The sequence below is a fragment of the Streptomyces sp. NPDC033174 genome, assembly GCF_055577795.1.
Genome location: NZ_JBVIPQ010000001.1, coordinates 343,033 through 397,741, shown reverse-complemented (window position 1 = coordinate 397,741; position 54,709 = coordinate 343,033). Strand labels below are relative to the sequence as shown.

Below are 54,709 nucleotides of genomic sequence, written 5' to 3'. Positions count from 1 at the left end.
CGGCGTACCGATCGCCCGGCTGTACGCGATGGCCGTGTCCGCGGCCTTGTCGAAGATCTTGCCCTTGCCGTCGGCCTGCGCCTTGGCGCGCGCCGAGTTGTAGACCTTCTCGAAGACGCGCGGCACACCGAGGATCAGCGTCGGCCGGAAGGAGGCCAGCTCATCGGTGAGGTTCTTGATGTCCGGGACGCAGCCGAGCTTGATCGGCGCCATCACGGACGCGATCTCGACCAGCCGGCCGAAGACGTGCGCGGCGGGCAGGAAGAGCAGGACCGAACACTCGCCGGTACGGAAAAGAGGCTTGAGGCGCTCGACGACATTGCCGCACTCGGCGAAGAACGCCCGGTGCGTCAGCACGCAGCCCTTCGGTCGGCCGGTGGTGCCCGAGGTGTAGACGATGGTCGCGATGTCGTCCGCGTGTGCCGCCGACATCCGCTCGTCGAGCAGCTCGTCGGAGATGTCGGCGCCGGTCGCGGTGAGCTGGGCCACCGCGTCGTCCTCGATCTGCCAGACGCCCTTCAGCTCCGGCAGGTTCGCCTGCACCGAGGCCACGGCCTCCTGGTGCGCGGAGGACTCCACGAGGGCGACCGAGGCGCCAGAGTCCCCGAGGATCCACTGGATCTGCTCGGCCGAGCTGGTCTCGTACACCGGCACGGTCACCGCGCCGGCGCTCCAGATCGCGAAGTCCAGCAGCACCCACTCGTAACGGGTGCGGGACAGCAGGGCGACCCGGTCACCGGGCTCGATGCCGGCGGCGATCAGCCCCTTGGCAGCGCCGCGGACCTCGGCGAGGAACTGCTTGGCGGTGACGTCCGTCCAGACGCCGGCCACCTTGCGTCCCATCACGGCGACATCTGGGTGCTGAGTGGCATTGCGGCGGATCAGATCCGTCAGGTTGCCGTCCGTGGGGACCTCGTACAGGGCCGGAAGGCTGAACTCGCGCAAGACTGCTGCTCCTCATCGGGCTCCGGCGCCACGGCTCTGTGTGATGCACCGGCTGCGGTCCAAGATCGGGCAGGTGCTCGGTGGGGGTGAGCACGACTGGACTGCCCGGACGTTACCCACCAGTACTCGGTTCCCGATAGGGGGTCCTGGCCAGATGTTCTGTGCGTCACACGTCCGTCACAGCGGTGTGGCGGTACTTCGCGCACAGTAGTCCACACATGTGACCACTCGAAAGTAACCGCAGGTCCGGCCCCCTGGGGACGTTCTAAGGTGAACCCCATGCCAGGCATGAGGGTCAATGTGATCAGTGATGTGCACGGGAACACCAAGGATCTCGCGCGCGCCGGAGACGGCGCCGACGCCCTGATCTGCCTCGGTGACCTGGTGCTCTTTCTCGACTACGCCGACCACTCGCGCGGCATCTTCCCCGATCTCTTCGGGGTCGAGAACGCCCACCTGATCGTCGAACTGCGCACCGCCCGGCGCTTCGACGAGGCCCGTGAGCTGGGGAGAAGGCTCTGGTCCGAGCTGGAGGTCGACCGCGAGACCGCGATCGAGTCGGCGGTGCGCGCGCAGTACGCGGAGATGTTCGCCGCCTTTCCCACGCCGACGTACGCCACCTACGGCAACGTCGACATCCCGGGCCTCTGGCCGCAGTACGCGGCCCCCGGCACCACCGTCCTCGACGGGGAGCGGATCGAGCTGGGCGGCCGGGTCTTCGGCTTCGTCGGCGGCGGCCTGCGCACGCCGATGCGCACGCCGTACGAGATCTCCGACGAGGAGTACGCGGCGAAGGTGGAGGCGCTCGGCGAGGTCGACGTGCTCTGCTCCCACATCCCCCCCGACGTGCCCGAACTGACCTACGACACGGTGCCGCGGCGCTTCGAACGCGGCAGCCGGGCCCTGCTGGACGCGATCCGCAGGACCCGGCCGCGGTACGCCCTGTTCGGCCATGTCCACCAGCCGCTGGCGCGCCGGATGCGGATAGGGGCGACGGAGTGCGTGAACGTCGGGCACTTCGCCGCGACGGGCAGGCCGTGGACCCTGGAGTGGTGACCCCGGAGTGATGACCCGGAGTGAGAACCCGGGAGTTGTGACCTCCAAGTGATGGCCCCGGAGTGGTGGCCCGGAGTGGTGAGGGGTGCGCGACAGCCACGCGATAGCCTTCACGCGGCACACAGGTGCCCCGCAGACCCCCGCCTGACCGCACAGTGGAGGAGCCACAGCGATGGCCGAACACACCAGCTCGAGCATCACCATCGAGGCGGCGCCGGCCGACGTCATGGGGGTGATCGCCGACTTCGCCCGCTACCCGGAGTGGACCGGCGAGGTGAAGGAGGCGGAGGTGCTCGCGACCGACGAGGCGGGCCGCGCGGAGAAGGTCCGACTGCTGCTCGACGCGGGCGCGATCAAGGACGACCACACCCTGGCGTACACCTGGTCCGGCGAGAACGAGGTCAGCTGGACGCTGGTGAAGTCCCAGATGCTGCGCGCCCTGGACGGCTCGTACCGCCTGGCGCCGGCGGGCGGCGGCGACCGCACCGAGGTGACCTACCAGCTCACGGTCGACGTCAAGATCCCGATGCTGGGCATGATCAAGCGCAAGGCGGAGAAGGTCATCATCGACCGGGCGCTGGCGGGCCTGAAGAAGCGCGTGGAGTCGCACCCCGGGGTGTAGGCGACCGAGGGCCTCGGCCGTCGAGGGGCGTCCGGACCGGGCGGCCGGGACGTCGCCGACGGCCGGTACCGTGACCGTCATGCGGATCATCCTTGTCACCGGAGCCGGCGGCGCCGGGCGGACCACCATCGCCGCGGCCACCGCGCTCGCCGGGGCCGGCCCGGGCGAGCGCGTCCTGCTGGTCTCGGGTGAGGCCGACGGGGTGCTCGGCGCGTCCGTCGGGACCCGGCCCGAGCCGGTGGTCGACGGGCTCTGGGCCGTCCGCGTCGACTCCGGCGCCGACTTCCGCCGCGAGCTGCTCAGCCTGCAGGAACGCGCCGGCGCCGCCCTCGACCTGCTCGGGGCGGCCCCACTGGAGTCCGCCGAGCTGACCGAACTCCCCGGCAGCGAACCCTTCGCCCTGCTGCGTGCCCTGCGCGACGCGGCACACGGCGACTGGGACACCGTCGTCGTCGACATGCCCCCCGTGAGCCAGGCCCTCGCCGTACTCGCCCTGCCCGAGCAGCTCCGCCGCTACCTGCGCCGCCTCCTGCCGCCCGAGCGCCAGGCCGCCCGCGCCCTGCGCCCGATGCTCGCCCAGCTCGCCGGCGTCCCCATGCCCGCCCAGTGGCTCTACGCGACCGCGGCCCGCCTGGAGGACGAGCTGGCCGAGGTGCAGACGGTCGTGGACGCGCCGACCACCTCCGTGCGGATGGTCCTGGAACCGGGGCCCGCCGCCGACGAAGCCCTGCGCGCCGCCCGCCTCGGCTGCGCCCTGCACGGCCTCGCCCTCGACCTGGTCGTCGCCAACCGGCTGCTGCCCGCCGAGACCCCCGACCCCTGGCTCGCCGGACTCGTCGCCCAGCAGCGCAAGCACCTCGCGGAGCTGCGCGGGGAGCCGGTCGCGGTACGGGACGTACCGCACCTCGGGTGCGATCCGCGCGGCCTCGACGACCTGACCAGGCTGGACGCCGCCCCGGAAGCGTCGCCCCTCGCCCCGCCCGTCGCCCCGCCCCGGTGGACGGTCGAGGACCGCCGCGCCGAGGACGGCGTCCTCGTCTGGTGCCTTCCGCTGCCCGGAGCCGTCAAGAGCGAGCTCGGCCTTGTCCGCCGGGGGGATGAACTCCTGCTGCGCGCCGGACCGTTCCGGCGGAACGTCTCGCTGCCGTCCGCCCTGCGCCGCTGCACCGTGTCCGGCGCGGGGCTCGCCGACGGCGCCCTGCGCATCCGTTTCACGCCGGACCCCGGACTGTGGCCCCGGACGGACTGAGCGCCGTACCACCGTTCGGGTAACGTCGAAGGTAGTCGAAGGAAATAAGAGACCTCCGTCCCGCCGCAGGAGAACCCCATGAGCGATGCCACCGAGCGTCCCGCCGCCGACTCGGACGCCTGGGCGAAGGCCTGCGCCGAGGACTTGGAGGCGGAGAAGGCGCGCCGCCGCACGGAGCACGGGCAGCAGCCCGGCTCACCGGCCGAGGAGTTCCGCAAGCTGTTCGACGCCGTCGCCGACAAGGTCTCGTCGATGAAGTCGCCGCTGCTCGGGATGGCCGCGCAGGGAACCGTGCAGCAGCTCGTGAACCAGGCGAAGGCCGCCGTCGAGCCGGTCATCGAGCGCAACCCGGAGGTCTTCGACCACCTCGCCGCCGCGGGCGGCGAACTGCTCGCCGCGTACCGCTCCGCCGTCGAGGGGCACGAGCGCCGCTGGACGCGGAACGAGACCTGGGGAGGTGGGGCGAAGAGGGACGAACCCACGACCAAGGACGACGAAGGCCCCGGTCCGGGCGAGCACATCGACCTGGACTGACAGGAGCCACCGCACCCCTCGGGTACGGTTGGCCTCAGCGGGGCTCGACCGAAAACTGAGGGACACATGGGACTCACCATCGGCGTCGACATCGGCGGCACGAAGATCGCGGCCGGCGTGGTCGACGAAGAGGGCAAGATCCTCGACACCCACACGGTGCCCACCCCGTCGACCGCCGAAGGCATCGTCGACGCGATCTGCGCGGCCGTCTCCGAGGCCGGCAAGGGCTACCAGATCGAGGCCGTCGGCATCGGCGCGGCGGGCTATGTCGACGACAAGCGCGCCACCGTACTCTTCGCGCCGAACATCCACTGGCGGCACGAGCCGCTGAAGGACAAGGTCGAGCAGCGGGTCGGCCTGCCGGTCGTCGTGGAGAACGACGCCAACGCGGCGGCCTGGGGCGAATACCGGTTCGGCGCGGGCCAGGGCCACGACGACGTCATCTGCATCACGCTCGGCACGGGCCTCGGCGGCGGCATCATCATCGGCAACAAGCTGCGCCGCGGACGCTTCGGCGTCGCCGCCGAGTTCGGACACATCCGGGTCGTCCCGGACGGTCTGCTGTGCGGCTGCGGCAGCCAGGGCTGCTGGGAGCAGTACGCCTCAGGGCGCGCGCTCGTCCGGTACGCGAAGCAGCGCGCCAACGCGACGCCGGAGAACGCGCGGATCCTGCTGGCTCTGGGCGACGGCACCCCCGAGGGCATCGAGGGCAAGCACGTCTCCGCGGCCGCCCGGCAGGGCTGCCCGGTCGCCGTGGACTCCTTCCGGGAGCTGGCCCGCTGGGCCGGCGCGGGCCTGGCCGACCTGGCCTCGCTCTTCGACCCGTCGGCGTTCATCGTGGGCGGCGGTGTGTCGGACGAGGGTGAGCTGGTGCTCGAACCGATCCGGAAGTCGTTCCGCCGCTGGCTGATCGGCGGCCAGTGGCGCCCCCACGCGCAGGTCCTCGCGGCCCAACTGGGCAACAAGGCGGGCCTGGTGGGCGCGGCGGACCTGGCCCGACAGGGCTGACCTTCGGGCGCCTGCCGCGCCCCGGGGGGCGGCAGGCGCGCGGCGACGGTCTGGTGGCCGGGGGTCGTCTGCGCCGCACCCAGCGCCCCCGGGCGCTTCGGCCCGCTCGGCCGTCCAGGCCGGGTGTCCGCCGAGCCCCGGGCGCTTCGGACGCCCCCAGGCTCCCCGCATCGCCGGGCACGTCGCGCTTTCCAGCTGCCCGCGTCGCGCACCGACCCGCCCGGACGTTCCGGCCGGGTGTCCGCCCGGCCCGGGTGTGCCCGCGTTCCGTGGGGATGGGTTGGTGTCGGCCCTTGTCTCCCGCGCGTCCGCCCGCGTCGCGCACCGACCCGCCCGGACGTTCCGGCCGGGTGTCCACCTGGCCCGGGTGTGCCCGCGTTCCGTGGGGATGGGTTGGTGTCGGCCCTTGTCTCCCGCGCGTCCGCCCGCTCGGATCCGCCCCAGCCCGGTCCAGGCCCCAAGCGTTGCCGCGCCTCCCGGGTGGGCGGTTCCCGGCCGCCGGTCCCGCCCCCTCCGAGCCAGGGCGTGGGCCGTCCCCAGTACCCGCCCGGCGCTTCCTCGACCAGGGCGAGGGTCTGTCCGGTCCCGCGACCGTTCGGGCGCCGTGGCGGGCGTGGGCCGTCCCGGTATCCGCCCCTGCCCCGCCCGCGCGCCCCCGCCGCGCCCCCGTGTCGCCCCCTCCCCGTCCCCCCGCTCCCGTATCTTGCTGCGCATGGCGATCACCGCGTTGCCCAACTCCCGCACCGAACCGGACGGTTCGGTCGTGGTCCGGGTGCTCAGCTACAACGTCCGGTCGATGCGGGACGACGAGGACGCGCTGGCCAGGGTCATTCGCGCCTGCGCGCCGGATCTCGTGTTCATCCAGGAAGCGCCCCGCTTCTTCCGCTGGCGCAAGCACATCGCCCGGCTCGCCGCCAAGAGCGAGCTCGTCCTGCTGAGCGGGGGCGCCACCGCCGCCGGGCCGTTGTTGCTCTGTTCACTGCGGGCGACCGTGGAGCGGACCGAGGACGTACTGCTGCCGATCACCCCGGGTCTGCACCGGCGCGGCTTCGCCACCGCCGTCGTACGGATCGCCGGCGCTCGGATCGGACTGCTCAGCTGCCATCTGAGCCTTCAGGCCGAAGAGCGCCACGCCCAGGCCGACATGCTCCTCGACCGGCTCGCCGCCATGGACGTCCCGCACGCCATCGTCGCCGGCGACATCAACGAGCGCCCCGACGGGCGCGGCTTCAAGCGGCTGGCCTCCGAGCTGCAGGACTGCTGGGCCGTACGCCCCTGGGGCGCGGAGTACACCTCCACCCCCGCCGACCCGCACCAGCGCATCGACGCGATCTTCGCCACGCCGGGCGTCGAGGTCCTCGGCTGCGGAGTGCCGCTCGGGCTGCCGGGCGTCTCCGACGACGACCTCAGAGCGGCCACGGACCATCTTCCGGTCCTGGCCGCCCTGCGCGTGCCCGCCGTCTGACCGGCGCCCGGCGACCGGCCCGGTGGCGGCACCTCGGTAGGCACGCCACCGGGTCTGCACCACCGCCCGGCCACATGGCCACCGCGCGGCTGCACCACCGCGCCGCGCCCTGCCCACGGCCCGTCCGGCACGGCACCCACGCGGGCTGCGCCCACCGCGCCCTGCCTCCGCCCACCGCCCGGTCGGCACGGCACGGCACCACGCGGGCTACACCACCGCGCCGCGCCCCGGGTCGTCGTTCTCGTCGTCCTCGTCGTGCTTCATCCGGGCCACCAGCGTCGCGAAGCCGCCCAGGAAGCCGCCCACGCAGAGCGTCGCCAGCCACCAGGTCATGTCCCACTGGAGCAGCACCGCGACCAGCATCAGCACCGGCCCGCCCACCACACCCAGCCAGGCGAACTTGGCCGTCGCGTCGGCCTCCGGCAGCGGCGGCGGCTCCGGCGGGACGAAGTGGCCCTCGTCGCTGTCGTCCCCGCCGCTCAGGTCACCCTCGGCGGGCTCCGCAACGCCGTAGTCGCGCGGGCCGGCCGTGCCGACCCCGGGAGCAAAGGTCACCGAGCTCCCGAGCGGCTTGTCGGTCTCCGGCTCCGCCGGCCCCGTTCCCGGCTGCCCCTTCGGCGTCTCGTTGACGTCGTCCTCCAGCAGGCTCAGGTCCTCGATCGACTTGAACGGCTTGGCGCCCGGGGGATCGGCGGGCTCGTCGCCGTACCCGGCGACGATCGCCGCCCAGGCCGCCTCCTCGTCGATCGGCCGCGGCTCGCGGTCGCCCTCGTGGTCGGGTCCCTGAGGGTCCTGCGAGTCCTGCGAGTCCTGCTGCTCAGCCACCGGTTGGGCTCCCCTTCTTCGCGATGCCAGGAGCGAGTCGGCCGATGAACGCGTAACTCTCCTCGAAGATCCGCCCCGCATCGTGGTCCAACGTCGCCACGTGGTAGCTCTGTTCCAGCAGGATCTCCTGGACGTCCGTCGAGGAGATCCGGCTCAGGATGCGGGCCGTGTCCGCCGGCGGTACGACATGGTCCTGCGGGCTGTGCAGCAGCACCACCGGCTGGGTGACCTGTGGCAGCTCCGCGTCGACCAGCCGGAAGAACTGCCGCACCGAGTGCGCCGCGTGCAGCGGCACCCGGTCGTAGCCGACCTCCGTCGCGCCCTCCAGGGCGATGTCGCTCGTCAGCCCCTTCGTCGTGCGCACGAGGTGCCGGGCGACCGGCAGCGCGTAGGCCGACAGCCCGTGGACCTTGTTCGCCGGGTTGACGAGCACGATGCCCGCCACCGCGTCCCCGTGCTTCGCGGCCAGCCGCAGGGTCAGCGCCCCGCCCATCGAGAGGCCGAAGACGAAGACCTGGGAGCAGCGGTCGACCAGGGAGCGCAGCTCACGGTCCACCTCGGCGTACCAGTCCTGCCAGGTGGTGGCCTGCATGTCCTCCCAGCGGGTGCCGTGCCCGGGCAGCAGCGGCAGCGATACGGTGAGCCCGCGCTCCGCCAGATACTCGGCCCAGGGGCGCAGCGACTGCGGGGATCCGGTGAATCCGTGACAGAGAAGAACGCCGACCTCTCCGCCCTCATGGCGGTACGGCTCGGCTCCGGGGAGGACCGGCACCGGGGTCTCCTGTTCGGGGGGTTCGATGTGGCTCGGAAGGTGTACTTCACCGTACGCGACCGGACCGACACCCGACCAGGGCCGTCACGGACCCCTGTCGACCCCTGTCGACCCCGGTCGATCCGTGTCGACCCCGGTCGAGACGGATCGGCGCCGTCGCAGCCCCGCGAGCGGGGGCCCGGGCCCCGTACGGGATAAGGTCTGTTCCATGGAACACGGGAGGCACTCGCTTTGATCTACGGCGCTATGAAGTTCTCCATCGGAGGGTCGCTGAAGCTCGCCTTCAGGCCCTGGGTGGAGGGCCTCGAGAACATTCCCGCCGAGGGACCGGCGATCCTCGCGAGCAATCACCTCTCCTTCTCCGACTCCTTCTTCCTTCCGGCCGTCCTGGACCGCAAGGTCACCTTCATCGCCAAGGCCGAGTACTTCACCTCGCCGGGCGTGAAGGGCAAGCTCACCGCCGCCTTCTTCAAAGGCGTCGGCCAGCTCCCCGTGGACCGCTCCGGCGCCCGCGGCGCCGGTGAGGCGGCGATCAAGGCCGGTATCGACGTCATCGAGGGCGGCGGTCTCTTCGGGATCTACCCCGAGGGCACCCGTTCGCCCGACGGGCGCCTCTACCGCGGCAAGCCCGGCGGCCTCGCCCGCGTGGCGCTCGCCACCGGCGCGCCTGTGATCCCCGTCGCCATGATCGACACCGAGAAGATCCAGCCGCCCGGCAAGGTCGTCCCGAAGTTGATGCGCCCGGGTATCCGGATCGGCAAGCCGCTGGACTTCAGCCGCTACCACGGCATGGACGGCGACCGGTTCATCCTGCGCTCGGTGACCGACGAGGTCATGTACGAGATCATGAAGCTCTCCGGCCAGGAGTACGTCGACATCTACGCGACGGCCGCGAAGCGCCAGATCGCCGAGGCCGAGAAGGCCGCCAAGGAAGCGGTCAAGGCGGAGATCGCCGCACGCGAGGAGTCCGGCGCCTGACCGCGCCGTTCGCAGAGCACCCAGGGGTGGGGGATATGGCCAAGCGCGAGCGTGTCGTGCGGATGTCGGTCGAGCAGCCGCTGTGGCGCGCGCTGACCGGCTACCGCGTGCTGACCATGCTGTACGCCGTCTTCCTCTTCGTCTTCTCGCGCGAGCGGTACGAACGCCCCTGGGTGGCCGTCGTCTTCCTGGCCGTCCTCGCGGTGTGGACCCTCGCCACGCTGCCCAAGGTGGCGAGCGCCGCTCGCTGCACCAGGCGCTTCCTGGTCGCCGACCTGACCGTCGCCCTCACCGGCATCCTGCTCACCCCCCTCGCCGACGCCCAGGCCCAGCAGATCGACGGCCCCACCCTGCCGTCGATATGGACCGCCGGCGCCGTCCTCGCGTACGCCATCAAGGGCGGCTGGCGGTGGGCCGGCTTCGCCTCCTCGCTGGTCGCGGTGGCCAATATCGTCGAGCGCGGAAGCCCCAGCCGGGACACCCTCCACAACGTCCTGCTGGTCTGGATCGCCTCGGTCGCCATCGGGTACGTCGTCGAGGTCGCCCGGGCCTCCGAACGCACCCTCGCCCGGGCCCTGGAGATCGAGGCGGCCACGCGTGAGCGCGAGCGGCTCGCCCGGGACATCCACGACAGCGTCCTGCAGGTGCTCGCGATGGTGCAGCGCCGGGGGACCGCCATCGGCGGCGAGGCGGCCGAGCTGGGACGGATGGCCGGCGAGCAGGAGGTCGCGCTGCGCACCCTCGTCGCAGGGGGCATGACCCGGCCCTCCCTGGTCTCCGAGGACGAGTCCGAGGGGGCCGTCGTACGGATCGTGGAGGAGCCCGACGAGGACGGCCCGGTCGACCTGAGGACCCTGCTGGCGCCGCGCGCCGGGGCCCGGGTCACCCTCGCGGACCCGGGCGCACCGGTGCTGCTGCCGCCGTCCGCGGCCAGGGAGCTGGCCGCCGCCGTCGGTGCCGCGCTGGACAACGTCCGCGTCCACGCCGGTGACGAGGCCCGCGCCTGGATCCTGGTCGAGGACTGGCCGGACGAAGTGATCGTGACGGTCCGGGACGACGGTCCCGGCATCCCCGAGGGCCGGCTCGCGCAGGCGGAGGGCGAGGGGCGCATGGGCGTCGCGCTCTCCATCCGCGGCCGGCTCCGGGACCTGGGCGGCGCGGCCGAGCTGGTCTCGGTCCCGGGCCAGGGCACGGAAGTCGAACTGAAGGTCCCACGGGGGAAGGCGAGTACGTGATGAGTGAAGAGCGGCAGCTGATCAAGGTGATGGTGGTCGACGACCACCCGATGTGGCGGGACGCGGTCGCCCGCGATCTCGCCGAGGCCGGTTTCGACGTGGTCGCCACGGCGGGCGACGGCGAACAGGCCGTGCGCCGCGCCCCGGCCGCCGGCCCCGACGTGCTCGTCCTCGACCTCAATCTGCCCGCGAAGCCGGGTGTCCAGGTCTGCAAGGAGCTGGTCGGCGCCGACCCCAAGCTGAGGGTCCTGGTGCTCTCCGCCAGCGGGGAGCACGCCGATGTCCTGGAGGCGGTGAAGTCCGGCGCCACCGGTTATCTGCTGAAGTCGGCCAGTACGGCGGAGCTGATCGACGCGGTGCGCCGCACCGCCGTCGGCGACCCCGTCTTCACCCCGGGCCTCGCGGGCCTGGTCCTCGGCGAGTACCGCCGGCTGGCCTCCGAGCCCGCGCCTGCCGCCGGCCCCGACGAGCCCAGGGCGCCGCAGCTCACCGAGCGCGAGACCGAGGTGCTGCGTCTGGTGGCCAAGGGGCTGAGCTACAAGCAGATCGCCGAGCGCCTGGTCATCTCCCACCGGACCGTGCAGAACCATGTGCAGAACACCCTGGGCAAGCTCCAGCTGCACAACCGGGTGGAGCTCGTGCGGTACGCGATCGAACGCGGCCTCGACGACGCCTGACCCCACACCCCTTTACACGTACGGGTGAACGAGTGGGCGTCAGCTGCCGCCCGGCGTACGGGAATTCACCTTTCGTACCGTGCCGTAGTGACCTGGGTCACTACTAGCGTGACCCGCATACGTCACCAGCACGGCGAAGGGAAGGTTCCATGCGGGTCGGAGTACTGACCGGGGGCGGCGACTGCCCCGGACTCAATGCGGTCATCCGCGGCATCGTCCGCAAGGGTGTCCAGGAGTACGGCTACGACTTCACCGGCTTCCGGGACGGCTGGCGCGGTCCCCTCGACGGCGACACCGTACGGCTCGACATCCCCGCCGTGCGCGGCATCCTGCCCCGCGGCGGCACCATCCTCGGCTCCTCGCGCACCAATCCCCTCAAGGAGGAGAACGGCGTCCGCCGGATCAAGGACAACCTCGCCAAGGAGGAGGTGGGCGCCCTCATCGCGATCGGCGGCGAGGACACCCTCGGTGTCGCCGCGCGGCTCTCGGACGAATACGGCATCCCGTGCGTGGGCGTACCGAAGACCATCGACAACGATCTCTCCGCCACCGACTACACCTTCGGATTCGACACCGCGGTGGGTATCGCCACGGAGGCCATCGACCGCCTCCACACCACGGCCGAGTCGCACATGCGGGTCCTGGTCGTCGAGGTGATGGGTCGTCACGCGGGGTGGATCGCGCTGCACTCCGGGCTCGCCGGGGGCGCCAATGTCATCCTCATCCCCGAGCAGCGCTTCGACCTCGACCAGGTCTGCGCCTGGGTGACCTCGCGTTTCAAGGCCACCTACGCGCCCATCGTCGTCGTCGCCGAGGGCGCCATGCCCAAGGACGGGGAGATGGTCCTCAAGGACGGGACGCTGGACTCCTTCGGGCATGTCCGTCTCTCCGGCGTCGGCGAATGGCTGGCCAAGGAGATCGAGAGGCGCACCGGCAAGGAGGCGCGCACCACCGTCCTCGGGCACGTGCAGCGCGGTGGCACGCCGAGCGCCTTCGACCGCTGGCTCGCGACCAGGTTCGGGCTGCACGCCATCGAAGCGGTGCGGGACGGCGACTTCGGCAAGATGGTGGCGCTGCGCGGCACGGACATCGTGCGGGTCCCGATCGCCGAGGCGACCTCCCGGCTGAAGACCGTCGACCCGGCGCTCTACGCCGAGGTGGGCGTCTTCTTCGGCTGACGCGGCCGCCTCCGCATGACGGCCGCCGGGATGGGCATGACCCTTATAGGCTTTTTGCCCACTTTTTGGAGGTGGCAGGAATGGCTGGCGGGAAGAAGATCAAGAACGCGGCCAAAAGCGCCAAGGGGAAGGCGAAGGAGGACACCGGCAAGGCTCTCGGCAACGAAAGCCTGGAGATGAAGGGCAGGGCGGAGCAGATCGCCGGTGACGCGAAGCAGACCGGTCAGAAGGCCAAGGACACCCTCAAGCACTGAGGCGGCCGGGCCGCACGGGCCGGGGCCGACGGAGAACCGTCGGCCCCGGCCTCGTCGGGCACGGTGGTCTCGTGCGTTGCGGGATTCTGCGCGGACGGGACGAAGAGACGCCGGGCGCCGGCCTCAGCGCCGTCGCCGGCGGGGCGGCTCTTCCTCTTCCTCCTCCTCGTCCGCGCCTTCCTGGTCCTGGTCCGCGTCTTCGTCCTCGTACTCGCCTTCGTATTCGCCTTCGGCCTCTTCGTCGGCCTCCTCGTCCGCGCCCTCCTCGGGATACTCCTCTTCCTCCTCCTCGTCCTCGCGCTCCTCGTCCTCCACGCCTTCGTTCTCTTCGTTCTCCTCCTCCTCAAGGGCCTCCTCGTGCGTCCGGACGACCTCGCCGTCGCGGATCTCGCCGCGCCAGCCCTCGGGCTCTTCCGTGGAGAGAATGACGTGGCGGTTGAAGTTCTTGAGGTCCAGGCGCAGGCGCCGGCCCTGCGCCCGCCAGAGGTTTCCCGTCTTCTCGAAAAGCCCGCTCGGGTAGTACTCGACGACCACGATGACGCGGGTCAGGGACGGCGCGAGCTCGTGGAAGGTGACGCAGCCGCGCGTGGTTCCCTTGGCGCCCTCCGAGCTCCACACGATGCGTTCGTCGGGTATCTGCTCCTCGACGGTGGCCTTCCAGCTGCGGGTGGACGGACCCACTTTGACCTTCCAGTCCGAGCTGGTGTCGTCCTCCTGGGAGACGCTGCGGACTCCCTTGGCGAACTGGCCGAAGTCCTCGTACTGCGTCCAGTGGTCATAGGCGGTGCGCAGGGGCACGCCGACATCCGTCACCTCGATGATGTTGGTGACCTTGGGACTGCTCTTGCGGCCCTTGCCCTTCCCGCCCCCGAGCAGGTTGGACGCCGTGCCGGTGATCTTGTCCTTGAGGCCGCCGAACTGCTCGCCCACCACTGCCTTCAGCGGCGAGTCTCCCTGGAGCAACCGGCCGCCGATGCCGGCGAGGGAACCCCCGCCCTCCGCGACGTCGCTGAGCTGGTCGGTGACGTCGCCGAGTTTGCCCGCGGCCTTGTCGGCCAGTTGCTCGGCCTGGGCGGCCAGGTACCCGGCCGCCTCGTCCAGTAGCTGGTCGAGGATGGTCTGCGTGCCGCCCCCGCTGTCGCGCTCCTTGGTGGCCATGGTGCTACCTCCGGCTCGACGGCTTGCGAGCGGTCGTCTTCTTCGCCGCTGTCTTCTTCGCGGAGCCCGTCCGCGAGGGCCGGCCCGGACCGCTGGACTTCGCCGCCGGCTTCTTGGCCGGCGCCTTCTTGGCTGGCTTGGCCGGTGCCTTCTTGGCGGGCGCCTTCTTGGCGGGCGCCTTCTTGGCGGAGGCCTTGGACGCGGCCGGCTTGGCGGCCTTCTTGGCCGGTGCGCTTCGAGAGGACGACGAGGGTGACGGCGAGGTCTTGCGCGCCGGTGCGGCCTTCTTTGCCGGTGCCTTCTTCGCCGGGGCGCGGGACTCCGCGGTCTTCTTCGCGGGGGCGGCGCGCTTGGACGCAGACTCCCTTGCCGGTGCCCGGCGCCGGGGGGCCGGGGCGGTCTTGGCGGAGCCGGAGCGGGGCGAGGGCCGCGAGCGCCGACGCGGCGCGGGCTCCTCCTCGGGTTCCTGCTCCTCCTCTTCCTCCTCGGGCTCCTCCTCTTCTTCTTCTTCGGCTTCTTCGGCCTCCTGCTCCGGTTCTTCCTCTTCCTCGGCCTCTTCTTCGGCCTCCTCGGGCTCCTCGTCCTCGTACGCCTCGTCTTCGTACGGCTCCTCTTCGTAGGCGCCCTCTTGCTCGTCGTAGTCCTGGTCCTCCTCTTCCTCCTCGTCCTGGCCGTTGGTCAGACTCAGAGTGCGCTCGTGGAGGGAGTCCGCGAGCCCGGACAGCTTGCGGTTGGCGGTCGCCACCAGAGCCTTGCGGCCGGCGTCCAGGGCCTCACCGCGGACCTGCTCGCCCAGCTGGGCGACCTGTGGCATCTCGCCGAGCTTGCGCAGGCCCTGCGTCAGGAGCTGACCCGGCTCGATGCCGAATCTGCGACCGGCCATGTACGTCGCCATGCTGAAGGCCAAACGGCCCTTCTTCGCTCGCCCCAGTACGTAGCCGCCCACCACGGCGGCCGCGAGGGTGATTTTCGACGTGTCCTGCATTGGCCTTTCCTTTCGCCAGGCGCCGCGGCCGCCGACAGCCGCTGAAGTCCCGATGCACCGGGCCCGAAGGGGCGTCGGCGCTGTTTCGCTCGGGCGGTCACTGGGCCCCTGCTCTCCGAGGAACCGAATATGCCTCTATAGGATGAAAATCTGTGGTTCGAGAGGCATGGGCGATTCCTCTTCGGGGAGTCGCGAGGACAGAAGCCGCGGTTCGAGGGGAGAGCCATATGGCCGCAGCAGAACCGGCTCGCCGTCGGCGGCCCCTCCCGGCCGACGACGCGGAAGCCGAACGCCCGAGCAGTCGGCCCCCTCGCAGGGCCCCCGCCCGGCGGCACGGCTCCGTGGGCGCGGCCAAGGCGATGCGGTCGGCCGCCGAGCAGTTGTCGGAGCTGATCGGGCGGAGTCCCGAAGGGGTCTCCTCACTGAAACCGACAGAAGACGGCTGGGAGGCCCAGGTCGAAGTGCTCGAACTGGAACGCATCCCGGACACCACCAGCGTGATGGCCAGCTACAAGGTCACGATCGACGAAGAAGGCGAGCTGGTCTCCTACGAACGGACCCGGCGGTACAGCCGGGGCATGATCGACTGACCGGCCTGAGGCCAGGCCGGCCCTGGAGGGAAGCGCCATGACCATGGTGCCGCAGAGCGGAAGCACGGTTGCCAGGGGCGGAGGCGGCGGTGGCACGAGCAGTCTGTACGACGTCCTCGAACTCATCCTTGATCGCGGGCTCGTCATCGACGTGTTCGTACGCGTCTCCCTGGTCGGCATCGAGATCCTGAAGATCGACGCGCGGATCGTCGTCGCCAGTGTCGACACCTATCTGCGCTTCGCCGAAGCCTGCAACAGGCTCGATCTGGAGGCGGGCCGCAAGGCGCCCGCCCAGCTTCCGGAAGTGGTCGGAAACATGGTCGAGGGCGGGGCCAAGGGAAAGTCCAAGGGCGCGCTGAGCGGTGCCGTGGAAGCGGTGACGCAGTCCCTGGGCGGCAAGTCCGACGAGGACGAGGATCGGGAAGAGGAATACGCGGAAGAGGAAGCGCCTCCGCCGCGCCGCAAGCGGCCGGCCGCCCGCCGCCCGGTCCGCCGGGAGAGGGAGTGACCCATGGCCCTCTACGTCTACGCGATCACGGCTGCCGACCACCCCCGTCAGCTGCGCGATCTGACCGGCGTCGGCACCGAACCCGCCCCCCTGCGATCGGTCGCCGCCGGTCCGCTGTGCGCGATCGTCAGCGAGGTCGAGGAGGAGATCCGGCCCAAGCGCCGGGACCTGACCGCCCACCAGGAGGTCCAGGACCGGCTGATGACCGACGGGACCGTCCTTCCGCTCCAGTTCGGCTATGTGGCACCCGACGAGACCGCCGTACGGCAGGTGCTCGAGGAGCGCGCGGACCAGTACGCCGAAGCCCTCGAAAGGCTGGAGGGCTGCGCCGAGTACCACGTCAAGGCATCTCGCAACGAGGACGACCTGCTGCGCGAGATCCTCGAGGATTCCCCGGAGGCGCGCAGGCTGAACGACGAGATCCGGGCCGGTGCTTCCGACCCCCGGCTCCCGATCGCGCTGGGAGAACTGGTCGCACAGCAGGTCCGCGACCGGCAGGAGGAGCTGGCCGCCGAGCTGGTCCGGGCGCTGCTGCCCCTCGCCCGGGACCACAGCGTCCATCCGCCGACCGGCGACGACCTCCTCAGCCTCTCCTTGCTGGTGGAGCGGGACCGGGAGGAGGAACTCCTTGCGGCGGAGACCAAGCTCGGGCAGGAGAGGGACGACGTCGAGTTCCGATTCGCCGGCCCCCTGCCTCCGTACAGCTTCGTGCAGTGAAGGAGGTGCGGTGATGGGACTGTTCAGCGCTCTGCTGACCTCTCCTCTGGCGCCCGCACGCGCCGTGGTGTGGGTCGCACAGCGCGTCGCCGACCAGGCCGAGGCGGAGTACTACGACCCGGCGCCCGTCTGGCGGCAGCTCAACGAGCTGAACAGGAGGCTCGAGCACGGGGAGATCGACGAGGAGACTTTCGAAAACCAGGAGGACGTACTGCTCGCACGGCTCTCGGAGATCACGGAATTCCGGCAGCGGCAAGCGGAGTGACAAAGCCTGACGAGCAGCCTCATGCCGTGAGACGAGGAAGGTCCCCATCGTGACGGAGCCCATGTCCAACCGCTACGGTTCCCTGCCCTCCCGCGCCGGCTACCCCCAGGGGTCGTCCGCCAACCTCGCGGACATCCTCGAACGCGTCCTGGACAAGGGCATCGTCATCGCCGGCGACATCCGCATCAACCTCCTCGACATCGAGCTGTTGACCATCAAACTGCGCATCCTGATCGCGTCGGTCGACAAGGCCAAGGAGATGGGCATCGACTGGTGGGAGTACGACCGCTCCCTCTCCTCCCGGCACAGCGGCGACCCGCTCGCCGAGGAGAACCGCCGTCTGCGCGCCGAGCTGGAGGAGCTGCGCCGCGACCGGCTCGACGCCGGCCGGTCCACCGGCGGGCGCGCCAGGGACGCGGTGGAGCGGCCCGTCGAGGAGGCGGAGGGTGAGGAACCCGGCGAAGGCACCGGGCGGAGGCGCCCCCGATGAACGGCCAGGATCCGCGGAGCCTCACCTATGTGTACGCCGTCGCCGCGCGTACGCCCGAACTCGGGAAGCTCGTCGCCGCTCTGCGTGGCGTCGCCGACGCTCCGGTCGCCGTCCTTTCCCCAGACGCACCCGATACCCCCGACGCACCCGATACCCCCGACAACGCGTCCGGCACGGCGAGGGCGAACCCGCCCGCCTTCGTGACGAGCCAGGTGCCCTTCGCCGACTGGCGCGAGGAGTCCCTCAAGGCGAGATTCGAGGACATCGAGTGGCTCGAGGCCACCGCCCGCGCCCACCACGAAGTCATCCAGGCCCTCGCCGACGCCATGACCGTGCTGCCCCTGCGCATGGCCACCGTCTACCAGGACACCGACCGTGCGCTGGAAGCCCTCTCCGCCGAACAGGAGACGTTCACCGAGCGGCTCGCCCTGCTCGACGGGCGGACCGAGTACGGCGTCAAGATCTATGTCCGCCCCGCAGCTGCCGATCGCGCGGACCCCGGCCCCTTCGGAGACGAGCCCGCGCCCGTCAGCCCCGGCAAGGCGTACCTCCGGGCCCGCAGGGAACAGCACCACGCGCGCGAGGACCACTACCGCCAGGCCCAGGAGGCGACCGACCGCATCGCCGACATCGCCGCCCGGTACGCGGACCAGCGCGTACGGCACCCGCCCCAGAGCGGGGCGCTCGCGGGCGGCGACGCCGACGACCGGGACGAGAACGTGGTCAACGACGCCTATCTGGTGGCGGACGAGCACGCGGCCGGTTTCCGGGCCGCCCTGAACGAGGCTGCCGACTCCCTGCCCGGGATCCGTATCGAGGTCACCGGCCCGTGGGCCCCCTACTCCTTCGCCATGCCGCCCCCGGAGCCGACCACCCCGGCCGAGCGGGAGCCGGAGCGATGAGTGTCACCGACCGCGACCCCGCCCTGCCCGGGCGTCAGGTGGCCCTCGTCGACCTCCTGGACCGGCTGCTGGCCGGCGGGGTCGTCCTCACCGGCGACATCGTCCTGTCGGTCGCCGACATCGACCTCGTACGGATCTCCCTGCGCGCCCTCATCACCTCCGTCACACCCCCCGCGGAACCACCCCGGGCCGGTGAGCGGCATGACGGGTGACCGGCCGGCCCCCGGGGACCGCCGCCGGCCACCCCCTCCGGGCGGCGAACTGGACGACGTCGGCGACACGATGGCGGCCGCCTTCAGGCTGCTCCAGGCACCTCCCCCCGCCCCGGGCGAGCCGCCGGCCCCCGCGCACCGGCTCCGCTCGGACCACGAGAAGGTGGGGGAGGACCTGCTCAAACTCGTCCTCACCGTGGTGGAACTGCTGCGTCAGCTCATCGAACGGCAGGCCCTGCGCCGGGTCGACGCCGGCGGCCTCACCGACGAGCAGGAGGAGGAGCTCGGAGCCACCCTGCTCGCCCTGCACGACCGCATGTCCGAGCTGTGCGCCGAGCACGGCTACGCCCTGGAGGACCTGAATCTCGATCTGGGCCCCCTGGGCCCCCTCCTGCCGCCGGCGGACTGACCCGGATCCGGTGGCCGCGCCTTCAGACCAGGACGCCGGCCAGCAGGTCCGCCACCACCGTCGCGCCGTCCAGCGTCAGCACGGACTCGGGGTGGAACTGGACCCCGGCGAACCCGGGGCCCCGCAGCGCGTGCACCTCGTCCGTCGCCGGGTCACGGCTGACCTCGACGCCGCGCAGGGCCAGCTCGGCCGCCGTCTCCTCGTCGCAGCGGGCCGTGAAGCTGTTGTAGAAGCCGACGGTCTCCTCGCGGCCGAACAGGTCGATCCGCACCTGCGCCCCCTGGAACGGTGTCCGCTTGCGCACGATCGGCAGCCCCAGCTCGGCGGCGATCAGCTCATGACCGAGGCAGACGCCGAGCAGGCGCCTGGCCCGGCCCTGGACGAGGTCCGCGGTGAGGGCGCGCAGGAAACGCATCTTCGGGTCGGCGGCATCGCCCGGATCGCCCGGGCCCGGCCCCAGGACCACCGGCCCCGGGTGGGTGAGCGCCGCCTCCCGCAGCCCCGGCTCGTCGTAGCGGCGGACCGTGACCTCCAGGCCCGAGGAGCGCAGCAGATGGGCGAGCATCGCCGTGAAGGTGTCCTCGCCGTCGACGACCAGCGCATGGCCGGCGAGATCGGCCGACCGCGTCTGCATCTTCAGCCAGAACGGCGCGAGGTCGGCCCGGCGGGCGTCCAGCGCGGCCCGCACCCGTGGGTCGTCCGCGAGCCGGGGCCGTCCGGATCCCCCCTCCGGCCGCCCCGCCCCTTCCGCGCCCCGCCGTGGCGGCAGGACCCCCAGCGCCGTCAGCACCCCCGCCGCCTTGGTATGAGTCTCGGCGACCTCGCCGGCCGGGTCGGAGTGGCGGACCAGCGTGGCGCCGACCGGGACGCGCAGCCGCCCGGCGGCGTCGATGTCGGCGGTACGGATCAGGATGGGGGAGTCGAGCGTCTGGGTACCGCCCGAGTCCGTCCCGAGGAGCGCCAGCGCACCCGCGTAGTACCCGCGGCCGCCGACCTCATGGCGTTCGATGACCCGGCAGGCGTTCTGCACCGGCGAGCCGGTGACCGTCGCCGCGAACATGGTCTCCCGCAGGATCTCCCGTACGTCGAGGGTGGAGCGGCCCCGCAGCTCGTACTCGGTGTGGGCGAGGTGCGCCATCTCCTTGAGCCGCGGCCCGACGACCACCCCGCCCATGTCGCCGACCGTGCACATCATCTTGAGCTCCTCGTCGACGACCATGGAGAGCTCCTCGGTCTCCTTGCGGTCGGCGAGGAAGGCCAGCAGGTCGTCGGGGGTGGGGCCGCCGGCCGGGTAGCGGTAGGTCCCGCTGATCGGGTTCATCACCACGGTGCCGCCCGCCGTCCGCACATGGACCTCGGGGCTCGCGCCGACCAGGGTGCGCTCGCCGGTGTGGACGACGAAGGTCCAGTACGCGCCGCGCTCCCCGGAGAGGAGCCTGCGGAAGAGCGCCAGCGCGTCGGCGCGGCCGAAGCCGGGGATGTCCCCGGTGTAGGTCCGCCGGATCACGAAGTTCGCGCCCTCACCGCTGCCGATCTCCTCGTCGACGACCCGGCGCACGATTCCCGCGTACGCGTCGTCGTCGACGTCGAAGCCGCCGCCCTCGACCCGCACGTCGTGGGCGGGCAGCCGGTCGAGCGCCTCGGCCAGCGGCAGCTCGTACGTCTCGTCGGCGACCAGGACCGACAGCGGAGTGCCGTCGTCGCGTACGTCGAAGCCGCGTTCCCTGATCTGCCGGAACGGCACCAGCGCCAGCGACGGCAGCTCACCGACGGGCAGGTCGGCCAGCCGCTCGGCCTCGTGCACCGGGCCGATCAGGACCTCGACGGTGTCGTGGTCCCGGCCGGGCGTGCGCCTGCGGAGCAGGGCGAAGGGAGGGCTGGAGTCGTCCAGGAGCCGGGTGAGATCCAGCTGCGGGGTGTCCATGCGATGTGTTCCTTCCGAGTGGGAGGAACGGCCCCGTGAAACGGAAGAAGGCCGCCCCTCGGGCGGCCTTCGCGTGTTCGTGTACGCGCCAGTCAGTGGGCCGCCGGATGAGCGGTCCACCACCAGTTCTGGGTCATCTGGGTCTGCTGCGCGAACATGCGGCGAACCCTACCCCACAGCCGCCTCTGGGACAGCCGTCTCATCTGCTGAGCGGACGAATGGGCGGAACGAAAGACCCCGTAAGGTGTTACAGGTGACCGTGAACGCTAAGACCACCGCAACCGGTGGCAACACCTGGCGAGACCTTCCCGCGGCGCAGCAGCCCGAGTACCCCGATGCCGAGGCTCTGCGCGATGTGATCGCGGACCTCGAGTCGTATCCGCCGCTCGTCTTCGCGGGCGAGTGCGACCAGCTGCGCGCCCGGATGGGAGCCGTCGCCAAGGGCGAGGCGTTCCTCCTTCAGGGTGGCGACTGCGCCGAGGCCTTCGACGCCGTTTCCGCCGATCACATCCGGGCCAAGCTCAAGACCCTCCTTCAGATGAGCGCCGTCCTGACGTACGCGGCCTCCGTGCCCGTCGTCAAGGTCGGCCGCATCGCCGGCCAGTACTCGAAGCCCCGCTCCAAGGGCACCGAGACCCGCGACGGCGTGACCCTGCCCACCTACCGGGGTGACTCGGTCAACGGCTTCGACTTCACCGAGGCCGCCCGCATCCCGGACCCCGAGCGCCTGAAGCGGATGTACAACGCCTCCGCCTCGACGCTCAACCTGGTGCGCGCCTTCACCACCGGCGGCTACGCCGACCTGCGTCAGGTGCACGCCTGGAACCAGGACTTCGTGAAGTCGTCCCCCTCCGGCCAGCGCTACGAGCAGCTGGCCCGCGAGATCGACAACGCGCTGAACTTCATGAAGGCCTGTGGCACCGACCCGGCCGAGTTCAAGGCTGTCGAGTTCTACGCCTCGCACGAGGCGCTGCTGCTCGACTACGAGGGCGCGCTGACCCGCACCGACTCGCGCACCGGCAAGCTGTACGACACCTCCGGCCACATGGTCTGGATCGGTGAGCGCACGCGCCAGCTGGACCACGCGCACATCGAGTTCGCCTCGCGGATCGCCAACCCGATCGGCATCAAGCTCGGCCCGACGACGTCGGTCGACGAGGCGCTCACCTACATCGACCGGCTGGACCCGGACCGCGAGCCGGGCCGGCTGACCTTCATCGTCCGCATGGGCGCCGACAAGGTCCGGGACAAGCTCCCGGAGCTGGTCGAGAAGGTCACCGCCTCCGGCGCGGTCGTCGCCTGGGTGACCGACCCGATGCACGGCAACACCTTCGAGGCGGCCTCGGGCCACAAGACCCGCCGCTTCGACGACGTGCTCGACGAGGTCAAGGGCTTCTTCGAGGTCCACAAGGGCCTGGGCACCCACCCGGGCGGCATCCACGTCGAGCTGACCGGTGACGACGTCACGGAGTGCGTGGGCGGCGGCGACGAGATCTTCGTCGACGATCTGCACCAGCGCTACGAGACCGCCTGCGACCCGCGCCTCAACCGCAGCCAGTCGCTGGACCTGGCGTTCCTGGTGGCGGAGATGTACCGCGATCAGTAAGGACGTTCCTACGACGAGGGGGCGCGGATCCATGTGATCCGCGCCCCATCGTCGTATCCGGGGCTTTTCGGGGCCCGGGGTGCCAGGTAAGGTTAGGTTCACCTTATCGATCACGCTCTGATCCCGGCGGGAGGTGAACCGCGTGTACGTCTGCTCGTGCTTCGGTGTCACCGAGAAGCAGGTCCAGCAGCACGCCGACGCGGGCGCCTGTACGCCCCGCCAGATCGCGTCCGCCTGCAAGGCCGGCACCGACTGCGGCGGCTGCGTACGCCGGATCCAGGCCATCCTCGGCCGGGGCAACTGCCCGCGGCGTGATCTCGTGGACCAGGGGAAGCCGGCGCTCGCCGAACTCGCCGCGGACCCGCAGGCGGGCCCGGGAGCCGGGCCGTACGCGGCGCCGCGGCTCTCCGAAGCGGCCTGATCAGCTCTCCGGCTGCTCGATCAGCTGGGCGATGTAGAGGGCTTCACCGAGCTTCTCGACCAGCTCCAGTTGCGTGTCGAGATAGTCGATGTGGTGCTCCTCGTCCGCGAGGATCGACTCGAAGATGTTCGCCGAGGTGATGTCGCCCTTGGCCCGCATGACCTCGATGCCCCGCTTGAGCCGGTCGATCGCCTCGACCTCGACCTGCCGGTCCGCCTGGAACATCTCGGTGACCGTCTGGCCGATGCGGACGTGGAAGAGCCGCTGGTAGTTCGGCAGGCCGTCCAGGAAGAGGATCCGGTCGGTCAGGACCTCCGCGTGCTTCATCTCGTCGAACGACTCGGCGCGCGTGTACTTGGCGAGCTTCGTCCAGCCGAAGTTCTCCTGCATCTTCGCGTGCAGGAAGTACTGGTTGATCGCGGTCAATTCGGCGGTCAGCTGCTCGTTGAGGAACTCGATGACCTCGGGGTCGCCCTGCATCGCAGAGGCTCCTTCCGCGCGTATGACTGGGCAGGATGGCCGCATCCTCGCACCGGGGGTGGGTGGCGTCCAGTAAGTGCATGCTTAGTAGGAGTTGCCCCGATCCTGTAGGTCCTGGTCATGACCACCCCTCGCAGTCTGTCACCATGGATGACATGGGTCAGCCGGAGAGCGGGGAACGCCGGACAGCAGGGCAGTCGGAGCTTCCGCCGGGGCAGCGGCTGCAGCGTGGCTGGCCCGTCACCCACTACGGCCCGGTCCCCAAGTTCAAGCCGGATCGCTGGGAGTTCAGGGTCTTCGGCGCCACGGCGGACGGCGACAAGCGGTGCTGGAACCATGAGGAGTTCTCGGCTCTGCCGTTCTCCACGGTCGTGGCCGATCTGCACTGCGTCACGAAGTTCAGCATGGTGGGGGCCGAATGGGGCGGGGTGCCCGCCCGTACGCTCCTGGAGCTCGCCCCGCCGGCGCCCACGGTCACCCATGTGATGGTCTGGGCCGAGTACGGCTTCAGCGCCAATCTGCGGCTCTCCGACTTCGCTTCGGACCGCACGATTTTCGCCACCCACAAGGACGGTGAACTGCTCACCGCCGAACACGGCTTCCCGCTGCGGCTCGTCGTGCCGCATCTGTACGCCTGGAAGGGGCCCAAGTGGGTCCGGGGCGTGGAGTACATGACCGCCGACCGCCGCGGCTTCTGGGAGGAGCGCGGCTATCACAACATCGGCGACCCCTGGACCGAGCAGCGTTACTCCTATCAGGAGGAGCCGGGGGACGGCCCGGAGCTGTAGTGCCGCTCGTATCCCCTGCGGGTATCAGTGGGGGTCAGTGGTACTGGTGGACCACCGCGTGGCCCTTGCCGCGGCCGATCATCCACTTGTTGACCGGGGTCGTGACGACGAAGGCCAGGGCGAGTGAGGAGATGAGCGCGCCCCAGAACAGGATGTCGGAGAGATGGGCGTCCATGGCGCCCGGCCACAGGGCGATCACGCCGTTGTCGATCAGTTCCATCACCGCGATGGAGAGCGTGTCGGCGGCGAGGGCGACCCGGAAGGCCGTCCTGAAGCCGACGCCCGCCTTGAGGACGCCGCGCAGGGTGAGCGCGTAACCGAAGAAGAAGGCCAGGATGATCGCGGTGATCATCGTGGGCAGGTTGCCCCAGCCGAGGGCGGTGCCGATCACCATGCCGAGGATCTCGCCCATGGCGCAGCCGGTGAGGCAGTGGAGGGTGGCCTGGGCGGCCATGGACCAGCTGACCTCGCCGCCGCCGTGCTGGTGGTGGGCGTGGCCCTCGTGACCGTGCCCCTCGTGACCATGGCCCTCGTGACCGTGTGCGTGGTGCCCTTCGTGGCCGACGTGGCCGACGTGGCCGGCGTCGTGCTGCATGGCTCCCCCAATGTCCGGTAGCGGTTCCTGGCTACATCAGAAACCGTATACCCCCTGGGGGTATTCCTCAAGGAATTTCAGCCATCACGGAGCGCCTTCAGCCGCTTCACGTCCGACGCGTGGCCCTCCTTCCCGCCGGGCGTCTCGATGATCAGCGGAACCCCCTCCGTCGCGGGGTGGCGCATCAGCTCACGGAACGGCTCTTCGCCGATGTGGCCCGAGCCGATGTTCTCGTGGCGGTCCTTGTGCGCGCCCACGACGTCCTTGGAGTCATTCGCGTGTATCAGTTTCAGCCGTCCCTCGCCCACGGTCTCCACCAGCAGATCGAGGGTCTGTGTCATCCCGTGCGGCCCGGCCAGATCGTGCCCGGCTGCGAATATGTGACAGGTGTCCAGGCAGACGCCCAGCTTCGGATGCCGGTCGAGCGCCTCGAAGTACGGTCCGAAATCCCAGGTCCGCGAGCACAGCGAGAACCCCTGCCCGGCCGTCGACTCCAGGAGCAGGAAAGGGTCGTCGTCGTGGGTCAGCTCGTCGAGGAGCGGCAGCATCCGCTCCCGTACCTGCGCCAGTGCCACCTCGCGCGACCGGCCGCCGGTCGCCGAACCGGTGTGGACGACCACACCCAGCGCGCCGATCTCCCGGGCGCGCCGCAGCGAGTGGCGCATCGAGTCCACGGACCGGTCGGCGGTGGCCTCGGTGTGCGAGCCGAAGTTGATCAGATACGGGGCGTGGACGTACGCCGCTATGCCCTCGGCGGCGCAGGCGGCCCGGAATTTCTCGTCCTGATCCGGGTTGCCGGCCGGGGTGGCCCAGCCGCGCGGGTTGGCGACGAAGACCTGGACGGTCTCGGCGCCCAGCTCGCGGGCGTAGGTGAGGCCGGTCGAGGCGAGGCCGCCGGCCACGGGGACATGGCCGCCGACGGGGTTGCGCATGAGTTCTCAGAGTCCCTTGGTCTCGATGGTGATCGTGCTGCCCTCGGGGGCCTCGCCGCCGCCGTCCACCGACTGGCTCGACACGGTGTCGCCGAGGAACGGGAAGCTCTTCTCGACCTTCACCTCGAAGCCCTTGGCCTTGAGCGCGGCCGTGGCCTCGTCCACCTTCTGGCCGGTCACATCGGGGACCTCGACCATCCGAGGGCCCTTGGAGACGGTCAGGGTGATCGTGTCGCCCTTGGCGGCCCGGCTGCCGTCGGCCAGGGACTGGTTGGCGACCGTGCCCGCGTCCTGGGGGGAGTGGACCTGCCCGGCGGCCACCTTCACGGTCAGGCCGAGCTCCTGAAGCGTGCTCGTGGCCTCGGCGACGGAGTCCCCGGTCACGTCCGGGACGTCGACGGGCGCGCCCTTGCTGACGACCAGGGCGACCGCGGAGTCGGGGCTGCGCTCGGTGCCGGGCTTCGGATCCGTGCTGATCACGGCGTTCCGCGGGATGTCCACGCTGAACGCGGTGGTGACGACGCCCGGGGCGAGCCCGGCCCTGGCCAGTTCGCGCCTGGCCTCGTCGAGGGGGGTGCCCTTGAGGTCGGGAACCTTCACGATGTGCGGGCCGCGGGAGAGCGTGAGCCTCACCGAGCCGTTGCCCCGGATACGGGAGCCGGGGGCCGGGTCGGTGCCCATGACGGTGCCGCGGGTGTACGTCTCGCTGAACGCGCGCTCGACCCCGGCCACGTCGAGGCCGGCGGCGGTGAGGCGCGCGGTGGCCTTGGCCTCCGTCTGCCCGAGCACCGCCGGGACCCGGGTGAACTGGCCGGAGTTGATGTACCAGACGCCGGAGCCGACGCCGAGGACCAGCAGCACGGCGGAGATCACGGCGAGAACGCCGCGTCGGGGCGCGGCGAGCGCGCGCCGGGTGCGCGGGCGCGGCGGCTCCGGCGGAGGCATCACGAGCCGGGCGGTGTGGTGCACGCCGTCCTGGCCCTGCCCGGCGGGCAGGACCCGGGGACTCACACTCGTCCGATCCTCGGGATCGCTGTCCCGCAGCTCGGACGCCGTCACGGCCGAGGGCGCCCGGTCGGAGGCGGCTTGGGACGCGGCCCCGGACGTGCCTCCGGGCACGGCCCCGGTCGCGGACCCGGCCCGGGCCCGCGGCGGCGTCAGGTCCAGCTGCTCGTCCCCGAGCGCGGCACGGGCCTCCCGCGCCTGGGCCAGGAGCGCCACGGCGTCGTGCGGCCGGATCTCCGGATTGCGTGCCGTGGCGCTCGCCACCAGTTCGTCGAGCTCGACGGCGAGGCCGGGGACGGCGGCCGACGGGGCGGGCACATCGGCGTTGAGGTGCTGGTAGAGAACCTGTGCCGGGGTCTCGCCGGCATGCGGCTTGGCGCCCGTCAGCATCTCGTACAGCACCACGCCGGAGGCGTACACGTCGACGCGGGTGTCCGCGGTGCCGTTCTCGATCTGCTCGGGGGCGAGGTAGGAGACGGTGCCCAGCAGAGCGCCGGTCGAGCTGGTCACGGAGCCCACGGCCCGTACGAGACCGAAGTCGGCGACCTTCACGCGGCCGTCGTCCCCGATCAGCACGTTCTCCGGCTTCATGTCGCGGTGGACGAACCCGGCGCGGTGCGCCGCCCCGAGCGCGGCGAGCACCGGCTCCAGAATGTCCAGCGCCGCCCTGGGCTGCAGGGCGCCCCGCTCGCGCAGGACGTCGCGCAGGGTGCACCCGGCCACGTACTCCATGGCGAGGTACACATACGCACCGTCGGCGCCCTGGTCGAAGACGCCGACGACATTGGGGTGCGAGAGCCGCGCGACGGACTTCGCCTCGCGGATGAACCGCTCGACGAAGGACGCGTCGGTGGCGAGCGCCGGGTGCATCACCTTGAGGGCGAGGACCCGGTCGAGCCGGGTGTCCACGGCCCGGTAGACCGTGGCCATACCGCCGACGGCGATACGCGCGTCGACGCGATAGCGGCCGTCGAGCAGCTGCCCGACGAGGGGGTCCTGAAGGGTCGTGTCCACGGAGGTGAGTTTACGAGCCGCCGCCGACACCCCGGACGCCCCGGCGGAAACGGGGGCCGTACCGCAGCCGAGCTGTGACAGTCGGCGGGTGCGGCGGGCCCCCGCCCGCGGGGTCAGAACGCCGGGCGCTCCGGGTCCAGGGCCGCCCGGCCCTCGACCGGGGACGAGGCCTCCGCGAAGTGGCGGCGCGGGATCCGGCCCGCCCGGTGCGCCAGCCGGCCGGCCTCCACGGCGTGCCGCATCGCCTCCGCCATCAGGACCGGCTCCTGCGCCCGCGTCACCGCCGACGCGAGCATCACCGCCGCGCAGCCCAGCTCCATCGCGAGCGCCGCGTCAGAGGCCGTCCCGGCGCCCGCGTCCAGGATCACCGGCACGCGCGCGTGCTCCACGATGAGCTGGAAATTGTGCGGGTTGCGGATGCCCAGGCCGGAGCCGATAGGCGAACCCAGCGGCATGATCGCGGCGCAGCCCACGTCCTCCAGCTTCCGCGCCAGGACCGGGTCGTCGTTGGTGTACGGCAGGACGGTGAAACCGTCGTCCACCAGGGTCTCCGCCGCGTCGAGCAGTTCGATCGGATCCGGCAGGAGGGTCCGCTCGTCGGCGACCACCTCCAGCTTGATCCAGTCCGTGCCGAGGGCCTCGCGGGCCAGCCGCGCGGTCAGGACGGCCTCGCCCGCGGTGAAACAGCCCGCGGTGTTCGGCAGGACCCGGATGCCGAGCCCGGTGAGGACGGACAGCACCGAGCCCTGGACCGTCGGGTCGAGCCGGCGCATCGCGACGGTGGTGAGCTCGGTGCCGCTCGCGACCAGGGACCGTTCCAGTACGTCGAGGCTCGGCGCCCCGCCGGTCCCCATGATCAGCCGGGACGAGAAGGTGGTGTCGCCGAGGGTGAACAGATCGTCGGCCATGGTTCAGCCTCCCTGGACCGCGGTGAGGACCTCGACCCGGTCGCCCTCGCCCACCACGGTGCCGGACCACTGGCCGCGCGGGACGACCGTCTCGTTGACGGCGGCGGCGACGCCGGACGGCGCGGTGGTGAGGGTCGCGACGAGGGTGTCGAGGGTGGTCGGCCCGGACAGTTCACGTGCTTCGCCGTTCACGGATACGCGCACGGTCGTGGACGCGTTCACGGGCTCGCTCATGCGGGCTGCTCCTGGGGTACGCGGGCGAATCGGTGCGGGGTGAAGGCGCTCGCCTCGTCCGGCAGCACGCCCGTGACCAGCAGCTCGGCCATGACGTCACCGGTGACGGGCGTCAGCAGGACCCCGTTGCGGTAGTGCCCGGTGGCCAGCAGCAGGCCCGGCAGGGCGGTGGGGCCGAGCAGGGGCGCGTTGTCCGGGGATCCCGGACGGAGACCCGCCCGGGTCTCGGTCAGCGGCAGTTCCGTGATGCCCGGCACCAGCTCGTGCGCGTCGCGCAGCAGCTCGTACACGCCGCCGGCCGTGACCGTGGTGTCCCAGCCGAGCTCCTCGCTCGTCGCGCCGACGACCAGCTCGCCGTTCTCGCGCGGCACCAGATAGACATGGCTGCCCCGGACGACGGCCCGGACGGTCCGGGAGAGGAACGGCGCGTAGGCGGGGGGAACGGTGAGCCGCAGTACCTGTCCCTTGACCGGCCGGACCGGCGGCAGGACGTCGGCCGGCACTCCCGCGAACCGTCCGCTCAGGCTGCCCCCGGCGAGGACGACCTGGTCGGCGGCGAGTTCCGTGCCGTCGGCGAGGACGGCACCGGCGGCCCGGTCCCGTACCACCGAGAGCCGGTCCGCCCAGGCGCGGTGGAAGACGACCCCGGCCCGCTCGCACGCGGTCACCAGGGCCGCCGCGAGCCGCCGGGGATCGATCTGGTGGTCCCCGTCGACCCGCAGGCCGCCGCGCACACCGGGGGCCAGCATCGGCTCCAGACGGCGGCACTCCCGGCCGGTGAGCCACTGCGACTCCAGACCGGAGCGCCGTTGCAGCGCGTGCAACTCGCGCAGATGGGCCCGGTCGTCGGAGTCCAGGGCGACGGCGAGGGTGCCGCACGCGCGGTAGCCCGTGTCATGACCGGTGGCCTCTTCGAGTTCGGCCACGAAGTCGGGGTAGCGGCGCGCGGAGGCGAGATTGAGGCCGAGCAGGGTTTCCTCGCCGTAGTGGAGCTCGGTGACGGCGGCGAGCATGCCCGCCGCGACCTGGGCGGCGCCGCCGCCGGGCTCCGGGTCGGCCAGGGCCGTGCCCAGCCCCCGCCGCGCCGCGCGCCAGGCCGTGACCAGACCGATGATTCCGCCCCCGACGACGAGAACGTCGGTTCCCGTGGCGGATGGGCTCGTACGTGGATGCATGGGCGTCCAGCCCCTCCCTTCGCCGGCATGACCCGGATCAGGTTCGTACGGTCGGAGGCCGGCCAGCCTCCCTCTCAGCCCGGTACGTCCGGGCTCCCGCGAGTGCTCTTCGTCGGTCAGACTAACCTCCTCCTCCAACGCGCTGTAAGGGAGCCTTCACTGTGGCCCGCTCGCTCGACGGACTCGTTCTCGCCCCGGTCGCCGACCAGGCCCCCGGTCAGGTGGGGACGCGGACCCGGTTCACGTACCACGAACAGGACGGCCGGATCTGGGCCGAGTACGCCGGAGGGGACGTGGTCCGGGGCCATCTCGTGGGCACCCGCGCGGGGGACCGGCTGGACTTCCGGTACGTCCAGTTGAAGCAGGACGGATCCACTTCTTCCGGGCATTGCGTCTCCGTGGTGTCGGAGCTCGCGGACGGACGCGTCCGGCTGGACGAGACCTGGGAGTGGGAGTCCCAGGAGGGCACCGGCACCAGCGTGGTGGAGCAGCTACCTTCCTGACGTTCCGTCAGGTGCGTAAGGTGATCGGGTGAGCGAGCAGACGCAGAATCAGGCGCAGCACCGGACACCCGGCCAGGGACAGGCCGCACCCGGGCCGCGCGTCGTCATCGTCGGCGCCGGCATGGCCGGCGTCCAGACCGCCGTCGCCCTGCGCGAACAGGGCTTCACCGGCGCGATCACCCTCATCGGCGCGGAGCCGCACCAGCCCTACGACAGGCCGCCCCTGTCCAAGGCGGTCCTGCTCGGCAAGGCCGAGGGGTCCGCCTTCGACGTCGACTTCGAGGCCCTCGGGGTGGAGCTGCGCCTCGGCCTCGAAGTCACCGGGCTGCGCCCGGCCGCGCGCGAGGTGGACACCGAGGCCGGACCCGTCCCGTACGACATGCTGGTCGTCGCGACCGGCGCCGAGCCCATCACCCTGCCCGGGTCCGAGGGCGTCCCCGGAGTCCATCTGCTGCGCACCCTCGACGACGCCGAGCGGCTGCGGCCGGTCCTCGAGCGGCAGCACGACATCGTGGTCGTCGGCGCGGGCTGGATCGGCGCCGAGTTCGCCACCGCGGCACGGGACGCGGGCTGCGCCGTCACCGTCGTCGAAGCCGCCGAGCGGCCGCTCGCGGGTGCGCTGCCCGCGGAGGTCGCCGCCCCGATGGCCGACTGGTACGGAGAGAGCGGCGCCGAACTCCTCACCCGCGCGCGGGTCTCCCGCGTCGAACCCGGCGAGGTCGCCCTCGAGGACGGCCGGCTCCTCCCGGCCGGCGCCGTGGTCGTCGGCATCGGCGCACGGCCCGCCACCGGCTGGCTGGCCGGGTCCGGTGTGGAAACAGGCCCGGACGGCTCCATCACCGCCGACAACCGGCTGCGCACCTCGGTCCCCGGGGTGTACGCGGTCGGCGACTGCGCTTCCTTCCCGTCCGCCCGCTACGGCGAGCGGCTGCTGGTGCACCACTGGGACAACGCCCTGCAGGGCCCGCGGGTGGTCGCGGCCGGCATTCTCGGCGAGACGGCCCGGACCCCGCAGCCCCCGCAGCTCTACGACCCCGTTCCGTACTTCTGGTCCGAGCAGTTCGGCCGCTTCGTGCAGTACGCCGGGCACCACCCGGCCGCCGACACCCTGGTGTGGCGCGGCGACCCGGCCGCCCCCTCCTGGGCGGTGGTCTGGCTGCGGGAGGGTGCGCTGGTGGCGCTGCTCGCCGTCGGCAGGCCGCGTGACCTGACCCAGGGCCGCAAGCTCATCGAGGCGGGCGCGCGGCTGGATCCGGCGCTGGCCGCCGACCCGGCCGTGGCCCTCAAGTCCGCGGCGGTCTGAGGGGCCTCCCGGGACGCGGCCGGTGCCGAGACGGCCCGCTTCTTCTCGGCACCGGGAGGACGGCGTCGCCGCAACGGCGGTGTCCCGTCACCCACCCAGGCTCCTGAAGTGGGGCCCGACTACCCACTGTCAGTCCGGGATGGCACGCTTGTCCCGTGACCGAGATTGACGCAAAGACCGATGCTCTCGTCCCCGCCTGGCTCTACCTCCCCGACATCGCGGAACTCCTCGATGTCGAGGTGACGCGCGTGCGGCAGCTGGTCAAGGAGGGCCAGCTGATCGCCGTGCGCCGCGGTGAGAACAGGGCGCTCCAGGTGCCTGCCGCCTTCATCAAGGACGGCAAGGTCGTGAAGGGTCTCAGCGGGACCCTCACGCTCCTGAAGGACGACGGCTTCACCGACGAAGAGATGCTGGAGTGGCTCTTCACTCCCGATCCGACCCTGCCGGGCACCCCCGCGCAGGCGCTCAGCGAGAATCGCGGCACGGAGGTGAAGCGCCGCGCCCAGGCGCTCGCCGTCTGACGACGCGCTGATGAGGCGCCGGCCCGGAGGCACCGATGCCGGGCCGGCATCACGCCGGCGTTCCGCATGACACCGACACAGGTGGTGTGCGGGCCGGGGAAACCCGCTCCGCGCACCACCGCACCACACGGGGGGAACACCTCATGCCCACGCCTCGCGCGCTGCTGTCCGACGCCCGGCTCTATCTGTGCACGGACGCCCGCAAGCGGCAGGGGGACCTCCCCGAGTTCCTCGATGCCGTCCTCTCCTCCGGCGTGGACATAGTCCAGCTGCGTGACAAGGGCATGGAGGCCGGTGAGGAGCTCGAGCACCTCGCCGTGTTCGCCGACGCCTGCCGCCGGCACGGCACGCTGCTCGCCGTGAACGACCGGGCGGACGTGGCCCATGCGATCGGCTCCGGCGTCCTGCACCTGGGCCAGGGCGATCTGCCCGTCCCGGCCGCGCGCGCGATCCTCGGTGAAGAGGTGCTGATGGGCCGCTCGACCCACGCCGAGGCGGAGGTGGACGCGGCGGTCGCCGAGCCGGGCGTGGACTACTTCTGCACGGGCCCCTGCTGGCCCACCCCGACCAAGCCCGGCAGGTACGCGCCCGGCCTGGATCTCGTGCGCTACACCGCCTCCCTGGACCAGGACCGGCCCTGGTTCGCGATCGGCGGCATCGACGCGGGCAATCTCGACGAGGTGCTGGACGCCGGCGCCCGCAGGATCGTCGTCGTGCGGGCCATCACCGAGGCCGACGATCCGGCGGCGGCGACGGCCCTGCTGGCCAAGCGGATCCGCGAACGCTCGGCCTGACCGCCGTCCACATCGTGGACGGATCAGGTCCTTTTCGGGGGTAGCTGTCCAGGAAAGTGTCCGCACTGTGGACGGCAAACCGGCGAATCGGGTCAAATCGCCCTGCTCCGGTTGGGTGACGGGCACACCCTGGCTAACCTGCGGGTATGGCCCTTGGCACAGCTTCGACCAGGACGGATCGCGCACGCACCGTGCGCGACCTGCTCGCGACCGGCAAAACGTCGTACTCCTTCGAGTTCTGGGCGCCCAAGACCGAGAAGGGTGAGCGGAACCTCTGGAACGCGTTGCGCCGGGTCGAGGCCGTGGCCCCGAGCTTCGTCTCCGTGACCTATGGAGCGGGCGGCTCGACCCGCGCCGGCACGGTGAAGGCGACCGAGCAGATCGCCGCCGACACCACCCTCACCCCGGTCGCCCACCTCACCGCCGTCAATCACTCCATCGCCGAACTGCGCAACATGATCGGCCAGTACGCGGACGCCGGGATCCGGAACATCCTTGCCGTCCGCGGCGACCCGCCCGGCGACCCGATGGGCGACTGGATCAAGCACCCGGAGGGCGTCACCTACGCCGCCGAGCTCGTCCAGCTGATCAAGGAGTCCGGCGACTTCTGTGTCGGCGTCGCGGCCTTCCCCGAGATGCACCCGCGTTCCAGCGACTGGGACTCGGACGTCAAGCACTTCGTGGACAAGTGTCGCGCGGGCGCCGACTACGCGATCACGCAGATGTTCTTCCGCCCCGAGGACTATCTGCGGTTGCGTGACAGCGTCACCGAGGCCGGCTGCGAGACCCCGATCATCCCCGAGATCATGCCCGTGACCAGCGTGAAGCAGCTGGAGCGATTCCGGGAGCTGAGCAACGCCTCCTTCCCCGCCGAGCTGAAAGACCGCATCCTCGCCGTCGAGGACGATCCCGCCGCTGTACGCTCCATTGGCATCGAGTTCGCGACGGAGTTCTGCGCACGGCTGCTGTCCGAGGGTGTCCCCGGTCTGCACTTCATCACGCTCAACAACTCCACGGCGACGCTCGAGATCTACGAGAATCTCGGACTGCACAAGCAGTCGTGACCGGTCGTACCCGCCCCCACCCGGGCCGGACGGCCGTTGGGGAGGGGCGGGCATGGGCTGGACGGTCCTCTACATCGCGTTCGGAATCGTCGCGCTGTGGCTGCTCGGTGAGGTGCTGCTGCAGTACAAGGCACGTCTGCGCTGGCGGTTGCTCGCCTTCACGGGATTCCTGGGGGTCGTCCTCGGCGTCCTCCTGCCATCCGTCCTGGTGATCGTCGTGGGGGCGATCGCCTTCGCGGTCGGCCAGACGTACGTCACGCTCTCCTTCAGGCGCGGCTTCTCCACCGGCTGGGCGCTCGGCGGCAGCCCCGGAGCCAGCCGCCGGCGCCGATCCGGCGCCCCGGCCAAGGCGGCCGGTCCGAGCCTCGAGGTCACCGACCTCTCCTACGAGCCCGTGGAGCCGGAGTCGTCCCCCGCGGAGACCACCGCGATCTACGAGCCGCAGCCGCTGCCCGACGACACAGGGCAGTACGGCGTCTACGACGACTCCGCCTACCGGCAGCAGGGCCAGGACCAGGACGGGCGGGTTTCGGCGGACGGCCAGGGCTCGTACGACAGCTACCTGCCCGGCTATGAACAGCCCGCCGGGCAGGACGCGTACGCCGCCGCCTACGACTACGGGACCGGCGGGCCGCAGTACGCCGCCTACTCCGACCCGTACATCGGCCCCACCCCGGACAGCGCGCAGTACACCTCGTACGACTACGGCACCGGGCAGCAGCAGTACGCGGGTTACGCCGATCCGTACGGCGCGTCCTACGCCTACGAGACACCGCCCGGCGGGGTGTGGGTGCCCCAGCAGCGCGACGGCGAGCAGCAGGCCGCGCCGCCCATGCCCCAGGAACAGCCCTCGCCCTACGGCTACGACCCCGGCCTCGGCGACCAGCAGCAGTACCGGTACTGACGGCCCCGGTCGCCCCGGTCCCGGGCGCTACCGAGAGGGCCCGGGGGCTGGGGGAGGGGCTACTGCGAGCCGCGGAAGTCCGCGCCCTCGACGATCAGCCCGGAGACCAGCGCACCCGACATCCCGCTGTGCGCCAGCCCGCCGCCCGGATGCGCCCAGCCGCCCGCGAAATACAGGCCCGGCAGCGGGGAGACATTCGCGGCGGGCAGCAGCGCACCACCGGCGCCCGCCAGCGCCGGACCGGGGACCTCGGCCGCCCCCGTCTCGCGGAGGGTGTCCTGGGGGGTCCGTATCTCCCGCCACAGCAGCCGGTCCCGCAGCCCGGGGACGGCGCGCGACGCGGCCTCCACCATCCGGTCGGCGAACGCCTCCATCCCCTCACCGGCCGCCGCCGTCGCCACGGTCGCCGTGACCGTCACCGCCTCGTGTCGGTCGTCGGGACGCAGCCGCTCGTCGTCGGGGCGCAGCACCACCACGGTCGGCCGTTCGCAGAGCACGCCCCCGGCGAGCGCGGCCAGTTCCCCGGCGCGGTCGGCGGAATGGACCACCGTGCGGTGGGCCGTGCCGGCCGGCCGCGCGCCGCTGAGCGCCAGCAGGAGAGTGACCCGCCCGGTCCGCCCGCCGGGCCGCCCGCGTTCCCGGACGCCCTCGCTCCCGGTGGGGAGGACACGGTCGCGGTAGAGGGCGGGCACCGGCGCGCCCGCGACCACATGGTCCGCCTCGATCAGTGCTCCGCCGTTCACCTCCACACCTGCCGCGCGGCCGTCCTTCTCCGGCACACCGGTCACCTCGGAGCCGAAGACGAACTCGACCTTCCGGGCCCGGCACCGCTCGTACACGGCGTCCGCCAGCGCCCGCATCCCGCCGCGCACGTACCAGGAGCCGAAGGTCTGCTCCATGTACGGCAGGACGGCGGCGGAGGCCGGGACGGTCGCCGGGTCGAAGCCGTACGCCAGCGCGTATCCGTCCAGGAGGGCGGCCAGCCGGGGATCACGCAGTTCGCGCCTGCCGACATCGGCGAGCGTCGAGGCGGAACGGCGCAACAGCCCCGCCTTCAGTGCCGGGTACGGCTCGCGCCCGAGCGGCGAGGGATCGGCCGGCTGAGGCTCTTCGAGCAGCGGGCGCCGCGTGCGGTCCCACGCCTCCCGGGCCCGGCCCAGGAACTCGCCCCAGCGCTCGCCCGCGCCGCCCCCCAGCGCCGCGTCGAGGGCGGCGACGACACCGGCCCGCGACGCGTTCGGCAGCGACACCTCCGTGCCGTCGCCGAAGACATGACGGCTCGCCGGATCAACCTGGACCAGCTCCACGCTGCGCTCCAGCGGTTCCTTGCCGGTCTTGACGAACAGGTCGCGGTAGACGGCCGGGAGGTGCAGCAGACCGGGACCGGTGTCGAACGCGAACCCGTCGCGCTCGAACCGGCCGAGCGAGCCGCCGTACGTCTCCGCGCGTTCGTACACCGTCACCCGGTGGCCTGCCACGGCCAGCCGGGCAGCCGCCGCCAACGCGCCCATCCCGGCGCCGATCACCGCAATCCGTGCCATGTCAGGGACTTTATCCGCCCCCACTGACACCCTCAGAAGGGTGGTCCGTGCCGGCCCGCCACCGCCGGCCGTTTCGCCTCGCGGCGCTGGGCTCTGCGCCGCAGGAACCGGCGGATCCGCGAAGCCAGGAAGACCAGGGTCACCAGCCCCAGCACCAGCAGCGTGCCCGCGATGATCGCGGCCGGGAGCGGATGGAAGACGGCGAAGGTGATGAGCGCGGCGACGCCCAGGTCCTCCACCGTGCTCATGGCGATATTGCTGAACGGCTCGGGCGAGGTGTTGATCGCTATCCGGCTGCCCGCCTTGACCAGATGGCTCACGAGAGCCGTCGAGCCGCCGACCGCACCCGCCGCGAGCTCCGGCAGGGATCCGCTCTGACCCGCCAGCAGCGCCCCGACCACCGCGCCCGACACCGGCCGGACGACCGTGTGGACGGAGTCCCAGACGGAGTCCACGTACGGGATCTTGTCCGCCACCGCCTCGCACAGGAAGAGCACCCCGGCCGCGATCAGGACATCGGTGCGCTGCAGCGACTCGGGCACCTCGTCGGTGAGCCCGGTCGCGCCGAAGACGCCGAACAGCAGGACCACCGCATAGGCGTTGATCCCGCTTGCCCAGCCGCTGGTGAAGACCAGGGGGAGTACGGACACGGACGCGATCGTAGCCAGCGCGGGCGCCGCGCGTATGGGTCTTGGTGCGGAGACGTGAGTATCCGTACTCAGGGGCCCGGATGAGTAGCTGCGCGGATGGCCTTCACCCGTGTGGACGACAGAGTGGAGACCACGGAAGGGACACCGCGCCGGTACCGCCGGCACGGGGCTGCGGAACGGCGCGGTGGACCAGCCGGCACGGGGGCACGGGGGCACGGGGGTGCCACGGGGGACGAAAGAAAGCCGGTCCGGTGAGGCTCGGGGGGATCGAGCCTCACCGGACCGGCTCTTTCGCGCTCCGGCGCCGTCTATTACCGCGGCTTGGTGCCGCGACTTCGTACTCGGATTCGTACCGCGGTTCTCGTTTCGCGGACTTCCCGGAGCGAGCGCCGTTAGCGCCCGCTCACGCGCCCGTGCAGCAGCCGCGACAGCGCCGAGTGCACATCGTCTATCGACCGCTCCCGCTGGAAGGCCTGCCAGTCCAGCGCGGCCACCAGCACCATGCCCACCAGCGCCGCCGCTGTCAGTGGGATGTCGATCTCTTCGCTCAGCTCGCCGTTCGCGACACCCTCCCGCAGCACTGTCTCGACCACAGCGACCGCCTCCTGACGGACCACGAGCAGCGTCGACTGCCAGGCGCGGTTGGTGCGCCACAGTTCGGCCACGTAGAGCTGGGTGAAGGCCGGGTAGCGGTCGATGAAGACCAGGCCGGCCCGGATCATCGCGTCCAGCGCCTCGACCCGGGTCCCGCCGCGCTCCGCGGTCTCGTCGGCCGCGGAGCGCAGGGAGGCGGTGAGCAGGCCCACGCCGTGCCGCAGCAGCTCCTCGAACAGTTCGGTCTTGCTCTTGAAGTTGTAGTAGACCGTGCCCTTGGCCACCCCGGCCCGCTCGGCGATCTCGTCGACCGTCGTCGCCGAGAAACCCTGCTCGGCGATGAGGGTCACGGCGGCTTCGTAGAGCTTGGCGCGGGTGGCCCGGCGTCTGGTGCTGCTGCTGTCCATGCTCGTCACCCTCCGATTCTCACAGGCTCAGATCCGGATGCAGACGGTCGAGGGTCCACACCTGCTTGCGGCGGGCCGAGACGGCGGTCAGCGCGAGAGCGCCGACGGTGAACGCGGCCAGGACCGCGCACGCCTGCCAGACCGGCCCGATGCCGCCGCCGGAGATCAGCCGGCGCAGGGCCTCGACGACGTAACTCATGGGCAGATAGGGGTGGATCGCGTTGAAGAACTCCGGACTGGTCTGGACGGGGTACGTGCCCCCGGCCGAGGTCAGCTGCAGCATCAGGAAGGCGAGCACCAGGATCCGGCCGGCCGCGCCGAAGCGGGCGTTGAGCCACTGGATGATCGCGGCGAAGCAGCAGGTCACCAGAGCCAGGAAGCCGACGGTGCCGGCGGCGCGGACCATTTGCAGACCCAGGCCCCAGTGCAGTACGGCCATCAGGGCGGCGACCTGGACGAGTCCGATCGCGGCAACCGGCAGCCAGCCCGCCAGCGCGATCCGCCAGGCGGAGGCACCGGCGGCGAGCGCCCTGCGGTTGAGCGGCTGGATCAGCATGTACGCCACCATGGCGCCCACCCACAGGGAGAGCGGGATGAAGTACGGGGCGAAGCCGGTGCCGTAGTTGGGCGCCTTGTGCAGTGACTGCGAGGCGAGCTTGACGGGGTCCGCCATCACTTCGGTGCGGCGGTCGCGGGCGTCCTGGTCGTAGTCGGGGATCTTGTCGACGCCGTCGTTGAGGCCGGTGGCCAACTGGGTGGACCCGTCGGCGAGCTTGAACAGACCTCCGTCGAGGTCACCGGCGCCCTTCCGCAGCTTGCCGACGCCGTTGTCGAGGTCGACGGACCCCTTCTTGGCGCTGGTCAGACCGGTGTGGAGCTGGTCGGCCCCGGTGGCGACCTTGTGGGCGCCCTTGTTCAGCTCGTTGATCTTGCCGACCGCGTACTCGAGGTCCTCGTCCAGATGGGGGGCGCGCTTGGCGAGCGCGTCGGCCTTCTTCTGGAGGTCGGCGAGTTCCTTGTCGAGCTTCTTGAGGTCGCCCTTGCTGTCCTTGGACAGTTCGTTCAGATCGTCCGCGATCTTCGCCACGTCGGCGGCCGCGACCTTGGCCTGCTTCGTCGCCGAGCAGAACTCGGGGTCGGGCGCGGGGTTGTTCACACAGCGCTTCTCGTACAGCTTGTCGAGCTTCTCGGCCGCCTTGTGGGCGCCGGTACGGGCGGCGGGGCCCGTCTTCACGATGAGCTCCAGGTTGTGGCGCATCGCCGCCGACAGGTCGGAGACCAGCCGGGCGCTGTCACCGATCTTCTTGCCGTTGTCCTTGAGGTACGGACGGACGTCGCCCGCCACCCCGTTGACCTTGTCGGCGAGCACCTGGGTGCCGTCGGCGACCCGGCGGGTGCCGTTCTCGACGTCGCCCGCGCCCTTGTCGAGCTTCTTCAGGCCGGTGGCGAGGTCACCGCTGCCCTTCTTGGCCTTCCCGAGCCCGTCGGCGAGGTCCTTGGACCCCTTCTTGGCCTTGCCGATCCCGTCCTTGAGCTGGTCGGCGCCGTTGGCGGCCTTCTCCGTGGCGTCATGGATGTCGGAGAAGGAGATGAAGATCTTGTCGAGGAAGGACCGGGACGTCTTGGTGGAGGCGGCGGTCCGCACTTCGGCGAACACGGTCCGCGAGATCGTGCCGACGATGTAGTTGTTGGCGTCGTTCGTCCGGACCTTGAGGGCGCCGGTCTCGGGGGAGTCGCCCGAGCTGGACGCGATCCGCGCGCTGAAGTCGGCTGGCATGGTGAGCGACAGGTAGTACGTGCCGTCCTCCACGCCCTGACGCGCCTCGGCGTCGCCCACCTCGTGCCATTCGAAGACCTTGCTGTCGCGCAGGCGCTTGGTGATGTCGTCGCCCGCGGTGAGCTTCTTGCCCCCGGCGGTGGCGCCCTTGTCCTCGTTGACGAGCGCGACGGGTATCCGGTCGAGCCGGCTGTACGGGTCCCAGAAGGACCAGAGGTAGAGCGCGCCGTACAGCAGCGGCAGCAGCAAGATGGCGACGAGTGCGGCGCGCGGGAGCTTGCCCCTGCCGAACCGCTTCAGCTCAAGCGCGGCCAGTTTCGGCGATCGCATCGGCTGCCCCCTCCTCGGTGTCGGTGTTCTTGGTGTCGGCGCCGGCCTCGGCGGCGCTCGTCTTGTCCGCGTCCGTACCGCCCTCGGTGCGGGCGTCCGGCTCGGTGTCGGGCTCGGCGTCCGTTGCTGGCCCGGCGTCGGCCTCGGTGCGGGTCCGCTCGGCGTCGGCGCCGGGCTCGGTGTCCGGGGTCCGCTCGGCGCCGCCCGCGGTCGTGATCCGCAGCGCGTCCTCCGGCGCCTCGCTGCACACGGCGAGCACGGTCGTGCCGCTGTCCGCCACCGACCGGAGCAGCGCCCAGGCCTCGGCGCGGTCCGTGTCCGAGAGCTTGAGGTCCGCGTCGTCCACGGCGAGCAGTCGGGGGCCGCCGATGAGCGCGAGGGCCACGGAGAGCCGCAGTGCCTCGAGGCGCTCCAGGTCCCGTACGGAGGTCCGGTCGGCCTTGGGCAGGGCGGCCGGGTCCAGTCCGGCGGCCTCGAGCGCCGCCTCGATGCGGCCCCGGGTGGCGGCGGCGCGTTCACCCGGCGGGCGCAGCAGCGCCAGCGGGGGCCCGTCGTACCGGCGCTGCAGAAGCGCGCGCTCGCGCAGGTGTTCCGCCACGGTGAGCGACGGGTCGAGTTCGCTCACGCCGGTGACCGGGCCGAGCGCGCTGATCCGGCGTACGGCGGCCATCTTGCGGGGCAGCCGGAATCCGCCGATCTCGGCGTGGCCCTCCGCGGGGCGCATACGGCCGGTGAGCGCGAGCAGAAGGCAGGTACGGCCCGAGCCGGACGCGCCCTCGATCGCGACCAGCGAGCCGGGTTCGGCCCTGAAGGTCACGTCACGGAACACCCAGCCGCGCGGCCCCTTGAGCCCGAAGCCCTCGGCGATGACAGCGGCGCCGCGGGCTTGTGCGGTGGTCTCCACACACCCTCCCCTTTTGAACTGACCGGTCAGTGCAAAAACTATCGCGTCCTCGTGATCGATGCAAAAACCGCAGGTCAGAGGCCAGGCCCGGGGGATTGTCAGTGGTGGCCTGCACGATGGATACATACGGCCACAGCGCCGTCACACGACGACAGGAGGTTCGTCATGGCCGGCACCACCGCAGCAGCCGCCCAGCGGCGCCGCACCGGCGGCCCTGCCCCCTCACTGACCGGTCCCGCGAGCGATGTCCACCCCGTCCTGCGGCGTGCCTCGGCGCCGCCCGCCGCCCTCGCCCTGCTGGCCCAGGCCCGCGACGGCCTGGAAGAGGCGGCCACCCTTCAGGTGCCCAACGAGCGGTACGCGACCGCCCATCTCGCCGCCCTGCGCACCGCCGCCGCCGTGCTCGCCGCCCGCGGCCGCCCCGAGACCAGCGAGCGCAAACGCCAGCGCATAAGGAGCGCCTGGGACGTGCTCCCCGAGACAGCGCCCGAGCTCGCCGAGTGGAGTGCGCTGTTCGCCTCCGGCGCCGAGCGCAGGGCGCGCGCCGAAGCGGGGATACGCGGCGCCGCCACCGCCCGTGACGCGGACGACCTGGTGCGCGACGCCGCCATGTTCCTGCGCCTGGTCGAACGGCTCCTGGTACTCCAGCCGGTGCTGCCCCAGCCCCGGACGGAGGGGCCGGAAACGGGGGAAGCCGCAGGGTGACGGCTCACGGCGCCCAAGGCCATAGGGTGGGGAGCGTTCGCACCCGTCGCCGAGGAGTCAACTGCCGTGTCGGACCCTTCCCCCGCCTTCGGTCGGGAGACCACAGCGCGCCCTTCGCGCGCCTCCCTGCGTACCGCCGTGGTCTGGGACGTCCTCCAGGACGCCCTTGAGAACCGGGCCAAGGCCACCGGGAAGGACAGCCTCGACGTCCTCGACACCGGCGGCGGTTCGGGGAAGTTCGCGGTGCCCGTGGCCCGCCTCGGTCACCGTGTCACCGTGGTGGACCCCAGCCCCAACGCGCTCTTCGCGCTGGAGCGGCGCGCCGCCGAGGCGGGGCTCGCCGACCGGGTCAGCGGAGTGCAGGGAGACATCCACGGCCTCTTCGACGTGGTCGAGCGCGGCGGATTCGACGCGGTGCTCTGCCACGGCGTCCTGGAGTACGTCGAGGACCCCGCCGAGGGCGTACGCAACGCGGTGGAGGCCCTCAGGCCCGCCGGCGCGCTCAGCCTGCTCGCCGCCGGGCTCGGCGGAGCCGTCCTGGCCAGGGCGCTGGCCGGGCACTTCACCGAGGCCCGCCAGGCGCTGACCGACCCGGCGGGCCGCTGGGGCGCCGGCGACCCGGTCCCGCGCCGCTTCACCGCCGAGCAGCTGACCGAACTGGCCGACGCGGCCGGTCTCGAGGTCGGTTCCGTCCACGGTGTCCGGGTCTTCGCGGACCTGGTCCCCGGTGTCCTGGTGGACACCGAGCCGGGAGCGATCGAGGCCCTCCTCAAGCTGGAGGCCGCGGCGGCCGAGCTGCCCGCGTTCCACGCGGTCGCCACCCAGCTGCACGTCCTGGGCGAGAAGCGCGTCTGAAGCCGCCGTACCGGGCTGATCAGCGGCGCAGCGGCAGAAGGAGTACGCCACACACCCCCCGATCGCGGGCTCGGCCCCGTATGATCGGGGGACACCATCCGGCATGACGGGTCGGCCGTCGGGGAATCTAGGCCTCAACAGCCGTACCGGCATGGCGGCCCGGACTGGCGATTGGCATAGAGGGCGGGTTTCACGGGGGCGATTCCCTGCCTATCCTGAAAGGGCCGCATCCCGGTCGCCCCCGCGACCGACGACTAGGAGGACTCCGTGCCGCTCTCGGAGCACGAGCAGCGAATGCTCGAGCAGATGGAGCGAGCGCTGTACGCCGAAGATCCCAAGTTCGCGACAGCGCTCGAGGGAAGCGGGCTGCGTACGTACACCCGGCGACGGGTCTACCAGGCGGTCGCCGGCTTCTTGGTGGGTATCGCGCTCCTCATGGCCGGAATGGTCGCCCAGCAGATCTGGATCAGCGTGGTCGGTTTCCTCGTCATGCTCGGCTGCGCGGTCCTGGCAGTCACCGGATGGCGCAAGGCACCCAAGCCGGGTGAACAGCAGGCCGCCGGAGGTCCGGCGGGCCGGCAGGCCAGGCAGCGCCGCTCGATGATGCATCGGATCGAGGAGCGGTGGCAGCGTCGCCGCGATGAGCAGGGCGGCCACTGAACCGGGTCGGACAAGCTTGTGGAAAGGGTGAGGGGCGACCGCGAAGCGGTCGCCCCTCACCCTTTCCGTCGTATCGGGCCTTCCGGCCCGTCGCCCGTCTCAGCCCTGCTGCCGCGACGGGCGGCGCACAAGGCCTCTCAGCCTGTCGGCCGCCCGGCGGCGCCTCGCCGCCCAGCTTTCCCACAGCGCCGTCCAGCGCTCGGAGACGGCCCAGACCACCCGGACGGATGAGCGCGGAGCGAGCAGTGCCCGCAGCCGGCCCGCACGGCCCGCCACGGCGTCCAGCCCCGCCGCCACGAGGGCGACTTCCTCGGCCAGACCGGTCCCCGGACGGGGCTCCGGCGCGTACAGCACCTGCTCCACCGCCCTGGCCACCCGGTGCACGGCATTGGCCGGGTCCCCCTCGAGCCGGCCGAGCCGCACGATGCGCGCGGCCGTCCTGCGCGGGGTCTGCGATTCGTCGGGCGCGACGCCGTGGTCCCAGGCGATGTCGATGATCTCCTGCCAGGCCGCCAGCGTCCGGGCCACGCCGTCCGCCGCCGTCCGGCCCGTGGAGCCGAGGCGCCGGGCCCGTACCGCCCTGCGCCAGAGCATGGGCAGCAGGGGCACCAGCAGCACCAGAGCCACCCCGAGCGTCACCAGGACGATCGTCCCCGCCGGAGTTCCGGCGTCGTCCGACGGCAGGGCGCCCTGCGGGGTCGGTCCACCGCACTCCCCGATACGGCGCAGCTGCGCCGGGCAGCTCTCCGACGACGACGGCGCGCCGGACGGTGCGGCCGAGGCGCTCGACTGGGGGAGGGCCGGGCCGGTGGCCCCGGCCTCCGGCGTCTGCTCCCGCGTGTACTGGGGCACGGTGCCCCGCGTCGGCGTCGGCTCGAACCGGGTCCAGCCGACGCCCTCGAAGTACAGCTCGGGCCAGGCGTGCGCGTCCCGGTTCGTCACCGACATGGCTCCGTCGGCCACCGGGCTGCCCGGTGTGAAGCCCACCGCGACCCGGGCCGGTATCCCCAGCGTCCGGGCCATCGCGGCCATCGAGAAGGAGAAGTGGATGCAGAAGCCCTCCTTCTGCTTCAGGAACCGGGAGATCGCCTGGACCCCCGTGCCCGACGCCACCTCGGTGTCGTAGCTGAACCCGCCGTCGACCGCGAACCAGTCCTGGAGCTTCACCGCACGCTCGTAGTCGTTGGCCGCCCCCTTGGTCACCTGGAGCGCCTTTGACTTCACGTCCGCGGGCAGCGAGTCGGGCACCTTGGTGTACTCGCGCAGCAGCGCGCCCGGCGCGGGAGACGCCGTGGCCAGCTGCTCGGCCGTCGGGTTCACCCGCAGGCTGGTGACCTGGTACTGCGCGCCCTTGGTGCTCTGACCGTCGTCACCGACGAGCATCCGGCCCGCCGGCTCGTAGCGCCAGCGTCCGCCGATCGTCACCGACATCGCCGGGTAGGGCAGCGGCAGCCACTTCTGCTCATAGGCGCGCGCCGCCGAGATGTTCGTCCTGATCTCGGTCGTGCCGATGGAGCCGCCCAGACCGTCCGGCCGGGGAAACCGCTTCGGTACGTCCTGGATGGGGCGGACCGACGACTTCCAGGACGTGCCGTCGAACTGGTCCAGAGCGACGAGCCGCAGATACAGGTCCGAGGTGTCACCGGCGTTGGTCCGGTACCGCAGCCACTCGGTCTGCTCCGCCTGGTTGAGGCTGTCCTGCAGGGACACCAGCGGGTTGACGGCGGAGATCATGCCGCCACTTCCGGAGCCGCTCCCCTTGCCCGAACCGCCGAGGAGCCCGCCGCTCAGCGCGGGCAGCGCCGCCGGTACGACCAGGGCGATGCCGAGCGCGAGGACGCCGATACGGCGCCCGGTACGCACGGGGGCCAGGGCCGGGCCGCTCGTCATGTCGAAGCCGCCCGAGGCTCCGGCGGACCGGGGCGCGCCACCGAAGACCCGCCCCCACTGCGAGAGCCGGTCGCGGCTCTCGGCCAGGAGAAGCAGCAGATAGCCGGTGGCGGCCAGCAGGAACCAGAACCAGCTCGCACCGCCGCCCGCGAGGCCGGCGGCCACCGAGTACAGGGCGAGCAGCGGCAGCCCGGCCGGCGCGGCGCTGCGGAAGGTCACCGCCAGGGCGTCCACCGCGAGGCCGATCACCACCACACCACCGACGACCATCAGCAGGATGCCGTCAGTGGCGGGCGCGGGGATCGCGTACTGCCCGACATCGTCCGCGCCCGCGCTCAGCAGGACACCGAACTGCTGGAAGACCCCGGGACCGGGCAGTACACCGAGCACCGCCTGCTCACGGGCGAAGAACACCGTGAGCAGCAGCAGCGAGAGGACCGCCTGGAGCGTGACCGTCAGGGCCCGGGCCAGCGGCACCCGCCGCGTCACCGCGCCCACGCCGCTCTGGACCGCCAGCAGGAACGCCGCCTGGACGATCCAGGCCGCTTCGTCGACCAGCGGCAGCAGCGCGCCCGCCGCCATCAGCGTGGCGGCGAAGGCGCAGAGCGTCAGCCTCCCGCGACCGCTCATGACCATCCCCCAGAGAGTTCCGTCGTGCCACCGGCCGGAGCACCGGCGTCGGTGCCCTCCCGGCCCGCACCACGCCAAAGGTCGGCGAGCGGCGTCCCGGGCGGCACGGCCATCGCCGTCCACCCGGCCTCGCGCAGCTGCCGCAGCCGCTCGGTGACCGCACCGGACACCGCGCCGCCGGTCAGCCAGGTCCCGCTGTCCAGGAGGAAGGCGACGGCCGCGCCACTGCGCCACCGCATCCGCGCGGCCACTGCCGCCTGCTCCTCGTCCAGATCGCCGAAGAAGGCGACCAGCAGACCCTCGTTGCCGCCGCGGAGCACGTCGTAGGCGCGGGAGAGCCCGCCCCCCTCGGAGTGGTCGACGACCGCGAGGGTGTCCATCAGCAGGCCCGCCGCGTCGGCGGACTGCTGGTTCGAGCCGGCGAAACCGTCGGAGCCGTCGCCGGGCACCGCGCTGCCCGTGTCCGTCACCAGACGCACCGCGAAGCCCCGCTCCAGCATGTGCACCAGCGCGGACGCCGCGCCCGACACCGCCCACTCGAACGCGGAGTCCGGCCCCGCGCCCTGGTAGGCGATCCGGCGGGTGTCCAGCAGCACCGTGCACCGGGCGCGCTGCGGCTGCTCCTCGCGGCGCACCATCAGTTCGCCGTAGCGGGCGGTGGAGCGCCAGTGGACGCGGCGCAGGTCGTCGCCGTGGCGGTACGTACGGGGGATGACGTCGTCGTCACCGGCCAGCGCCAGCGAGCGCTGCCGTCCGTCGCCGTACCCGGCGGCCTCGCCCGCGAGCCGCACCGGCGGCAGCGGTTCGGTCCGGGGGATGACGGTGAGGGTGTCGTACGAGCTGAAGGCGCGGGTCAGTTCGCACATTCCGAACGGGTCGCTCAGCCGCAGCTGCAGCGGGCCGAGCGGATACCGGCCGCGCAGGTCGGAGCGGACCCGGTAGGACACCTCGCGCCGGCCGCCCGCCTCCACCCGGTCCAGGACGAACCGGGGCCGCGGCCCCAGGACGTAGGGCACATGGTCCTGGAGCATCAGCAGACCCGTGGGGAGCCGCGAGACGTTGTCCATCCGCAGATGCACCCGGGCCTCGGAGCCCGCCGGTACGCGCTGCGGAGCCAGCCGCCGGCTGCTCGCCACCCGGTAGCGGGTGCGGTACAGCACGGCCACACACACCAGTGGCAGCACCGCGAGCAGCAGCCCCACCCGCAGCAGATCGCCCTGGCCCAGGACATAGGCACAGATCGCCGCCGCGATCCCGGCGGCGAGGAAGGACCGGCCGCGGGTCGTCAGACCACCGAGAGCGGCCCGCAGACCGCCCTTGCCCCTGCCCTCGCCGTCCGGGGCCTCGGCCCCGTCGGCCGCCATCACAGCCGCCGTACGCCGGGGTGCTGCTGGCCGAAGAGCGGGCCCGCGGGCGTCGCGGGCGGTGATGCGGCGGGCACGGGGGTGCGCTGGAGGATGTCGAGGACGACCTGCTCCGCCGTGCGCCGGTTCAGCTGGGCCTGGGCGGTGGGCATCAGCCGGTGCGCGAGCACCGGCACGGCCAGGGCCTGGATGTCGTCGGGAAGCGCGTACTCCCGCCCGCTCAGCGCGGCCGTCGCCTTCGCGGCACGCAGCAGATGCAGGGTGGCGCGCGGGGACGCCCCGAGTCTCAGGTCGGGATGGGTCCGGGTCGCGGCGACCACGTCCACCGCGTACCTCCTGACCGAGTCGGCCACATGGACCGAGCGCACCGCGTCGATGAGCTTGAGGATGTCGTGGGCGTGCGCCACCGGCTGGAGGTCGTCGAGCGGGGACACCGCGCCGTGCACGTCCAGCATCTGCAGCTCGGCCTCGGCGCTCGGATAGCCAATGGACACCCGGGCCATGAACCGGTCACGCTGCGCCTCGGGCAGCGGGTAGGTGCCCTCCATCTCCACCGGGTTCTGGGTGGCCACCACCATGAACGGCGTGGGCAGCTCGTAGGTCTGCCCGTCGATGGTGACCTGACGCTCCTCCATCGACTCCAGCAGCGCCGACTGCGTCTTGGGCGAGGCGCGGTTGATCTCGTCGCCGATCACGATCTGGGCGAAGATCGCGCCGGGCTTGAACTCGAAGTCCCGCCGCTGCTGGTCGTAGATCGAGACACCGGTGATGTCCGACGGCAGCAGGTCGGGCGTGAACTGGATGCGCCGCACCGAGCAGTCGATGGAGCGCGCGAGGGCCTTGGCCAGCATGGTCTTGCCCACGCCGGGGACATCCTCGAGCAGGAGATGTCCCTCGGCGAGCAGCACGGTCAGAGCCGTGCGTACGACCTCCGGCTTGCCCTCGATCACGCTCTCCACCGACATGCGGACACGCTCCGCTGTGGTGGTCAGATCTGTGAGGCTCGCTCGATCGTCATAGGTCGTCACACGGCCCTCCTCGGCCCGTTCCACGGGCCGAAGCGCAACAGTCGGCCCGGCCCACCCCAAAACGACACCTGGCCCGGGTCGTTCCGGGGGGTGTCACACCCGCATTCTTGTTGCCGTTGCCGGGTTGTGTCACTCGCCTGTGGACAACGGGGTGGGATATGTCGGGGTTGCCGTGGTTTCTGCCCTCGGCCCTCGCGAAAATCCGAGCATACGGATCAGGACGCGGGGTCGATCTCCCTCAGCAGACCGGTGGTCACGTCGAACACGAAACCGCGTACGTGGTCGGTGTGCACCAGGAACGGCGAAGTCCGCACCCGCTGCATCGACTGCCGCACGTCCTGGTCGACGTCGCGGAAGGCCTCGACCGCCCACGACGGCCGCTGCCCGACCTCGTCCTCGAGCTCGTGCCGGAAGTCCTCGGTGAGGGACTCCAGGCCGCAGTTCGTGTGGTGCACGAGCATCACGCTGCGCGTGCCGAGGGCGCGCTGGCTGATGGTGAGCGAGCGGATCACGTCGTCGGTGACCACACCGCCGGCGTTGCGGATCGTGTGGCAGTCACCGAGTTCCAGGCCTAGCGCGGCGTGCAGGTCGAGCCTGGCGTCCATGCAGGCGACCACGGCCACCTGGAGCACGGGCCGTGCGTCCATTCCCGGGTCGGTGAATCCGGCGGCGTAGCGCGTGTTCGCCTCGACGAGACGGTCGGTGACCGTGCCGCCGGTGCGTATCGCGTTGGCGGGGGAGTGCGCGGAAGTCGACATGGCTTAGACGTTAATGGTCACAGGGGCTGAGGTCCTGCTGTGAGAGCGGACAAAGAACGTCAATGAGCATTGTTGTGAGGTAACCCACAGGTACGCATAGGGGTCGTCCGAACGGGTGAAGTGTCCCGATCATCCTCTTGGTCCAGACGCCCCCTGCGACGCGCTGGCCGGTTGATTGACCGGGCGGGCCAGTGGACTAAAGTGACGCGAAGTTCACGGAGACATTGAGCATTTTCCGCAGTTTCTCCCCCGCGTGTGCGGCGAAACGTGCGGCTCGGCCTCCTCCCGCTCGCCGGTCGGCCGACGCCCTTTCCCGGCGCCGGCGGGCCTGTCCTTCCCGAGCGGGGTGGGGACCCGGCAGTACGTACGTCGCGCCGGATCTGAGAGGGCCCATTGAGCGACTCCCGACACGTCCCGGTGATGCTCCAGCGGTGCCTGGACATGTTGGCCCCGGCTCTGCGGCGCCCGGGAGCGGTGGTCGTCGACTGCACGCTCGGCCTCGGCGGTCACAGCGAGGCGCTGCTCCAGCAGTTCCCCGAGGCGCGTCTGATCGCGCTCGACCGGGACAAGGAGGCCCTGCGGCTCTCCGGCGAACGTCTCGCCCCCTTCGGTGACCGGGCCACCCTGGTCCACGCCGTCTACGACGAGCTGCCCGAGGTACTGGAACGCCTGGGCACCCCCAAGGTCGACGGCATCCTCTTCGACCTGGGCGTCTCCTCGATGCAGCTCGACGAGGCGGACCGCGGCTTCGCCTACGCGCAGGACGCCCCGCTCGACATGCGGATGGACCAGACGACCGGGGTGAGCGCCGCCGAGGTGCTCAACACCTACCCGGCGGGCGAGCTGGTGCGGATCCTGCGGGCGTACGGGGAGGAGAAGCAGGCCAAGCGGATCGTCTCCGCGATCGTCCGGGAGCGCGAGAAGGAGCCGTTCTCGCACAGCGCCCGGCTGGTCGAGCTGATCCGCGACTCCCTGCCGCAGGCCGCCAAGCGCACCGGGGGCAATCCCGCGAAGCGCACCTTCCAGGCCCTGCGCATCGAGGTCAACGGCGAGCTGAGCGTCCTGGAGCGGGCGATCCCCGCCGCCGTGGAGGCGCTCGCCGTGGGCGGCCGGATCGCCGTCCTCTCGTACCACTCGCTGGAGGACCGGCTGGTCAAGCAGGTCTTCGCGGCGGGCGCGGCCACGACCGCGCCGCCCGGTCTGCCGGTCGTGCCGGAGCGCTACCAGCCGCGGCTGAAGCTCCTCACGCGCGGCGCAGAACTCCCGACGGAGGAGGAGATCGCCGAGAACCGGCGGGCGGCCCCCGCGCGGCTCAGGGGCGCGGAGCGCATCAGGGAGTCTGTGTGACGAAAGGGGCCAAGGGGGGCAAGGAGTCGCTGAAGGGGCCGGCCGCGCGGCTGTCGCGGCTGATGCCGTCCGGGCCCACCGCCGCCGCCCGTACCCCCTTCGTCCTGCTCGTCGTCCTGCTGCTCGGAGGCGGCCTCATCACCCTCCTGCTGCTCAACTCCTCGCTCAACCAAGGGTCCTTCAGGCTCAGCGAGCTCAGGAAGCAGACCACCGAGCTGACCGACGAGCAGCAGGCCCTCCAGCGGGACGTGGACGACTACTCCGCCCCCGACGCGCTGGCGCGCCGTGCCAAGGAGCTCGGCATGGTCCCCGGGGGCAGCCCCGTCTTCCTCGATCCGGACGGCACCGTCCGCGGGCAGCCGCGCAAGGCCTCCGAGCCGCCACCCGACCCGACGGCATCGGCCGCCCCGCCGTCGGCTCCGGCCTCCCCGCCCGCCCAGGGCCGGCCGTCCACACCCCCCGCGGCCTCTCCCTCGGCCAGGACGTCCTCCGAGAAGCCCGCCGCCCAGCAGCCCGCCCCGACGACCTCCGGCAGGTGACGCAGTGCCCCCGGCAGTGCCCCCGAAGGATCAGCCGCGCCGCCGCGTGCCGGGCCCCGCGCGCCCCCGGCCCGCCGCCCGCCCCGCCCAGCGCCGCCCCCGCCCCGCGGGCGGGCCCGCCGCCCGGCCGCGCACGATCCGCCTGGGCAGCCCGCGCCCCCGGCTCCGTCTGGTCAGTCTCGGTCTGACGCTGGTGATGCTGGCCTTCGTCCTGCGGCTCCTCCAGGTGCAGGCCGTCGACGCCTCCGCCTTCGCCGCCAAGGCGGAGAAGAACCGCTACCTGAGCCACACGCTGAGCGCGGAGCGAGGTGAGATCACCGACCGTTCCGGCATCGCGCTCGCCGCCAGCGTCGACGCGTACGACATCACCGCCGACCCGAAGATGTTCACGCCCGAGGACAGCAAGGTGCCCGACGCGCCCGAACAGGCCGCGGCCCTCCTCGCCCCCATCCTCGGCAAGAACCCCGCCGAGCTCACCAGGAGGCTCAAGGCCCCCAAGTCCCGCTACACCGTGCTGGCGCGCCGTCAGACCCCCCAGGTCTGGAAGCAGATCAAAGACCTGAAGAACGTCTTCGCCGAAAAGGCACGCACCGGCAAGGCCAAGGGCGGCAGCGGAGTCAGCGTGCTCGCCGGCATCTTCAACGAGACCAGCAGCAAGCGCGTGTACCCCAACGGGCAGTTGGCCGCCGGGATACTGGGCTACGTCAACGCCGACGGCCGGGGCGGCGGCGGCCTGGAGTCGATGCTCGACCAGCAGCTGGCCGGCAAGGACGGCGAGATCACCTTCGCGCAGGCCGGCGGACGCCGGGTTCCCACCGCCGGAGCGCGCGAGACCCCCGCCGTCCCCGGCTCCGACATCGAGCTGACCATCGACCGGGACATCCAGTGGTCCGCCCAGCAGGCCATCACCGAGCAGGTGCAGAAGTCCAAGGCCGACCGCGGGTACGTGATAGTGCAGAACACCAGGACCGGCGAGGTCCTGGCGATGGCCAACGCCCCCGGCTTCGACCCCAACGACCTCTCGCAGGCCAACTCCGCCGCGATGGGCAATGCCGCGCTCCAGGACGTCTACGAGCCGGGCTCCACCAGCAAGGTGATGTCCATGGCCGCCGTCCTGGAGGAGGGCAAGGCGGCCCCCGACACCCATGTCACCGTCCCCAACCGGCTCCATCGCGGCGACCGGCTCTTCAAGGACGACATCGACCACCCGACCTGGTACCTGACGCTCAACGGCGTCCTCGCCAAGTCCAGCAACATCGGAACCATCCTGGCCACCGGGCAGCTAGGCGACAACCAGGCCGAGGCCAACGAGGTCCTCTACTCCTACCTCCACAAGTTCGGCATCGGCAGGCCCTCCGGGCTCGGCTATCCGGGCGAGACCTCCGGCATCCTCGCCAGGCCGGGGGACTGGTCGACGTCGCAGCAGTACACGATCCCCTTCGGCCAGGGCCTCTCGCTCAACGCCATGCAGGCCGCGTCGGTCTACTCGACCATCGCCAACGGCGGCGTACGCATCGCGCCCACGCTGGTCCGCGGCACCCGCGGACCGGACGGGCGCTTCACCCCCGCCCCCGCGCCCGAGCAGACACGGGTCGTCAGCGAGAAGACCGCCAAGACCCTCGCCCAGATGCTCGAATCGGTCGTCGGAAGCGAAGAGGGCACCGGCACCAAGGCAGCCATCCCCGGCTACCGCGTCGCGGGCAAGACGGGAACGGCCAACCGCGTCGATCCGGCCACCGGCCGCTACAAGGGCTACACCGCCTCCTTCGCGGGCTTCGCCCCCGCCGACAACCCCCAGATCACCGTCTACTGCGCCATCCAGAACCCCACCAAGGGCAGTTACTTCGGCGGCCAGATCTGCGGACCCATCTACAAGAAGGTCATGGAGTTCGCCCTGAAGACCCTGCACGTCGCCCCGACCGGCACACAGCCGCCCCGGCTGCCGGTCACCTTCAAGCCCAGTGCGTGAGCCCGTGGGAGGCACCAGTGACAACGATCACCCCCGAACCCGGGAACCGGAATTCCCGCCACGTGGCCCCGGGGGCCTCATTTCGCCCTGCGCCGGGTGGGCCCGGTACGCTCACCGCCGTGCCACACGCTGATCAGTACCGAACCGCCCCGCCCCGCCCGGACCAGGTCCGCCCGACCCCTCTCGGTGACCTGGCCGCCCGGCTCGGTGTCGAGACGCCGGGCAGCGCCGAGGTCACCGGCATCACCCACGACTCGCGGGCGGTACGCCCCGGGGACGTGTACGCCGCACTGCCCGGCGCCCGGCTCCACGGCGCCGACTTCGCCGACCAGGCCGCGGGCCTGGGAGCCGTCGCGATCCTCACCGACCCGACCGGCGTCGAACGCGCCGCCGCCACGGGCCTGCCGGTCCTGGTCGCCGACGATCCGCGCGGCCGGATGGGCGAGCTCGCCGCCGAGATCTACGGCCGGCCGGGCAGCGACCTCCTCCAGATCGGCATCACCGGCACCTCCGGCAAGACCACCACGGCCTACCTCGTGGAGGGCGGCCTCAGGGCGGCCGGCCACCGGACCGGACTGATCGGTACCGTCGAGATGCGCATCGGCGACGAGCGCATCAAGTCCGAGCGGACCACCCCCGAAGCCACCGACCTCCAGGCGCTGTTCGCGGTCATGCGCGAACGCGGCGTCGAATCGGTCGCCATGGAGGTCTCCAGCCACGCCCTGGTGCTCGGCCGGGTCGACGGATGCGTCTTCGACGTCGCCGTCTTCAACAACCTCAGCCCGGAACACATGGAGTTCCACTCCGACATGGAGGACTACTTCCGGGCCAAGGCGCAGCTGTTCACCCCGCAGCGCTCCCGCGAAGCGGTCGTCAACCTCGACGACGAGTACGGCAGGAGGCTCGTGAAGGAGGCGACCGTCCCGGTCACCACCTTCTCCGCCGAGGGCCACCCGGACGCCGACTGGCGTGCCGAGGGCACCGATCTGCGGCAGAACAGCAGCACGTTCACCGTGGTCGGCCCGGAGGGCGAGCGGATCTCCGCCACGGCCCCGCTGCCGGGCGCGTTCAACGTCGCCAACACCCTCGCCGCCGTCGTCACCCTCGCCGTCGCCGGAGTCGACCCGCAGACCGCGGCGGACGGCATCGCCGCCGTCCCCGGCGTCCCGGGCCGCCTGGAGCGCGTCGACGCCGGCCAGCCGTACCTCGCGGTCGTCGACTACGCCCACAAGACGGACGCCGTCGAATCGGTCCTGCGCTCCCTGCGCAAGGTCACCGAGGGCAGGATCCACGTCGTCATCGGCTGCGGCGGCGACCGCGACACCACCAAGCGGGGCCCCATGGGCGCCGCCGCGGCCCGCCTCGCCGACACCGCCGTACTGACCTCCGACAACCCCCGCTCCGAGGACCCCCTCGCCATCCTCGCCGCGATGCTCGCCGGCGCCGCCGAGGTGCCGGTGCACGAGCGCGGCGACGTGCTCGTCGACGCCGACCGGGCCGCCGCGATCGCCGCGGCCGTCGCCCGGGCGGAGCCCGGCGACACCGTGCTCGTCGCG

The 54,709-nt window shown here is 71.8% G+C and carries 58 protein-coding genes and 1 riboswitch (2 of these 59 running past the window's edge); of the genes, 35 read left to right on the top strand and 23 right to left on the bottom strand.

The window, feature by feature from the left end:
- Positions 1-945, bottom strand: partial view of an AMP-dependent synthetase/ligase gene (locus ACZ5VC_RS01890; RefSeq protein WP_469118164.1) — the 5' portion only. It extends 852 nt beyond the left edge of the window; only the first 945 of its 1,797 coding nucleotides appear in the window; the start codon lies at positions 943-945; the stop codon falls past the left edge of the window.
- Between the two features lie 300 nt (positions 946-1,245).
- On the opposite strand from ACZ5VC_RS01890, the gene ACZ5VC_RS01885 reads away from it, so the two are divergent.
- The 6 genes from ACZ5VC_RS01885 to ACZ5VC_RS01860 all read left to right on the top strand — a co-directional run bounded on the left by ACZ5VC_RS01885 (position 1,246) and on the right by ACZ5VC_RS01860 (position 6,879).
- Entirely contained in the window at positions 1,246-2,001 is a 756-nt protein-coding gene (locus ACZ5VC_RS01885; protein ID WP_468706209.1) for a metallophosphoesterase family protein, read from the top strand.
- A 172-nt stretch (positions 2,002-2,173) separates the two neighbouring features.
- A complete protein-coding gene (locus ACZ5VC_RS01880; protein WP_469118163.1) occupies positions 2,174-2,623 on the top strand; it encodes an SRPBCC family protein in 450 nt (149 codons plus the stop codon).
- A gap of 79 nt (positions 2,624-2,702) precedes the next feature.
- Entirely contained in the window at positions 2,703-3,872 is a 1,170-nt protein-coding gene (locus ACZ5VC_RS01875; RefSeq protein WP_469118162.1) for an ArsA family ATPase, read from the top strand.
- Positions 3,873-3,950: 78 nt separating this feature from the next.
- Positions 3,951-4,406: a DUF5304 domain-containing protein gene (locus ACZ5VC_RS01870; protein ID WP_469118161.1), complete on the top strand. Its 456-nt coding sequence runs from the start codon at positions 3,951-3,953 to the stop codon at positions 4,404-4,406.
- 66 nt (positions 4,407-4,472) lie between these two features.
- On the top strand, positions 4,473-5,414 hold the full coding sequence (locus tag ACZ5VC_RS01865; protein ID WP_468705025.1) for an ROK family glucokinase: 942 nt from the start codon (positions 4,473-4,475) through the stop codon (positions 5,412-5,414).
- A 712-nt stretch (positions 5,415-6,126) separates the two neighbouring features.
- Entirely contained in the window at positions 6,127-6,879 is a 753-nt protein-coding gene (locus ACZ5VC_RS01860) for an endonuclease/exonuclease/phosphatase family protein (RefSeq protein ID WP_469118160.1), read from the top strand.
- Positions 6,880-7,086: 207 nt separating this feature from the next.
- Here the strand turns inward: ACZ5VC_RS01860 and ACZ5VC_RS01855 are convergent, their stop codons facing one another.
- Both ACZ5VC_RS01855 and ACZ5VC_RS01850 read right to left on the bottom strand, forming a co-directional pair.
- The gene (locus ACZ5VC_RS01855; protein WP_469118159.1) at positions 7,087-7,785 is read right to left on the bottom strand and encodes a hypothetical protein; all 699 of its coding nucleotides are present in this window, start codon (positions 7,783-7,785) and stop codon (positions 7,087-7,089) included.
- Positions 7,697-8,476, bottom strand: a complete 780-nt coding sequence (locus ACZ5VC_RS01850) for an alpha/beta hydrolase (RefSeq protein WP_468705019.1) — start codon at positions 8,474-8,476, stop codon at positions 7,697-7,699. Before ACZ5VC_RS01850 ends, ACZ5VC_RS01855 begins: the two co-directional genes overlap by 89 nt.
- A 246-nt stretch (positions 8,477-8,722) precedes the next feature.
- On the opposite strand from ACZ5VC_RS01850, the gene ACZ5VC_RS01845 reads away from it, so the two are divergent.
- From ACZ5VC_RS01845 to ACZ5VC_RS01825, 5 genes are all read left to right on the top strand, one after another.
- The gene (locus ACZ5VC_RS01845) at positions 8,723-9,454 is read left to right on the top strand and encodes a lysophospholipid acyltransferase family protein (RefSeq protein WP_468706208.1); all 732 of its coding nucleotides are present in this window, start codon (positions 8,723-8,725) and stop codon (positions 9,452-9,454) included.
- A 35-nt stretch (positions 9,455-9,489) separates the two neighbouring features.
- Positions 9,490-10,689, top strand: coding sequence for a MacS family sensor histidine kinase (macS, locus tag ACZ5VC_RS01840; RefSeq protein WP_469118158.1), 1,200 nt, complete (start codon positions 9,490-9,492; stop codon positions 10,687-10,689).
- Positions 10,689-11,366 (top strand): response regulator, encoded by a 678-nt coding sequence (locus ACZ5VC_RS01835; RefSeq protein WP_469118157.1) that lies wholly within the window; start codon positions 10,689-10,691, stop codon positions 11,364-11,366. The genes macS and ACZ5VC_RS01835 overlap by 1 nt, the downstream gene beginning before the upstream one ends.
- A 149-nt stretch (positions 11,367-11,515) precedes the next feature.
- Positions 11,516-12,544, top strand: coding sequence for a 6-phosphofructokinase (locus ACZ5VC_RS01830; protein ID WP_469118156.1), 1,029 nt, complete (start codon positions 11,516-11,518; stop codon positions 12,542-12,544).
- Between the two features lie 80 nt (positions 12,545-12,624).
- Positions 12,625-12,798 carry a CsbD family protein gene (locus ACZ5VC_RS01825; RefSeq protein ID WP_469118155.1) on the top strand — a complete coding sequence of 58 codons (174 nt, stop codon included), beginning with the start codon at positions 12,625-12,627 and terminating at the stop codon, positions 12,796-12,798.
- Positions 12,799-12,921: 123 nt separating this feature from the next.
- Here ACZ5VC_RS01825 and ACZ5VC_RS01820 read toward each other — a convergent pair whose 3' ends face one another.
- Positions 12,922-13,956 (bottom strand): SRPBCC family protein, encoded by a 1,035-nt coding sequence (locus ACZ5VC_RS01820; RefSeq protein ID WP_469118154.1) that lies wholly within the window; start codon positions 13,954-13,956, stop codon positions 12,922-12,924.
- A gap of 4 nt (positions 13,957-13,960) precedes the next feature.
- The gene (locus ACZ5VC_RS01815; protein WP_469118153.1) at positions 13,961-14,941 is read right to left on the bottom strand and encodes a histone protein; all 981 of its coding nucleotides are present in this window, start codon (positions 14,939-14,941) and stop codon (positions 13,961-13,963) included.
- Positions 14,942-15,168: 227 nt separating this feature from the next.
- On the opposite strand from ACZ5VC_RS01815, the gene ACZ5VC_RS01810 reads away from it, so the two are divergent.
- From ACZ5VC_RS01810 to ACZ5VC_RS01775, 8 genes are all read left to right on the top strand, one after another.
- A complete protein-coding gene (locus ACZ5VC_RS01810) occupies positions 15,169-15,531 on the top strand; it encodes a gas vesicle protein GvpO (RefSeq protein ID WP_469118152.1) in 363 nt (120 codons plus the stop codon).
- A gap of 37 nt (positions 15,532-15,568) precedes the next feature.
- Entirely contained in the window at positions 15,569-16,039 is a 471-nt protein-coding gene (locus ACZ5VC_RS01805) for a gas vesicle structural protein GvpA (RefSeq protein ID WP_469118151.1), read from the top strand.
- Between the two features lie 3 nt (positions 16,040-16,042).
- Positions 16,043-16,756, top strand: coding sequence for a GvpL/GvpF family gas vesicle protein (locus ACZ5VC_RS01800; RefSeq protein WP_469118150.1), 714 nt, complete (start codon positions 16,043-16,045; stop codon positions 16,754-16,756).
- Positions 16,757-16,769: 13 nt separating this feature from the next.
- Positions 16,770-17,021 (top strand): gas vesicle protein GvpG, encoded by a 252-nt coding sequence (locus ACZ5VC_RS01795; protein ID WP_468705000.1) that lies wholly within the window; start codon positions 16,770-16,772, stop codon positions 17,019-17,021.
- A 61-nt stretch (positions 17,022-17,082) separates the two neighbouring features.
- Complete coding sequence (gvpJ, locus tag ACZ5VC_RS01790) at positions 17,083-17,511, top strand: gas vesicle protein GvpJ (RefSeq protein WP_469118905.1); 429 nt, start codon at positions 17,083-17,085, stop codon at positions 17,509-17,511.
- Complete coding sequence (locus ACZ5VC_RS01785) at positions 17,508-18,413, top strand: GvpL/GvpF family gas vesicle protein (protein ID WP_469118149.1); 906 nt, start codon at positions 17,508-17,510, stop codon at positions 18,411-18,413. Before gvpJ ends, ACZ5VC_RS01785 begins: the two co-directional genes overlap by 4 nt.
- Positions 18,410-18,625, top strand: a complete 216-nt coding sequence (locus ACZ5VC_RS01780) for a gas vesicle protein (protein ID WP_469118148.1) — start codon at positions 18,410-18,412, stop codon at positions 18,623-18,625. Before ACZ5VC_RS01785 ends, ACZ5VC_RS01780 begins: the two co-directional genes overlap by 4 nt.
- A complete protein-coding gene (locus tag ACZ5VC_RS01775; RefSeq protein ID WP_468704994.1) occupies positions 18,615-19,034 on the top strand; it encodes a gas vesicle protein K in 420 nt (139 codons plus the stop codon). Before ACZ5VC_RS01780 ends, ACZ5VC_RS01775 begins: the two co-directional genes overlap by 11 nt.
- Positions 19,035-19,056: 22 nt before the next feature.
- Here ACZ5VC_RS01775 and ACZ5VC_RS01770 read toward each other — a convergent pair whose 3' ends face one another.
- Complete coding sequence (locus ACZ5VC_RS01770; RefSeq protein ID WP_469118147.1) at positions 19,057-20,958, bottom strand: anthranilate synthase family protein; 1,902 nt, start codon at positions 20,956-20,958, stop codon at positions 19,057-19,059.
- Positions 20,959-21,050: 92 nt separating this feature from the next.
- Positions 21,051-21,116 (bottom strand): trp operon leader peptide, encoded by a 66-nt coding sequence (locus ACZ5VC_RS01765; protein ID WP_469118904.1) that lies wholly within the window; start codon positions 21,114-21,116, stop codon positions 21,051-21,053.
- 95 nt (positions 21,117-21,211) lie between these two features.
- Here ACZ5VC_RS01765 and ACZ5VC_RS01760 point away from each other — a divergent pair, with 95 nt between their 5' ends.
- Complete coding sequence (locus ACZ5VC_RS01760) at positions 21,212-22,564, top strand: class II 3-deoxy-7-phosphoheptulonate synthase (protein WP_469118146.1); 1,353 nt, start codon at positions 21,212-21,214, stop codon at positions 22,562-22,564.
- A gap of 142 nt (positions 22,565-22,706) precedes the next feature.
- A complete protein-coding gene (locus ACZ5VC_RS01755; protein ID WP_469118145.1) occupies positions 22,707-22,985 on the top strand; it encodes a (2Fe-2S)-binding protein in 279 nt (92 codons plus the stop codon).
- Here the strand turns inward: ACZ5VC_RS01755 and bfr are convergent, their stop codons facing one another.
- Positions 22,986-23,465, bottom strand: a complete 480-nt coding sequence (gene bfr, locus ACZ5VC_RS01750; protein ID WP_469118144.1) for a bacterioferritin — start codon at positions 23,463-23,465, stop codon at positions 22,986-22,988.
- Between the two features lie 155 nt (positions 23,466-23,620).
- On the opposite strand from bfr, the gene ACZ5VC_RS01745 reads away from it, so the two are divergent.
- Positions 23,621-24,253, top strand: a complete 633-nt coding sequence (locus tag ACZ5VC_RS01745) for a sulfite oxidase-like oxidoreductase (protein WP_469118903.1) — start codon at positions 23,621-23,623, stop codon at positions 24,251-24,253.
- A gap of 34 nt (positions 24,254-24,287) precedes the next feature.
- Here ACZ5VC_RS01745 and ACZ5VC_RS01740 read toward each other — a convergent pair whose 3' ends face one another.
- The 6 genes from ACZ5VC_RS01740 to thiO form a co-directional block, all read right to left on the bottom strand.
- Positions 24,288-24,848 carry a DUF4396 domain-containing protein gene (locus tag ACZ5VC_RS01740; RefSeq protein WP_469118143.1) on the bottom strand — a complete coding sequence of 187 codons (561 nt, stop codon included), beginning with the start codon at positions 24,846-24,848 and terminating at the stop codon, positions 24,288-24,290.
- A 77-nt stretch (positions 24,849-24,925) separates the two neighbouring features.
- Entirely contained in the window at positions 24,926-25,780 is an 855-nt protein-coding gene (locus ACZ5VC_RS01735; RefSeq protein ID WP_469118142.1) for a deoxyribonuclease IV, read from the bottom strand.
- Positions 25,781-25,786: 6 nt separating this feature from the next.
- A complete protein-coding gene (pknB, locus tag ACZ5VC_RS01730) occupies positions 25,787-27,799 on the bottom strand; it encodes a Stk1 family PASTA domain-containing Ser/Thr kinase (protein WP_469118141.1) in 2,013 nt (670 codons plus the stop codon).
- A 113-nt stretch (positions 27,800-27,912) separates the two neighbouring features.
- Complete coding sequence (locus ACZ5VC_RS01725) at positions 27,913-28,707, bottom strand: thiazole synthase (protein WP_469118140.1); 795 nt, start codon at positions 28,705-28,707, stop codon at positions 27,913-27,915.
- Between the two features lie 3 nt (positions 28,708-28,710).
- A complete protein-coding gene (gene thiS, locus ACZ5VC_RS01720) occupies positions 28,711-28,941 on the bottom strand; it encodes a sulfur carrier protein ThiS (RefSeq protein ID WP_469118139.1) in 231 nt (76 codons plus the stop codon).
- Entirely contained in the window at positions 28,938-30,116 is a 1,179-nt protein-coding gene (gene thiO, locus ACZ5VC_RS01715; RefSeq protein ID WP_469118138.1) for a glycine oxidase ThiO, read from the bottom strand. Before thiO ends, thiS begins: the two co-directional genes overlap by 4 nt.
- A riboswitch (TPP riboswitch) is annotated at positions 30,114-30,226 on the bottom strand. (Overlaps the previous gene by 3 nt.)
- 51 nt (positions 30,227-30,277) lie before the next feature.
- Between thiO and ACZ5VC_RS01710 the strand changes: the two genes are divergently transcribed.
- The 6 genes from ACZ5VC_RS01710 (at position 30,278) to ACZ5VC_RS01685 (ending at position 35,205) form a co-directional block, all read left to right on the top strand.
- Positions 30,278-30,619 carry an avidin-fold protein gene (locus ACZ5VC_RS01710; protein ID WP_469118137.1) on the top strand — a complete coding sequence of 114 codons (342 nt, stop codon included), beginning with the start codon at positions 30,278-30,280 and terminating at the stop codon, positions 30,617-30,619.
- A 28-nt stretch (positions 30,620-30,647) separates the two neighbouring features.
- The gene (locus tag ACZ5VC_RS01705; RefSeq protein WP_469118136.1) at positions 30,648-31,922 is read left to right on the top strand and encodes an NAD(P)/FAD-dependent oxidoreductase; all 1,275 of its coding nucleotides are present in this window, start codon (positions 30,648-30,650) and stop codon (positions 31,920-31,922) included.
- Between the two features lie 155 nt (positions 31,923-32,077).
- Positions 32,078-32,443 carry an Rv2175c family DNA-binding protein gene (locus ACZ5VC_RS01700; RefSeq protein WP_468704966.1) on the top strand — a complete coding sequence of 122 codons (366 nt, stop codon included), beginning with the start codon at positions 32,078-32,080 and terminating at the stop codon, positions 32,441-32,443.
- A 143-nt stretch (positions 32,444-32,586) separates the two neighbouring features.
- Positions 32,587-33,237: a thiamine phosphate synthase gene (thiE, locus tag ACZ5VC_RS01695; RefSeq protein ID WP_469118135.1), complete on the top strand. Its 651-nt coding sequence runs from the start codon at positions 32,587-32,589 to the stop codon at positions 33,235-33,237.
- A gap of 146 nt (positions 33,238-33,383) precedes the next feature.
- Complete coding sequence (gene metF / locus ACZ5VC_RS01690) at positions 33,384-34,301, top strand: methylenetetrahydrofolate reductase [NAD(P)H] (RefSeq protein WP_469118134.1); 918 nt, start codon at positions 33,384-33,386, stop codon at positions 34,299-34,301.
- A gap of 52 nt (positions 34,302-34,353) precedes the next feature.
- Positions 34,354-35,205, top strand: a complete 852-nt coding sequence (locus ACZ5VC_RS01685) for a hypothetical protein (RefSeq protein ID WP_469118133.1) — start codon at positions 34,354-34,356, stop codon at positions 35,203-35,205.
- Positions 35,206-35,264: 59 nt separating this feature from the next.
- On the opposite strand, the gene ACZ5VC_RS01680 is transcribed toward ACZ5VC_RS01685, so the two are convergent.
- The 5 genes from ACZ5VC_RS01680 to ACZ5VC_RS01660 all read right to left on the bottom strand — a co-directional run bounded on the left by ACZ5VC_RS01680 (position 35,265) and on the right by ACZ5VC_RS01660 (position 41,408).
- Entirely contained in the window at positions 35,265-36,746 is a 1,482-nt protein-coding gene (locus ACZ5VC_RS01680; RefSeq protein ID WP_469118132.1) for a phytoene desaturase family protein, read from the bottom strand.
- Positions 36,747-36,778: 32 nt separating this feature from the next.
- The gene (locus tag ACZ5VC_RS01675; protein WP_469118131.1) at positions 36,779-37,396 is read right to left on the bottom strand and encodes a DUF4126 domain-containing protein; all 618 of its coding nucleotides are present in this window, start codon (positions 37,394-37,396) and stop codon (positions 36,779-36,781) included.
- 392 nt (positions 37,397-37,788) lie between these two features.
- Positions 37,789-38,397, bottom strand: coding sequence for a TetR/AcrR family transcriptional regulator (locus tag ACZ5VC_RS01670; protein WP_469118130.1), 609 nt, complete (start codon positions 38,395-38,397; stop codon positions 37,789-37,791).
- A gap of 19 nt (positions 38,398-38,416) precedes the next feature.
- Positions 38,417-40,504: a YhgE/Pip family protein gene (locus tag ACZ5VC_RS01665; RefSeq protein ID WP_469118129.1), complete on the bottom strand. Its 2,088-nt coding sequence runs from the start codon at positions 40,502-40,504 to the stop codon at positions 38,417-38,419.
- On the bottom strand, positions 40,476-41,408 hold the full coding sequence (locus ACZ5VC_RS01660; RefSeq protein WP_469118128.1) for an ABC transporter ATP-binding protein: 933 nt from the start codon (positions 41,406-41,408) through the stop codon (positions 40,476-40,478). The genes ACZ5VC_RS01665 and ACZ5VC_RS01660 overlap by 29 nt, the downstream gene beginning before the upstream one ends.
- Positions 41,409-41,573: 165 nt before the next feature.
- Here ACZ5VC_RS01660 and ACZ5VC_RS01655 point away from each other — a divergent pair, with 165 nt between their 5' ends.
- From ACZ5VC_RS01655 to ACZ5VC_RS01645, 3 genes are all read left to right on the top strand, one after another.
- Positions 41,574-42,113 carry an SAV_6107 family HEPN domain-containing protein gene (locus ACZ5VC_RS01655; protein ID WP_469118127.1) on the top strand — a complete coding sequence of 180 codons (540 nt, stop codon included), beginning with the start codon at positions 41,574-41,576 and terminating at the stop codon, positions 42,111-42,113.
- A 66-nt stretch (positions 42,114-42,179) separates the two neighbouring features.
- The gene (locus ACZ5VC_RS01650) at positions 42,180-42,968 is read left to right on the top strand and encodes a methyltransferase domain-containing protein (protein WP_469118126.1); all 789 of its coding nucleotides are present in this window, start codon (positions 42,180-42,182) and stop codon (positions 42,966-42,968) included.
- Positions 42,969-43,235: 267 nt separating this feature from the next.
- Complete coding sequence (locus tag ACZ5VC_RS01645) at positions 43,236-43,628, top strand: DUF3040 domain-containing protein (RefSeq protein WP_468704945.1); 393 nt, start codon at positions 43,236-43,238, stop codon at positions 43,626-43,628.
- A gap of 99 nt (positions 43,629-43,727) precedes the next feature.
- Here the strand turns inward: ACZ5VC_RS01645 and ACZ5VC_RS01640 are convergent, their stop codons facing one another.
- From ACZ5VC_RS01640 to ACZ5VC_RS01625, 4 genes are all read right to left on the bottom strand, one after another.
- Complete coding sequence (locus ACZ5VC_RS01640; protein WP_469118125.1) at positions 43,728-46,148, bottom strand: transglutaminase TgpA family protein; 2,421 nt, start codon at positions 46,146-46,148, stop codon at positions 43,728-43,730.
- On the bottom strand, positions 46,145-47,512 hold the full coding sequence (locus tag ACZ5VC_RS01635) for a DUF58 domain-containing protein (protein ID WP_469118124.1): 1,368 nt from the start codon (positions 47,510-47,512) through the stop codon (positions 46,145-46,147). Before ACZ5VC_RS01635 ends, ACZ5VC_RS01640 begins: the two co-directional genes overlap by 4 nt.
- Positions 47,512-48,540 (bottom strand): AAA family ATPase, encoded by a 1,029-nt coding sequence (locus ACZ5VC_RS01630; protein ID WP_469118123.1) that lies wholly within the window; start codon positions 48,538-48,540, stop codon positions 47,512-47,514. The genes ACZ5VC_RS01635 and ACZ5VC_RS01630 overlap by 1 nt, the downstream gene beginning before the upstream one ends.
- Positions 48,541-48,755: 215 nt before the next feature.
- Positions 48,756-49,298: a beta-class carbonic anhydrase gene (locus ACZ5VC_RS01625; RefSeq protein ID WP_469118122.1), complete on the bottom strand. Its 543-nt coding sequence runs from the start codon at positions 49,296-49,298 to the stop codon at positions 48,756-48,758.
- Positions 49,299-49,691: 393 nt separating this feature from the next.
- On the opposite strand from ACZ5VC_RS01625, the gene rsmH reads away from it, so the two are divergent.
- The 4 genes from rsmH to ACZ5VC_RS01605 all read left to right on the top strand — a co-directional run.
- The gene (rsmH, locus tag ACZ5VC_RS01620) at positions 49,692-50,645 is read left to right on the top strand and encodes a 16S rRNA (cytosine(1402)-N(4))-methyltransferase RsmH (RefSeq protein ID WP_469118121.1); all 954 of its coding nucleotides are present in this window, start codon (positions 49,692-49,694) and stop codon (positions 50,643-50,645) included.
- 62 nt (positions 50,646-50,707) lie between these two features.
- Positions 50,708-51,184, top strand: coding sequence for a cell division protein FtsL (gene ftsL, locus ACZ5VC_RS01615; RefSeq protein WP_469118902.1), 477 nt, complete (start codon positions 50,708-50,710; stop codon positions 51,182-51,184).
- A gap of 16 nt (positions 51,185-51,200) precedes the next feature.
- Positions 51,201-53,153, top strand: a complete 1,953-nt coding sequence (locus ACZ5VC_RS01610) for a peptidoglycan D,D-transpeptidase FtsI family protein (RefSeq protein ID WP_469118901.1) — start codon at positions 51,201-51,203, stop codon at positions 53,151-53,153.
- 17 nt (positions 53,154-53,170) lie between these two features.
- Positions 53,171-54,709: the 5' portion of a UDP-N-acetylmuramoyl-L-alanyl-D-glutamate--2,6-diaminopimelate ligase gene (locus tag ACZ5VC_RS01605; RefSeq protein ID WP_469118120.1), read on the top strand. Its footprint extends 150 nt past the window's final position; the window shows 1,539 of its 1,689 coding nt (coding positions 1-1,539); it begins with the start codon at positions 53,171-53,173; its stop codon lies off the right edge, out of view.

What these genes read in the sequence shown, in the direction of transcription:
- ACZ5VC_RS01880 (WP_469118163.1), top strand. Translation starts at nt 2,174, where the DNA reads ATGGCCGAACACACCAGCTCGAGCATCACCATCGAGGCGGCGCCGGCC.
- ACZ5VC_RS01875 (WP_469118162.1), top strand. Translation starts at nt 2,703, where the DNA reads ATGCGGATCATCCTTGTCACCGGAGCCGGCGGCGCCGGGCGGACCACC.
- ACZ5VC_RS01870 (WP_469118161.1), top strand. Translation starts at nt 3,951, where the DNA reads ATGAGCGATGCCACCGAGCGTCCCGCCGCCGACTCGGACGCCTGGGCG.
- ACZ5VC_RS01865 (WP_468705025.1), top strand. Translation starts at nt 4,473, where the DNA reads ATGGGACTCACCATCGGCGTCGACATCGGCGGCACGAAGATCGCGGCC.
- ACZ5VC_RS01860 (WP_469118160.1), top strand. Translation starts at nt 6,127, where the DNA reads ATGGCGATCACCGCGTTGCCCAACTCCCGCACCGAACCGGACGGTTCG.
- ACZ5VC_RS01855 (WP_469118159.1), bottom strand. Translation starts at nt 7,785, where the DNA reads ATGCGGGGCGGATCTTCGAGGAGAGTTACGCGTTCATCGGCCGACTCG.
- ACZ5VC_RS01845 (WP_468706208.1), top strand. Translation starts at nt 8,723, where the DNA reads ATGAAGTTCTCCATCGGAGGGTCGCTGAAGCTCGCCTTCAGGCCCTGG.
- macS (WP_469118158.1), top strand. Translation starts at nt 9,490, where the DNA reads ATGGCCAAGCGCGAGCGTGTCGTGCGGATGTCGGTCGAGCAGCCGCTG.
- ACZ5VC_RS01835 (WP_469118157.1), top strand. Translation starts at nt 10,689, where the DNA reads ATGAGTGAAGAGCGGCAGCTGATCAAGGTGATGGTGGTCGACGACCAC.
- ACZ5VC_RS01830 (WP_469118156.1), top strand. Translation starts at nt 11,516, where the DNA reads ATGCGGGTCGGAGTACTGACCGGGGGCGGCGACTGCCCCGGACTCAAT.
- ACZ5VC_RS01825 (WP_469118155.1), top strand. Translation starts at nt 12,625, where the DNA reads ATGGCTGGCGGGAAGAAGATCAAGAACGCGGCCAAAAGCGCCAAGGGG.
- ACZ5VC_RS01820 (WP_469118154.1), bottom strand. Translation starts at nt 13,956, where the DNA reads ATGGCCACCAAGGAGCGCGACAGCGGGGGCGGCACGCAGACCATCCTC.
- ACZ5VC_RS01815 (WP_469118153.1), bottom strand. Translation starts at nt 14,941, where the DNA reads ATGCAGGACACGTCGAAAATCACCCTCGCGGCCGCCGTGGTGGGCGGC.
- ACZ5VC_RS01810 (WP_469118152.1), top strand. Translation starts at nt 15,169, where the DNA reads ATGGCCGCAGCAGAACCGGCTCGCCGTCGGCGGCCCCTCCCGGCCGAC.
- ACZ5VC_RS01805 (WP_469118151.1), top strand. Translation starts at nt 15,569, where the DNA reads ATGACCATGGTGCCGCAGAGCGGAAGCACGGTTGCCAGGGGCGGAGGC.
- ACZ5VC_RS01800 (WP_469118150.1), top strand. Translation starts at nt 16,043, where the DNA reads ATGGCCCTCTACGTCTACGCGATCACGGCTGCCGACCACCCCCGTCAG.
- ACZ5VC_RS01795 (WP_468705000.1), top strand. Translation starts at nt 16,770, where the DNA reads ATGGGACTGTTCAGCGCTCTGCTGACCTCTCCTCTGGCGCCCGCACGC.
- gvpJ (WP_469118905.1), top strand. Translation starts at nt 17,083, where the DNA reads ATGTCCAACCGCTACGGTTCCCTGCCCTCCCGCGCCGGCTACCCCCAG.
- ACZ5VC_RS01785 (WP_469118149.1), top strand. Translation starts at nt 17,508, where the DNA reads ATGAACGGCCAGGATCCGCGGAGCCTCACCTATGTGTACGCCGTCGCC.
- ACZ5VC_RS01780 (WP_469118148.1), top strand. Translation starts at nt 18,410, where the DNA reads ATGAGTGTCACCGACCGCGACCCCGCCCTGCCCGGGCGTCAGGTGGCC.
- ACZ5VC_RS01775 (WP_468704994.1), top strand. Translation starts at nt 18,615, where the DNA reads ATGACGGGTGACCGGCCGGCCCCCGGGGACCGCCGCCGGCCACCCCCT.
- ACZ5VC_RS01770 (WP_469118147.1), bottom strand. Translation starts at nt 20,958, where the DNA reads ATGGACACCCCGCAGCTGGATCTCACCCGGCTCCTGGACGACTCCAGC.
- bfr (WP_469118144.1), bottom strand. Translation starts at nt 23,465, where the DNA reads ATGCAGGGCGACCCCGAGGTCATCGAGTTCCTCAACGAGCAGCTGACC.
- ACZ5VC_RS01745 (WP_469118903.1), top strand. Translation starts at nt 23,621, where the DNA reads ATGGGTCAGCCGGAGAGCGGGGAACGCCGGACAGCAGGGCAGTCGGAG.
- ACZ5VC_RS01740 (WP_469118143.1), bottom strand. Translation starts at nt 24,848, where the DNA reads ATGCAGCACGACGCCGGCCACGTCGGCCACGTCGGCCACGAAGGGCAC.
- ACZ5VC_RS01735 (WP_469118142.1), bottom strand. Translation starts at nt 25,780, where the DNA reads ATGCGCAACCCCGTCGGCGGCCATGTCCCCGTGGCCGGCGGCCTCGCC.
- ACZ5VC_RS01725 (WP_469118140.1), bottom strand. Translation starts at nt 28,707, where the DNA reads ATGGCCGACGATCTGTTCACCCTCGGCGACACCACCTTCTCGTCCCGG.
- thiS (WP_469118139.1), bottom strand. Translation starts at nt 28,941, where the DNA reads ATGAGCGAGCCCGTGAACGCGTCCACGACCGTGCGCGTATCCGTGAAC.
- thiO (WP_469118138.1), bottom strand. Translation starts at nt 30,116, where the DNA reads ATGCATCCACGTACGAGCCCATCCGCCACGGGAACCGACGTTCTCGTC.
- thiE (WP_469118135.1), top strand. Translation starts at nt 32,587, where the DNA reads ATGCCCACGCCTCGCGCGCTGCTGTCCGACGCCCGGCTCTATCTGTGC.
- metF (WP_469118134.1), top strand. Translation starts at nt 33,384, where the DNA reads ATGGCCCTTGGCACAGCTTCGACCAGGACGGATCGCGCACGCACCGTG.
- ACZ5VC_RS01685 (WP_469118133.1), top strand. Translation starts at nt 34,354, where the DNA reads ATGGGCTGGACGGTCCTCTACATCGCGTTCGGAATCGTCGCGCTGTGG.
- ACZ5VC_RS01680 (WP_469118132.1), bottom strand. Translation starts at nt 36,746, where the DNA reads ATGGCACGGATTGCGGTGATCGGCGCCGGGATGGGCGCGTTGGCGGCG.
- ACZ5VC_RS01670 (WP_469118130.1), bottom strand. Translation starts at nt 38,397, where the DNA reads ATGGACAGCAGCAGCACCAGACGCCGGGCCACCCGCGCCAAGCTCTAC.
- ACZ5VC_RS01665 (WP_469118129.1), bottom strand. Translation starts at nt 40,504, where the DNA reads ATGCGATCGCCGAAACTGGCCGCGCTTGAGCTGAAGCGGTTCGGCAGG.
- ACZ5VC_RS01655 (WP_469118127.1), top strand. Translation starts at nt 41,574, where the DNA reads ATGGCCGGCACCACCGCAGCAGCCGCCCAGCGGCGCCGCACCGGCGGC.
- ACZ5VC_RS01640 (WP_469118125.1), bottom strand. Translation starts at nt 46,148, where the DNA reads ATGAGCGGTCGCGGGAGGCTGACGCTCTGCGCCTTCGCCGCCACGCTG.
- ACZ5VC_RS01635 (WP_469118124.1), bottom strand. Translation starts at nt 47,512, where the DNA reads ATGGCGGCCGACGGGGCCGAGGCCCCGGACGGCGAGGGCAGGGGCAAG.
- ACZ5VC_RS01625 (WP_469118122.1), bottom strand. Translation starts at nt 49,298, where the DNA reads ATGTCGACTTCCGCGCACTCCCCCGCCAACGCGATACGCACCGGCGGC.
- ftsL (WP_469118902.1), top strand. Translation starts at nt 50,708, where the DNA reads ATGCCGTCCGGGCCCACCGCCGCCGCCCGTACCCCCTTCGTCCTGCTC.